Below are 57,671 nucleotides of genomic sequence, written 5' to 3' on the forward strand. Positions count from 1 at the left end.
GAGCGAAGGCCATGAATGCGCATACTCGGCCATCGCAATTAAGGATCATGATGGTCATATAACCGGCTACCGTGGTCAGGAATTCGATTGGGACAGGTGTTTCAATCGGAACTTTGTTGACCTGAACGTTTATTGCCATCTGAGGGGAAAGGATGGGCTGGACATCGAGTTCGACCCATCGCTCCGGCGCTTGGTGGACTGGGATTTCATACTGCGACAGACGCGCGGCAGGCCGGTCGGATACGCGCCGTTCATCGGCTGCGATTATGCGGATTCCAAGCTCGATTCTGGAAGGATCTCGGTCAATGAGCCTCTGCTTTTCTTGCGCCTGGTCCAGGCCAAGAATTCATCCAGCACGCCGCTGAGTGCAAAGTTCATCGCCGAAAACCTATCACTGACGATCGCGATCAAGATTCCCGCACCGCGCGCGGAGAAGGCGGAGTGGGGCGATTTCCATTTTGCTGAGTCTCTGGCTGCCGCGCTGGAGCGCCTCGGGCACACGGTGCGGATCGATTTTCTGAGGGAATGGTATCAGCGCCCTGTCATCGATGATGACGTTGTCATCATGCTGCGCGGGTTGTCGAAATATGAGCCGCGACCTGGTCAGGTGAACATTATGTGGAACATAAGTCACCCCGATCAGGTCAGCTACGCCGAATACGAGGCCTACGATTGGGTTTACGTCGCGTCGACGAGCTACGTGCCTTTTCTCGATTTCGTCGTGAGGAAGCCTGTGAGGCCACTCCTTCAAGCGACCGATACTGAGCGATTCAACCCTTCGCACCTTGCTGATGGGACGCAGGAGGGGCCGGTCCTCTTTGTCGGAAACTCCCGCAACGAATATCGCTCGATTGTTCGCTGGGCAGTGGAGCGTGACCTCAAGCCGGCAGTTTACGGCACGCTGTGGGAGCAGTTCATTCCCGCTGATCTTATCAAGGGAACGAACGTCGACAACAAATCTCTTGGCCGCCTGTATGCCGGGTCGAAGGTCGTGCTGAACGACCATTGGGAGTCCATGCGTGAGTTCGGCTTTATATCCAACCGGCTCTTTGACGCCGTGGCTTCCGGCGCCCGCGTGATCTCAGATGCCATTCCTTCAGCAGAAGAAGTTTTCGGGGATGGTGTAATCCAGGTCGGCAATGCGGACGAACTCGATCGTGCCGTGCGCCGGGTTTATGCGGTCGACGATCGTTCCGGTCGGATGCAACTGGCGCAGCGTGTTGCGTCTGCTCACAGCTTCGATCGCCGCGCGAGGCAGATCATCGACGACGTCCACCGGTTCATGGGCTTGCAGGTCCAAGGGGAAACTGGCACTGGGAACGAGTCCGGTTCGATTGGCGCGCCCGCAGTGCTGACCAAACAGCCGATCAGGGTGAACGCAGTCATCCCCTGGCAGCGTCACCCGCAGAGCTCCGCCTATATCAGGTTACTCAGTCCGCTGACTGCCGAAGTTTTGGCTGGCAGAGTGGACCTGAAACTGATACCGGCCGGCGAGGCGATGGAAGCGCGGAAAGCGGACGTTTCGATTGTCCAGCGGACGGCCTTTCACGATATGGAGGCCGCCGAAAGATTTGCCGATCGCATTGAGAAGGGCGGCTCCAGGCTCATCGTGGACGTGGATGACGGGTTCATCTGCATGGATGAGTCCCATCCCGAGTATGAAGTCTACAAGGATCGCAACGCAACCTTAAGCGCACTGGTCCGACGCGCGGACGCGAACTGGTTCTCGACAAGACCGCTGGCCGAAGCGTACGCTCAGATATCGTCCCGCTCTGAAATCATGCCCAACATGATCGACCCGCGGATTTGGCGAAACTACCGCAAACCGCGTCCCCTGTTCCCAACCGATGGGAAACTTCGCCTTCTCTATATGGGCACAGCTACTCATGATGCGGACTTTGCGATGATCGCCGACGCCCTCGATGAGGTCGACGGGCTCCGCCCGAATTCCTTCGATTTGACGATCGTCGGTGCGGTCAAGTCGCCTCCTCGGCGAAAGTGGATTGTCACCCTCAAGCCTCCTGCCGGGGATATCGTCTACCCGCGCTTCGTTCGATGGCTCCTCGATCAGACGCCGTTCCATGTCGGGTTGGCCCCGCTTGTCGACAATGCATTCAACCGCTGCAAGTCCGACCTGAAATATCTAGACTACGCAGCTCTTGGCATTCTTCCTATTCTTTCAGACGGTGTCGCCTATCGCGATTCCGCCACTGCCTCCGGTGGCGCAGTGCTGGTTCAGAATCGACAAGAGCAATGGCGCGATGCGGTCCTGGACGTCATCGATCATCGGGAAAGATATTCTGCGATGGTGCAGACGGCGGGCCGATACGTCAGGAACGAGCGAAACATTGCCAAACTGGCGATGCGACAGTGGGAAAGCTTGAACCGCCTAGTCACGAGTGAGCGTGTAAGGGGGGGGGCATGAAAACGTGGTGTAATTGTTGCGGATCGACAGAATGGGGCGACATGAACACCCGCAAAGGGGTCCGTTGCGTTCGCTGCAACTCGCTTGAGAGAACACGCGTTATCAAGCTTCTGCTTGACCAATTTGACGTCCCGAAGCCCGGAATGCGCGTCCTTCACTTTGCCCCTGAGCGATCACTCTTTCAAGCTTTAATCCATGGAGGACAGGTGGAGTATGACCCGGTTGATTTTCAGCCGGAGAATTTCGATTTTTGCAAGGTGCGCAAGATTGACTTATGCACTGATGCCGAAAAATTTCCCAGCGAGCATTACGATGTATAATTCACTCGCATGTCGCAGAGCATATTCCGTGTAATATCACGTCGGTCCTCTATCACATTCATCGTGCTTTGAAGAGCGATGGGATTCATTTGATGTGCGTGCCATTCATGCCTGGTAATTCGGAGGAAGATTTCAAGTCGCTAGAGCCTTCAGTAGCAATCGGTCGTTTTGGACAGGCCGATCATGTTCGTAAGTTTGGCACGGACGATGTTCACGAAATCTCGGAATGCTGTTTAGGCTGCCGAAGGTTTATTCGTTGGAGGACTTTGTTCCTAACCAGTTGCTAGATCAGCATAATATACCGCCCAGAGAAAGGAGAGGTTTTACGGGTTCCTCCGTTTTTCCTTTAAGAAAGAGGGATTTGATTTTAACTTCATAGGCCGACGTCGTCGCCTTGGTTTGCCAACTAGCAGGAGCACAGAATGAGGGGATTTCTCTCCGGAATATTGCGACCTTCTCGCAGCAAACCTCGGGTTGGGGTTTTTCTTCATATCTTCTATCCGGATGCTGCGCTGCAAATCATTGAACTTCTTAGTAGAATCCAAGACGAGTACTCTCTAGTGGTAACCCATTCTGGATGTCTTGATGAAGGTCTGCAGCGTGAAATCTCTGGCTTGAGGCGGCCAACGATTTACAAAAGTGTATCAAATCTTGGCCATGATGTTTACCCGTTCCTGACGGCCTTACAAATTCCAGAGGTTTCAGAGTTCGAGATCGTATGTAAGTTGCACACGAAGCGCGGCGACAACCCAATGGCGCTGAGTTGGCGAAAGGAAATGTTGTCGGCGACAATCGGGAATCCGAAGCTTTTTGGCCGCATCGTCGAGGCCTTCGCAACAAATCGGAAAGCGTGCCTGCTCGGTCCCGAAACCACCTACAAATCCGCGAAGGCATTTATGTATAAGAATGAAGCTCGCGTGACTGCGCTGGCGAAATCGACAGGTATCTCGACGGAGAGCGATTGGGGCTTCTTTGCGGGTACCACCTTTTGGGCGCAACGGCGGCTTTTCGATCCGATCTTGGTGATTCCTGAAGCGGAGTTGGATTTCGCGGATGGCCTTTCCGCGGGGGATGGCGAGATGTCTCATGCTATGGAGCGCTTTTTTGGTCTCTTACCGCGAAAGATTGGCGGGACTACGCTGCTGGTCGACCGGTCTGGAAACATACGCCAGGCAGGCTCCCCCTCGCGCATGGCGATAACGCAAACAATGACTCGTTTAGCGGAGGAAGCCGGGTTGCGGGACACACCTGCAATTTGACCTAGGCGATCCGCGCGAGGGAGGGATGAGCAATTCCATTGATGAATTCGGACTTGCCAGCGGAGTTTGATCCGCAATTTTATGCTGCGACCTACGGTGATCTCCGCGGTCGCGACGCCCGGCAGCTTCGTGCACATTATGAAGCTTATGGGCGAGCCGAAGGCCGGATCGCATCTCCGGCAGCAAGACGCTCGGACTTTCTCCAACTGGTGCCGACCACGGGACCGGTGCTCGAGATTGGGCCGTTCTATGCGCCCTGCATCCGTGGCCGCAATGTCTCGTACTTCGACGTGCTTGACCGCCAAGCGCTGACGCGTCGTGCAGCCAAACTGGGCCGACGGACGGATAGCGTTCCGGAGATCAACTACGTAGACTCCAGGGGTGATCTCTCGGTCGTTAAGGATACCTTTGCCGCTGTTGTGAGCTCGCACTGTATCGAACACCAGCCTGATCTGGTGCATCACTTGCTGCAGGTCGCCGCGGTGTTAGCTCCGGGCGGGCGATATTTCTTGCTCATACCGAACAAGCTCTACTGCTTTGATCATTTCATTGCCGAGTCGACCATCGCCGGTGTGCTGGACGCACACTATGCAAAAAGGCGCGTCCATAGTCTCCAAAGCGTTGTTGAGCATCGGGCCCTCACAACACACAATGTGCCTACACGGCACTGGGCCGGGGACCATGCCGATCTTGGATATATGCAATCGATTGCCAAAAAAGCCACCGCTGCACTTGCCGAGTACGAAGCAGCTGGAGGTGACTATATTGACGTGCACGCATGGCAATTTATACCTGAGAGCTTCAGGCAGATTGCACAATGTCTGGTCGATTTGGGGCTTAGTGACCTACGACCGGAGCGCATCTACGATTCGCCGCGCGATTGCAACGAATTCGCTGCAGTTTTGCGAAAGCAATGAAGTCAACTGCGAGGTTGGTGCCTCAGCGCTTTGACAGCGTCTAGACTTCCAAACTGACTGTATCAGCCGACCGGACACCGCTCTAGCTGTGAGGTTTCAATAGGTTGTTCATTCGGTCCCGAGCGAGGAAGCTGAAGTTGCTGAAGCTTTAGCGATTCTCGCAGGAGGACCGAATGAACATCCATAAGAATGCCCGACTGACGCCACATGGTCGAGAGCGGATTGTGCTTGAGGTGCTGCGCGGGCAGACGCCGCAGGCCGCCTCACGAGCCGCAGGCGTCTGTGCGCATACGGTGCGCAAGTGGGTTGCGCGGTACCAGGCCGAGGGTGAGGCCGATGTGATAGATCGCGCCACCCAGCAGAACCCAGCGGCCATTAGGGAAGACCCTAGATACCTCGCCGACAATTCGCGAGCTGTCTGCCGCTTCCGTTGGGTCCGCGGCGATCAGGCCCTTCTCATCCACCCTCGGCACATCAACCGGCACAAATGTACCCGGCCTTGCCCCGTTTTCAAGGAAATCACGTGGCAACGAACGACGCACTCGCGCAGCATATTCCAGATTTCGATCACTGAACTGAAAGCGATCCGCGCCTATGAAGTCATGAACTACAATGAAGCCGCCAGGTTTCAAAACCCGGCGGCTCCATTCGACGGCGGCTGCCACATCCAGCATGTGATGCAGGGCATTATCCCAGTAGACAATATCATAAGCGCCAGGCGAGGCCTCTGCGAACGCATCGGCCAGGTGAAAACTCATCCGATCCGCAATGCCGTTCTCCCGCATCAGTTGCCTGCCGCGATCGACCCGTACTGGCGAAATCTCAAACAGGTCAAATGAGTGAAACTAGTCCTTCCTTCACGAGCCACAGTTCTTTGCCGCCCGTGCCGCAACCCACGGAGATCCCTCGCGAAAGAACACCCTGAGCTTCGTGCTTAAGCCATTGCCGAAGGCCCGCAGCAAAGCCATCAAGCGCGTTTCCGCACATTCTGCGATTTAGATGCCTGAGAACCTGACGGCTCTGCCACCAGCGGATAGGGACAGCCGAAGTCCAGTTCGCCTTGGCGTCCCAATGCCGCGCCGCACGCTTAAGGTCGGTACCGATGCTCATGCTGTCGCGCTTACGTGGATGATCGCGGACATTCCAGTTCCTTCCTTTGCGCATTGAAGCCGCGGCCTCATGATGACTGAGGCGGCGCCAGCGGGCTAGATGCCACACATCCTCCTGTAGCAAGAACGCTAAATCAATCGCTTTTGCTACGCACCCGATCTTCCACTGACCGAAGTGCCTTTACGTGCCCCTTTTCCAATTCCAACACCTTGTTGCACGTCTTTTCAATCAATGCCGGGTTGTGGCTCGCGAGCACTATAATCCCGGCCTTCTCCGCCAACGTCGCCATACGCTCCCGCGCTTTCTCTTGAAAACTCGGGTCACCAGCGCCGATCCACTCGTCCATCAGCAAGATCTCCGGCTCCAGCGTGGTGGCAACCGAGAAAGCCAAGCGAGCAGCCATGCCTTGGCTGTAAGCCTTGAAGGGCAGATCGATGAAATCACCGAGTTCGCTGAACTCGATGATCTCCTCCATGCGTGTTTCGATTTCTTCCTGGCTCCAGCCATTAATGAGGCCGCGGAGTACAATATTCCGCCGCCCGGTGGCCTCGCGCCGGAAGCCGAGATTGATGTTGAAGAGCGCGTCGACACGGCCATTGATCTCGACCCTACCCGCCGTCGGTTCATAGATGCCGTAGAGCACTTTCAGCAATGTCGTCTTGCCAGCGCCGTTTGGCCCGACGAGACCCAGCCGGTCGCCGGCGGAAAGGTGAAAGCTCACGTCCTCGAGCGCTGTCACATGGCGCGATCGACCCTCGCCTTCGATCCGTCCCCCCGTCACCATGCGTCGGTCGCGCGCAGCCAGCGTCAGCTTCTGGCGCACCCGGTAGGCGAGGCCGAGGTTTTCAGCACGGATCGAGACCATCACAGCACGAACACGATCTGCTTGCGCAGCCTGCCGAGAAGAAGCACGGCTGTCGCCCAAAGGAAGAAGGTGATCGTGGCGCAAATGCCGAGGGCGTGGAAGGGAACCCTGCCATCGATGACTGGTATGCGCACGATCTCGAGGAAATAGGTGAACGGGTTCCAGTGATAGATAAGCGCGCGCATGCCGCCTTCACTGAGACGAGTCCAGAAGATCGGCGTCACGAACAAGCCGAGGCGCATCAGGTTTTGCACGAGGAAGTTCACGTCTGGGAAGAACGCGCCCCCTATTGCGCAGAGCGTGATGACGGCCGGCGTGGCGAAAACGATCAGCACCAGCCCGAGCGCGGACCAGAGCCAGAAGGACGTCACCGGGGTGCCCTCAATGAGCACGATGGCGAGGCAGCCAGCCAGCGCATAGGCGGCGCGGATGACGGACTGCATCGTCATGCGCATGACATAGACGGTGACCGGCAGCGTCGTGCCGCTGATGAAGCTCTGCTCGCGCGTGAACAGCGAAACGCCTTGCGTGATCACTTCCGACAGGTAGAGCCAGACGAACAGCCCCACCGCGACAAAGGCCGGGAAGTTGGGAATAGCCGGGTTGTGGCCGAAGATGACGACGAAGGTACCGGCATAGGCGAGATAGTTGACCAACAGCCAGACAGGGCCGAGCGTGGTACGCTTGTGCTGGTCGCCGATGTCCTCACGGGCGAGCGCCATCCACACATTGCGCATTCTGAGGCCACGGCCGATATCGGCAAGCGCGCTTCGTACCACCTTCAACATCATCGTCCCTGTAAAAGCTTGGCGCTGGTATCATAGTCCCTCCGCGATGCAAAGCGGTTGGTCGTACGCCCATGAGCCTCAAAAATATCTGGCGATGACCCCAAATCCACGATATGCGATACAAGGCAGTGGGCTTAGAGTGGCACTAGAAACAGGTGGCGGTGACGCATGTATCTCGCGCCGCTTTAGTGTCCATGTCCTTGCGCCTGGAGTTCAGTACTATTCAATGACACAACATGTAGAAGCCGTACTCGGACTTCGGCCGGACGTGCGGCGTGTTTTTATCATGATCCAGGACGCCATCATGGTCCTGGTCGCGCTCGCACTCAGTTTGGTTTTGTCGCGGTCCAACCTCTCGTTCGAAGCGTTCTCCTATGTTGGCTTGATGACATGGGCGAGCATCGTCGTTCTCAGCCATTTGCTGTTCAGATATTGTGGCCTCTACAATACGGTCTGGCGCTTCGCGTCGACGCCAGATTTTTTTAATATTCTGAAGAGCTGCGCCATTTTGACAGTGGTTCTTTATATCAACTCGCTCGCCTTTCGCTTCTTCTTCAAGCCGGTGACGGGTCTCAACGAGCGCCAGTTCATCGTCTTTTTTCTCGTGTCCTTCACAATCATATCGGCGCCTCGGCTATTCTACCGGTTTCTCCGCGACGGAGCGAGCTGGGGCATCATGAAGAGAGCCGCCGACAAGGGGTTGACCAGGCAAGCCCTCTTCGTCGGCAGTCTCGGCGAGGCCGATCTGATCATTCGCTTTACGCGTACGGCGGAGCCGGGGGATTATTCCATCGCGGGCATCATGGCGATCGAGAACGACGCTCCGCTGCGCACCCGAATCCAGGGGGTTCCGGTGGTGGCAATCCGGCCCCGTTTGACGGAATTTCTGGAAGACTATGCCGGCGGCACAAAAAGCGTCGACATGCTGATCTTTGGCAATGGAGCCGCGCGCGAGATCGAGGAATATTCGGAGCTGGTTCGTGTCGCCCGGCACAATGGCATAGCCGTCCTGCAGTTCTCAGGGTTTTCGGAACTGGGGCAGGGAGGCAAGCTGGTTCTCGCCGCTGTCGAAATGGAAACCATCCTGCGCCGTCCAGCGGTACCTTCCGACATCGAGCGCATTGGCACTTTTGTCCATGGCAAGCGCGTGTTGGTGACCGGCGGAGCCGGCTCCATCGGGCGAACCCTGGTCAAACGGTCTCTGGAACTGGGCGCCGAGGCGGTCCTGGTTGCCGACCTCTCAGAGTTCGGAATTTTCCAGTTGAGCCAGTATATCGACGAGAAGGAGCACCATCGTCTCAAGGCCCGCATCATCGACGTGGCGGACCGGCGGCAGATGACGCGTGCCGTGAGCGAATTCAAACCTGACATCATCTTTCACGCCGCCGCGCTCAAGCACGTGCCCTTGCTCGAAGAAAACTGGGACTCGGCGATCCAGACGAATGTTTTCGGAACGCTCGTCTGTGCGGAGGTTGCCGCCAGATGCGGGGTTCCGCAATTCGTGCTTGTCTCGAGCGACAAGGCGGTGGACCCGACATCGGTGCTCGGTATGACAAAACGAGCCGCCGAGCAGATCGTCAGCGCCCTGCATGAAACGCACGCGACCCCGCCAAACGGGCCTCGCGCCGTGGGGCATCATACTGGCACAAAGTTCATCGCTGTCCGGTTTGGCAACGTCTTTGGCAGCAACGGATCGGTGGCGACCATATTCCAGGCGCAGATCGAGGCAGGAGGCCCCGTCACCATTACGGATCGGCGAATGACGCGTTACTTCATGACGGTGGCAGAGGCCGTCGACCTCGTCATCATGTCGGCAGCCGATGCCGCCCTGCGGCAGGGCAGGGACGACTATGCCGTCTATATGCTCGACATGGGCAAGCCGGTGCCCATCCTTGAAGTTGCCGAGACGATGATCCGCATGGCTGGAAAGAGCCCTCATACGGATATTCCCATCCGGTTCACCGGGATCAGGCCAGGTGAGAAACTTCATGAGACGCTTCACGGCGACAATGAAGAGGTCGTCGAACTCAGCAGCTCGAAGATTTTTGGCCTGAGGACCGATGTTATCGAATGGCCGCGGGTCAAGGCCGCTCTCACGGCGCTGGAGACGGCGGTGAAGAATCAGGACAAGGCCTCGGCCCTTGCGGCGCTGGCCGGCTTTCATGAGGCGGAAAAATCACTGGGCGACGCGTATCGGCAAACAAGTCCGAAACCAATTGGACAGGCTGGATGAAGCGAACAATCCCATGATCGTTCCCAGGCGTTTGCAGACGATACCAAGCCCGTGAGCAAGGAAGATCAGCGTGTAGCCATATTGATGGGCACGAAGGACGGCGCGGCTTTCATTGAAGAACAGCTGGGCTCTCTGCTCGCGCAGTCCCATTCTGCCATCGACCTGTGGGTCTCCGACGATGGGTCGATCGACGGCACGACCGCCATCGTCGACGCATGGAAAACCCGCTGGGACAAGGGCCGCTTGACGCTGGTGGACGGGCCTCGCCAGGGCTTCGCCGCCAATTTCCGCTCGATGATTGTCGATCCGCGGATCGAGGCGGACTGCTACGCCTTTTGCGACCAGGACGACATCTGGGAGCCTGACAGGCTGGAGAGCGCGCTTCGTTGGATGCAGACGCTGGACGGAGCGGTCCCGCTTATGTTTTGCTCCAGAACCGCGACGATGTCCGAAGCCGGAACCATGGTCGGCTGTTCGACGCTGTTCCAGCGGCCGCCGTCTTTCCGCAACGCCCTCGTGCAAAGCATTGCCGGTGGCAACACGATTCTGCTCAACCGGGCGGCGCGCGACCTGCTGGCCAAGGCCTCGTCAAGAACGCATTTTGTCAGCCACGATTGGTGGGCCTATCTCATCGTGACAGCTGCCGGCGGCGTTGTTCGCTATGAGCCGCGGCCTCTGGTGCGCTATCGCCAGCACGAGGCGAATCTGGTCGGGGCCAATGTTTCATGGCGCGCACAGTTTTCCCGGCTCGAGCATCTGCTGAATGGCGGATTTGCCCGTTGGACCGATGAGAATCTCAATGGCCTGGCCGCCAATCGGGACCTTCTCACGACCGATGCCGCCGCTTGCCTCAGCCTGTTCACACAGTCACGAAAAGGCAATGTTTTTAACCGCTTGAGCCTATTGCGCAGGAGTGGCGTCTATCGGCAGACATCTTTTGGTACATTCGGACTTTATCTGTCAGTCGTCGCGGGTTGGGTTTGATGCATGTCGCCCAAAAGTGCGCAGCGGTTTTGGGACCACGACATGCACAAAACAAAAGTGCGTCTTGCCTAAAAGGCCCGTGGTTTGACCCTGATGCCGCAGCGTTTCTGGAATGAAGCATTTGTTCTTGGACAGGAGCATCGTCGGGCATCCATGAAGGCGGCGAAGCGGATCTTCGACCTCGTGGTGGCGGCGCTGTTGTTGCTGATCACCGCGCCGGTCCTGTTGCTTGCCAGCCTGGCAATTCGGCTGTCGTCGCCCGGGCCGGCGTTCTTTTCTCAAACGCGGGTCGGCCGCAATGGCAGGCTTTTTCGTTGCCATAAACTCAGAACGATGGTTGTGGGAACGCCTTCATTGCCCACGCATGAGGCGCCGGCAAAATCGGTTACGGCGGTCGGCAGCATCCTGCGGCGGTTCAAGCTTGATGAATTGCCACAGCTCTGGAACGTCCTGAAGGGCGAGATGAGCCTGGTCGGCCCACGCCCATGCTTGCCCACGCAAACCGAGCTAATCGAACGTCGCAGAGAATTGGGCGTGTCGTCGCTACTTCCGGGCATAACCGGGCTCGCCCAGATCCGGTCCATCGACATGTCCGATCCGGCACTCTGTGCCGAAACCGACGCCGCCTATCTCAAGGCATCGTCGTTCGGCCTTGATATCAGGATCTTGCTGGGAACGTTCTATCGCGGTTGAGCAGGTCGAAGTTTGGCGCGCCGCGCTACTTCGCCCAGCCGTTGGAATGTATCGGTTTCAGGTGACCAACCCTCCGAAATGAGCAACGACGGATCACATATCTGCGTCGCGCTCAAACTGTCCCAGAATGTGCGTTTGCCCAGCAGAGACGCAACCGCTTGCATCAGGCCGGCAGGCAAGGCAATCAGGCGCTTTGGCCGCCCAAAGCCTTGCCGAAAGGCTTCGAGAATGGTCGCGATCGAAATCGGCGACAGATCGCTGGCGACATAGACCGGGCGAAGCGGGCCTGAACGGGTCAGCAGGTGCAAGACCGCCTGCACAGCCGCCTCGGACGATATCAGCGAACGAACGCCCACCAGGGTGGCTGTGGGCAACGGCCAAGCGGTGTCGGCCAGGCGCATCAGCATCGCCAGACTCCCCCTCATGCCAGATCCGTAGACCGGCGGCAGGCGTAGCGCGGTGGCGTCGCGGCGGCTGGACGATGCATAGGCGTCCAGCATCCTGATCTCGCCTTCGCGTTTGGAACGCCCATAGGCGCATTGCGGCGCAGGGGCCATCTCTTCGTCGATTGTTCCGCTGAAATCGGGGCCTATCGCAGCCCGGATCGATGACAGGTAAACCAAGCGTCCGCTGGTCTGTGCTGCTGCGGCGCGCGCGAACTGGCGGGTCAGTTCGGCATTGGCATTCAGGTAGTCGGCGTCGGTCGCGTTGCTCCGATCATTGTTCAGCCCGGCACAGTGAACGACATGCGTGACGTCCTTCATGATCGCCAGGAAGGCTTGCACCGGCGCGTCGAAATCCGGCAGCGGGACGACGTCGTATACCGCGCTGGGCTGCGGGCGACGGGAGGCGATCCGGACCTCGATCTGGGCTTGACGAAGCTGTTGCGCGACAAGGCTCCCGATGAACCCCGTGGTGCCTGTCACCAACACCTTCATTGTTGCCGAATCTCTATGGAACGGCCGGCGTCAGAGGCCGCGGTCGTTCTTCTGTTATCGGAAGGGTGCGTCCTGACGCAAGATAGGTCCCGGATACCAGGAAGATCATCAGCACCGAATCCAGAATATCATGGCCAACCAGAATACCGACCATTCCGCCTGTGAGATAGGTAATCACGACGATGACGATCATGGTGGCGCCGAACCGCTCGACCGGATCGACACTGATGCGCAGCACCGTGGCTGCGTTTCTGGCGGCTACGACAAATATCGACGCCAGCGCCACGGCTCCCACAATGCCCCCTTCCACCAATGCCGTCAGAAAGCCGTTGTGGAAGTGGCCGAAGCCTTTGTTCATGCCGAATTGATCAAGAAACCCCTGTTTTATCAAAGCCCCGTTGGCTCCCACCCCATGCCCAAACAGCGGCATTTCGCGAAATGCGTCGAGGCCGATTTGCCACATGGCAACGCGAAATCCCAAGGCGGTGTTGTGGTCGCCATGCGCGGCGAGTGCTTCCCAGTCGGAGCGGAGGAACTCGGCTCGATCCAATATGATGGGGAATCCAAGGGCAGCGATCGCGAGACCGATCGCGCCCAATACCAACAACCAGCGAAGAGAATGCTTGCTCGTGAGCTTCTGCCGATGGATCAGCAACACGGCAATGCCCGAAATCAGCATCGCTAACCACATGCTCCGTGCACCGGAATAGAGGATGGCGATTATCCCGGCCAGCGCCGCGCAGACGAGAACGCTCCGGTGCCTTTCGATGCCCGACAAGGCGCCAGCCATGCATATCATGACACCGAGGCAGACGACCGTCGCGAACACGATCGGATTTCCAGCCGCGCCTTCCACTCTCAGCATGCCCAGCCAATAATACTGGATAGCCGTCAGCAGCAAGGCGCCGAAGCAAGCGGCCATGCTGCTGAGTATGACGATGCGTGCAAGGGTGGTTTTCTGCGAAATGCTCCAGACCGAGTAAGAGAAGGGGAAAAACAGGAAAGTGATCAGCGGCACAAGATGCGTCGCATCCCTCACGATGGAGTTGTTGGCGATCGAAGCCAGAAGAAGGGCCCCGCAATAGGCATAGATCGCGATGGTGAGGGCGACCATGGGCCGATCGACGTTGAAGCGCCGTCTCTTCAGGGCAACCTGCAAAGTCGACCACAGGCCGCCGCCATTGAATACAAAACTAACCACCGATCCCAAAACGGGAGGAGAAAAGAAGCAAAGAATGGAAAAGTAGATATTGACCCGCGACGGTGTGAATTGCTGTTTTATCGATGAAAGCCAGCTCAAGGTTGTAGGTCGCATTCTGCAAGGGGCTTTGGGACAAGAATGTGGGCTGGTGCGGTGATCTTCAACATGTCACGTACGTGACGCCACACACGCGGTGGCTGATTTCGGGGACCGGTATAGCGGCTGAGGATGATTTTCGATAGTCCGCGGAAACAGGCCGCATCAAAAATCGACAGTGTCGTCATGTGTCAGCGCGCGGCCGCGAACCGACCGGCGTTGGTTGCGTCCATCCGGGCAATATTTTTCTCGGCCTACCAAGCTCGTCAGCTCGGTGAGCAGGAATTTCCGAGTTCTGGGCCTTGAGTAGAAGATTCATTCCCGAACCACTTTGCTGCAGGCCTGTCTTGCATTGTTATAAACAATGGCGATCTGCTAGAACGCCTGCACGAAACAAGATTGTCCAGAAGTGAAGCTGAACCGGGCGGCTGCGAAATGCGCCCGATGCCCCGATGCAACGTCCGGATGACACGAGAGAACGCTCACGGTCCATGAATATCGCGCTTACGCATCTGCAGCGGCTTGAAGCCGAATCCATCCATATTTTTCGCGAAGTCGCGGCGGCCTTCGCCAAGCCTGTCATGCTCTATTCGGTGGGCAAGGATTCGTCCGTGCTGATGCATCTGGCGATGAAGGCGTTCTACCCCGCCAAGCCGCCTTTTCCCTTTCTACACGTCGACACGACCTGGAAGTTCCGTGAGATGATCGCCTTTCGCGATCAGATGGCGCAAAAGCTCGGCTTCGACCTTTTGGTCCATGTCAACGAAGATGGCGTGCGCGACAACATCAATCCATTCGTCCATGGTTCGAACACCCACACCCATGTGATGAAGACCGTGGCGCTGCGGCAGGCGCTCGACAAATACGGCTTCGATGCAGCCTTTGGCGGCGCCCGCCGCGACGAGGAGAAGTCGCGCGCCAAGGAGCGGATATTCTCCTTCCGCAACGCCCAGCATGTCTGGGATCCGAAGAACCAGCGGCCGGAGATGTGGAAGATATTCAACACCCGCATCGCATCAGGTGAATCGATCCGGGTCTTTCCGCTGTCCAACTGGACCGAACTCGACATCTGGCAGTACATTCTTCAGGAAGAAATCCCGATCGTGCCGCTCTATTTCGCCAAGGAACGCCCGGTCGTCGAGCGCGACGGCATGCTTATCCTCAGGGATGACGAGCGCATGCAATTGCGACCCGGCGAGACGGTCGAGAACCGCCTGGTGCGCTTTCGCACACTTGGCTGCTATCCGCTGACCGGCGCGATCGAATCGGATGCCGACACGCTGGAGGCCATTGTCGGCGAGATGCTCACGGCACGCACCTCCGAGCGCCAGGGCCGTCTGATCGACCGCGATGAAGCCGGCTCGATGGAGAAAAAGAAGCGCGAGGGATATTTCTGAGCATGCGCCACATCATGGCCAAGAGCCTCGCCCCCACCGACGGCGTTCGCGACTATCTGGCGGCGCAGGAAAAAAAATCGCTGCTGCGCTTCCTGACCTGCGGTTCGGTCGACGATGGCAAGTCGACGCTGATCGGTCGCCTTTTGTCCGATACCAAACAGATTTTCGAAGACCAGCTCGCCGCACTCGAGCGCGACTCGCGTAAGCACGGCACGACGGGCGACGACATCGATTTCGCGCTGCTGGTCGACGGCCTCGAAGCCGAGCGCGAGCAGGGCATCACCATCGACGTCGCCTATCGCTTCTTCGCCACGCCGAAACGCAAGTTCATTGTTGCCGACACGCCCGGCCACGAACAATACACGCGCAACATGGCCACCGGCGCATCGACCGCGGATCTTGCCATCGTGCTGATCGACGCTCGTCAAGGTGTGCTGCGCCAGACAAGGCGCCATTCGATCATTGCCTCGCTGCTCGGCATCCGGCACGTCGTTCTTGCCGTCAACAAGATCGATCTCGTCGGCTTCGACAAGGCCGTCTTTGAACGCATCATCGAGGACTATCGGCAGTTCTCGCACAAGCTCGGCTTCGAGACGATCGTGCCCATTCCGATGTCGGCCCGTTATGGCGACAACGTCACCAGCCGCTCCGACAAGACGGATTGGTACTCCGGGCCGACGCTGATCGAGCACCTGGAGACGGTTTCGGTGGACGAAGCCGCGGTCGAGCTGCCGTTTCGTTTTCCGGTGCAGTATGTGAACCGACCCAACCTCGACTTTCGCGGTTTTGCCGGCACGATCGCTTCCGGCTCGGTCTCGCAAGGTGACGAGGTCGTCGTTGCCAAATCCGGTAAGTCGTCGCGCGTCAAGCGCATCGTTGCCCATGGCGGCGATCTGAACCAGGCAGTGGCGGGTCAGGCCATCACCCTTGTTCTCGACGACGAAGTCGAGGTCTCGCGCGGCAACATGCTGGTATCGCCGGCAGCGCGGCCACAGGTTGCCGACCAGTTCGCCGCCAACATCGTCTGGTTCGACGAGCACGCACTGTTGCCGGGCCGCTCCTATATCCTGCGCACCGAAACCGACCAGACCAGTGCCACCGTCACCGACCTGAAATACCGCGTCAATGTCAATGACTTCGCTCATGAGGCTGCCAAGTCGCTCGAAATGAACGAAGTCGGCATATGTAACCTCTCGACGCGGGCGCCGATCGCTTTCGATACATTCGCCGAGAACCGCACCACTGGCGCCTTCATCCTGATCGACCGCATCACCAACGCCACGGTTGGTGCCGGGATGATCCTGCATTCGCTGCGCCGCGCCGAGAACATCCACTGGCAGTCCCTCGATGTCGGCAAGCGCGGCCGCGCCGACATGAAGAACCAGCGGTCCGCCGTGTTCTGGTTCACCGGGCTCTCGGGATCCGGCAAGTCGACTATCGCCAACCTCTTCGAGAAGAAGCTGTTCGCCACCGGGCGCCACACCTACATTCTGGACGGCGACAATGTCCGTCACGGCCTCAATCGCGATCTCGGCTTCACCGACGCCGATCGCGTCGAAAACATTCGCCGTGTTGCGGAAGTGGCGCGCCTGATGGCCGATGCCGGGCTGATCGTCATCGTCTCCTTCATTTCACCGTTCAGCGCCGAGCGGCGCATGGCGCGCGAATTGATGGCCGATGGCGAATTCGTCGAAGTGTTTGTCGATACGCCCTTCGAGGAATGCGCCAGGCGCGATCCGAAGGGCCTCTATGCGCGGGCGCTGAATGGCGAGATCAAGAATTTCACCGGCGTCGATTCGCCGTACGAGGCTCCGGAAAACCCCGAAATCCACCTCAAGACGCTGGGCAAATCGGCCGAGGAGATGGTAGAGGCCCTGGAACTCTGGCTGAACGAGCGTGACATTGCAGAAGACCAATATGACAACGGCGGCGGCATCTGACGATGAGCTGATGCTCGACCATTTCGAGCATCTTGCCTTAGCGGCCGGACGCGAGGTGATGCGCGTTTTCAATGCCGGCTGTGCGGTCGACCGGAAATCCGACTCGTCGCCGGTGACCGAGGCTGATCGCGAGAGCGAGAAGATCATTCTCGCCGGGTTGCGTGCCGCATTTCCTGGTATCCCTTGCGTTGCCGAGGAAGAGGCGTCAGCCGGCATCATGCCGCCAGATCTCGGCGACGCCTTCTTCCTGATCGATCCGCTCGACGGCACCAAGGAGTTCGTCAACCGCAGGACCGATTTCACCGTCAACATCGCGCTGGTTCGCCATGGCGTGCCGGAAATCGGCGTCGTCTTCGCGCCCTGCACCGGTCGTTTCTTTTCTGGCCGGCCGGGCAGGGCGGAAACAATCGAAGTCAATGACGACTACCAGATCACAGGCCGCCAGCCGATTTCGGCCAGGAAAGGTCTGTCCCCGCTGACCATCGTCGCCAGTCGTTCGCACAACACGCCGGAGACCGATGCCTTCATCCGCGACCTCGGCGCCGCCGAGATCGTCTCGGTCGGCTCGTCGCTGAAATTCTGCCTTGTCGCCGCCGCCGAGGCGGATGTTTATCCGCGCTTCGGCCGCACCATGGAGTGGGACACGGCGGCCGGCGATGCGGTGCTGCGCGCCGCCGGCGGCATGACGCGCACGCTCGACGGCAAGCCGCTCACCTATGGCAAGCGCGAGCAGGCCGACGACGAGGATTTTGCCAACCCGCATTTCATCGCCAGCGGCAAGGCCGGCGAACTGGAACCTGCCTGATATTTTTCCTTACGCGGCCGCAACCTGCTCCGAATTCGAACCGATATAGTTGCGGATCGTCTCGATGATACGGTCCTGGTCGATCTCGCTCAGATAAGGATGCATGGGCAGGCACAGGATGCGCTTCGGCAGCTCCTCCGAAACGGCAAGACCCGTCGGCGTGCGCGGGTAGTCGCGATAGGCGACCTGGCTGTGCAGCGGTTTCACATAATAGATGACCGACGGAATGCCCTTTTCCCCGAGATGCGCCTTCAGCCCGTCGCGCTTCGGCGTCTCGATGGCATATTGCGCCCAGGCCGAACGGCTGCCGTCCAGGTTGCGCGCCGCCCTGACGATGTCGCCCAGGCCTTCGGCGTAGCGCTTCGCAACCGCTTGCCGGGCAACCATCTCGTCTTCGAGAATGGCCAGCTTCTCGATCAGGATCGCCGCCTGCAGCGTGTCGAGTCGCGAATTGATGCCGACACGGACATTGTCATATTGCGTTTCGCCCTTGCCGTGGAAGGCGAAGGAACGCAGCTTCTCGGCCAGCGCACTGTCGTTGGTGAACATCGCACCGCCATCGCCGTAGCAGCCGAGCGGCTTGGCCGGATAAAAGCTGGTCGAGCCGACGTGTCCGAACGAACCGCACATCTTGCCATCGGCCGAGCCACCCATCGACTGGGCGGCGTCCTCGATCACCATCAGCCCTTCGCGGTTGGCGATCGCCATGATCGCCTCATAGTCGGCGGCAAGGCCGAACAGGTCGACGGGAATGATCGCCCTTGGCTTCAGCCGGCCTTCCTTCTTGATCATCGCGATCGCCGCCTCGAGGCTGGCGATATCGATGTTGTAGGTCTCGGGGTCGACATCGACGAAAATCGGCTCGGCCTTGGCCAGCGCCACCACTTCCGCCGTGGCGGCGAAGGTGAAGCTCGGCACGAACACCGCGTCACCTGGGCCAATGCCGGCCGCAAACAGCGGCAAGAGCAGCGCGTCGGTGCCGTTGGCGCAGGCCACGACATGCTTGGTGCCGATATAGGCGGCAAGCTTGTTCTCGAATGCGGTGACCTCTGGCCCGAGTATGTAGCGGCCGTCGTCGACGACGCGGTCGATCGCGGCCTTCAACCGGTCGCGAATGCGTTCGCGCTGCGCTCCAAGATCGATGAACTGCATGTCGGCCTCGTTCTAGCCAGATGGTCGGCGGGTTAGCCAGATAACTGGCCGCTGGTACCAGACTTGGGCCGGCCGAGAAAGCCGAACCGGCTAAACGGCGAATTGCCTAGGTGTCGCAGTCTGTTACCTCTGTTTTCGAGCCTGTCTTGGCAAGATGGCGGAAATCCGGCCTTCGCAAGCCGTTGCCAGGCCTTTCAATCGCATCCTTCCGACCTGCGAAACATAAAGTGATCGCAGAGCCAGTGCTATTTCAGGGGTTCTCCGCCTGCTCAGGCGATTTCGTGCCGCCACGGCGGATTGGCACCGGCCCGCGATACCGTCACCGCCGCTGCCTTGGCGCCGAGCGCCAGCGTCTTGCGGATGGCACCTTCCGAAAGTGTGGCAAGAGCTGTCTTCGACAGCATGCCTTGCTCGTGCAGCGAGGCTAGGATGCCGGCATTGAACGTGTCGCCGGCGCCGACCGTGTCGACCACCTTGACCTTGTCCGGCATGACCGTGACCTTGTGCTCCCTGGTGTAGCCAACGGCGCCTTCTGCGCCATGGGTGACGACGATCAGCTTCGGGCCGCGATCCAACCAGTTGCTGACAACGTCTTCATGCGAGCCGGCTTCGCCGAACCAGTTCAGATCCTCGTCGGAGAGCTTCACGATATCGGCCATCGCCATCATCGAGCGGATGCGCCTGAGATGCCTGGCCTTGTCGGGGATGAAATTTGGCCGGATGTTGGGATCGAGCATCATCAAGCGGCGCTCGTGCTCGCGCCGCATGAATTCCTCATAGGCTGATCCGGCCGGCTCCGAGATCAGGCTGATGGCGCCGAATAGCATGGCTTCGATCTCGCTGCCGAGCTCCGGCAGGTCGTCGATGGTCAGCATGCGACCAGCCGTGTTCTCGTCGTAGAAAGTATAGGTCGCCTGGCCGTTGGTGAGCCGCACGAAGGCAAGCGTCGTCGGCCGGGGCGATGTATGCGCATAGGTGGAGCTGACCTTGCTTGCCCCCAGCGCTTCCCGGAGCTGGCCGCCGAACAGATCCGACGACAGCCCGGAAAAGAAGCCGGCGGGCGCGCCGAGCCGGCCAAGCGCGATGGCAGTGTTGAACACCGCGCCGCCGACATAGGGGGCAAAGGCCGGCTCCCCATCGGTGGTGGTGCGAGGCAGCATGTCGATGAGGGCTTCGCCGCAGCAAAGGATCATGATTTCCTGTTCTCCGGCGGATAGATCACGCCCTTACGGATGATGATGTTGGCGTAGAGCCTGGGCTCGCTCGTCGCGACGATTGCGTGCGCGGACTTGACCCGTGCATAGAAGTCGGCGCCAGCCAACGCAACCACATTGCGGCCCGGCGCGCGCCTGGCGCAGATCGCTTCCATTTCGCGATGAACAGGATCGGCAAGCGAGGGATCGCCTTTGACCGAGGCGCGAAACAACGCTTCCGGCACGACATCGTCCACCGGCAACACGCTCAATATGGCATCGAGCATCGGAACGAGATGATGACCGTCGGCGCGGATAAGCCGGTGTGCCTGCTCTTTTGCGGGGTAATTTCCGTCGACAAGCGCGATCTCGTCGCCATGGCCCATGGCACGCAGCGTCGCCAGGAGCTCCGGACCGAGCAGCGCCGGGATGCCGATCAGCATTCAGGTGCTCCTGGAAATCGTGGTCGAGCCGATCAGGAAGCGCTCGGAAAGGGGCAGGCTGGCGCCGCCCAGGGCACGTGCATGAATGCCGACCGTACCTTCGCGCACGGCTGGAAGCTTCAGGCCTTCGACATCGATCTTGCCGATGGCGTCAATGACGGCATCGACGAGCCGGCGGCGCACGGCCTTTGGCATCCATCCGTCGATCACCGCTGCTTCGAAATCGATGACCGAGGACGCCGCCGCGATGGCATAGGCCAATGCCTGCGAGGCACTGGCGATCCAGTCGTCGAGTTCCACGCCGATATCGCCCCAGTCTTCCGGCGACGTCCACAGATGCGAGGCCTCGACGCCGCGCGCGTTGAGCACCTTCTCCAGTATGGCGATCGACGCCACGTCGATCAATTGGGTCGGCTTGCCGTCCGGTCCGGGCACCGGCATCGAACCCAGTGCGCCGGCGTTGCCGGTCGGCCCGCCGAAGAGGCGGCCGTTCAGCACGATGCCGCCGCCGGCAAAGGCGCCGATATAGAAATAGACGAAGTCGCGCGCCGCACCCGCTTGGCCGAACACAAGTTCGGCGCCGCAAGCCGAGGTGGCATCGTTCTGGAGGTAGACCGGAAATTCGCATTGCGACTGGATGTCGGCCCGGATGTCGCGATGACGCCATTCGTCCATGACGTCGCGTGGCGCGCCAGCGGCATCAGGCCAGTTCCACAGTTCGAACGGCATGGCGATGCCAAGTCCGGCAATGCGTTTGTCCTGCGCCGGGGTGAGCTCGCCGCGCATCCTCTTCATGCCTGCGGTGACGAATTCCACCGTTTCGCGCGGTGCCGGATAGCGATAGGAATGCTGCAGCATCGAGCGCACATTGCCGAGGAAATCGATCAGCACGAGTTCAGCGCTGCGGCGGCCGATCTTCAGGCCCATGAAGTAAGCACCATCGGGATTGAGCGCCATCGGAATGGAGGGTTGGCCGATCTTGCCGCGCAATGGCGCCTGCCGGACAAGGAGGTTATCCTCCTCGAGTTCGCGCATGATGACCGAAACGGTCTGGGCCGAAAGCCCGGTCATACGGGCGATGTCGGATTTGGCCAGACTGCCATGCTGACGCACCAGCGACAGCACCAGCCGCTCATTGTGGTCCCGCATGCCGCTCTGGTTGGTACCGCGGTGAATATGGCTTTCGGCTGCCTCGGGCGAACCGTGCCTCGTAATGCCGGTCTCCACCCTGTTCCTCCGGTCGTTACCTCAATGCTTTTAGGCCAGAATGAGCGAACGATGCATGGCTGTCAATAATAAATAAGAGTGATTTAATTATTGACAGGTGAATGCGATTGGTGTTTCGTCAGTACAAGGGCGCTCGACTGGGAAGAGTGCGCGAACGCCTGCATGATGGCTCCGGGTGGCCCGGTGCTGCATGGCTTGTCTGGGAGGAGTATCTTGATGAAAACGTCCGTACTGAAGTCTGCGTTGCTCGGCGCGACCGCCACTGCCCTTGTTGTATTGGCCGCTCCTGCATACGCCGCCGACATCGGCGCCTGCCTGATTACCAAAACCGATACCAATCCCTTCTTCGTCAAGATGAAGGAAGGTGCCACAGCCAAAGCCACCGAACTCGGTGTCAGCCTCAAGGCCTATGCCGGCAAGGACGACGGCGACAATGAAGGCCAGGTCGCGGCGGTCGAAACCTGCATCGCGGATGGCGTAAAGGGCATTCTGATCACCCCGTCGGACAGCAAGGCCATCGTTCCGACGATCAAGAAGGCGCGTGACGCCGGCATCCTCGTGATCGCGCTCGATACACCGCTTGACCCGATCGATGCCGCCGACCAGACCATGGCCACCGACAACTTCGAAGCCGGCCGGCTGATCGGCGCTTATGCCGCCGCCAAGCTCGGCGACAAGGCCAAGGACGCCCGAATCGGCTTCCTCGACATCAATACCAAGCAAGTCACCGTTGACGTGCTGCGCGACCAGGGCTTCATGAAGGGCTTCGGCATCGACGTGAAGGACGTCAACGTGATCGGCGACGAAGACGATCCGCGCATTGTCGGCCACGACTATACCAACGGCAATCCGGAAGGCGGCCGTCAGGCCATGGAAAACCTTCTGCAGAAGGACCCCACGATCAACGTCATCCACACCATCAACGAGCCAGCGGCCGCGGGTGCCTACGAAGCTCTCAAGGCGGTCGGCAAGGAGAAGGATGTTCTCATCATGTCGGTCGACGGCGGCTGCCCGGGTGTGAAGAATGTCGCCGAAGGCGTCATCGGTGGAACCTCGCAGCAGTACCCGCTGCTGATGGCGTCGATGGGCGTGGAAGCCATCAAGAAGTTCGCCGACTCTGGCGAGAAGCCGAAGGTGACGGAAGGCAAGACCTTCTTCGACACCGGCGTCACGCTGATCACCGACAATCCGGTGGAAGGCGTTCCCTCGATCGACACCAAGGAAGGCCTGGCCAAGTGCTGGGGCTGATTTGACACGCCCTGACTAAGAGCGCGAATATCGTTTTCGTGCGGGAGGGCGGCCTCCAGGCCGCCCTTTTGCGCGAAGGAGGAAACAACATCGCGGGAGGAATAGAGATGACCGACGCATCGGCGAGCGCCGGGCGACCGCAAGAGTTCGAGAAAGCTCTCGCTGACAGTGACGCGTCCGTGGCGAGCTTCGATACCCACAGCAAGTCGCCGATTGAAAAATTCCAGCATGCGCTCCATGCGAACCAGGCGGCTGTTCCGCTGATCGTACTGGTGGTGTCGATCCTGGTCTTCGGCATTCTCGCCGGCCCCAAATTCTTCAACTGGTTCGCGCTCACGCTGATCCTTCAGCAGGTGGCCATCACCGGCATCATCGGGGCGGCGCAGACCCTCGTCGTGCTCACCGCCGGCATCGATCTTTCGGTCGGCGCCATCATGGTGCTGTCGTCGGTGGTGATGGGGCAATTCGCGTTTCGCTATGGCGTGCCGGTTCCATTGTCCCTTCTCTGCGGCTTCGGTTGCGGCGCGCTGTGCGGTTTCATCAATGGCGTCCTGATCGCCTACATGAAACTGCCGCCCTTCATCGTGACGCTTGGCACCTGGCAGATCTTTTCGGCTGCCAACTTCCTCTATTCCCGCAACGAGACGATCCGCGGCCAGGACGTCGAGGCCCAGGCTCCGCTTCTGCAATTGTTCGGCAACAAGCTCAAATGCGACGGGCACCTCTGGCAGAACTTCGTATGCGACTACGTACCGCCGGTCAGATGGCTGTTTGACGGCCTGTCCCTCGTCGGGGCGACCATCACGCTCGGCGTCGTCACCATGGTGCTGCTCGTCTTGATGCTCTGGTACATCCTCAATTACACGGCCTGGGGCCGCCACGTCTACGCGACGGGCGACGATCCTGACGCGGCCGATCTGTCCGGCGTGCGCGTGCCGCGCATGCTCGTCCAGGTCTATACGATCTCGGGCTTGATCTGCGCCTTCGCCGGTTGGGTGCTGATCGGCCGCATCGGCTCGGTGTCGCCCACGGCGGGCGCATTCGCCAACATCGAATCCATCACCGCCGTGGTGATCGGCGGCACCTCACTGTTCGGCGGCCGTGGCTCGATCCTCGGCATGATCTTCGGCGCGCTCATCGTTGGCGTTTTTCAGCTTGGGCTTCGGCTTATTGGCACTGATCCGCAATGGACGTTCTTCCTGATCGGAGTTCTCATCATCGGTGCCGTCGCGGTCGATCAGTGGATCAGAAAGGTTGCAGGCTAATGTCACGCGAACCCATCCTCACAACCCGCGGTCTGGTCAAGCGTTACGGCCGCGTTACCGCGCTCGACAATGCGGATTTCGATCTCTACGACGGCGAAATCCTCGCGGTGATCGGCGACAACGGTGCCGGCAAGTCGTCGCTCATCAAGGCGATCTCCGGCGCCATCACCGCTGATGAAGGCGAAATCCGTCTTGACGGCAAGGTTACGTCCTTCAAGTCGCCGATGGAGGCACGCGATGCCGGCATCGAAACCGTCTACCAGAACCTTGCCCTGTCACCGGCGCTCTCCATCGCCGACAACATGTTCCTCGGCCGTGAGATCCGCAAACCTGGCTTGCTCGGCCAATGGTTTCGGATGCTGGACCGCCGGGCGATGGAAAAGCGCGCCCGCGACAAACTCTCCGAACTCGGCCTGATGACGATCCAGAACATCAGCCAGGCCGTGGAAACACTGTCGGGTGGCCAGCGTCAGGGCGTAGCGGTGGCGCGCGCTGCCGCCTTCGGTTCGAAGGTTGTCATCATGGACGAACCGACAGCAGCCCTCGGCGTCAAGGAGAGCCGCCGCGTGCTCGAACTGATCCTCGACGTCAAGAAGCGCGGCCTGCCGATCGTGCTTATCTCGCACAACATGCCGCATGTTTTCGAAGTGGCGGACCGCATCCACATCCATCGCCTGGGCCGTCGCCTCTGCGTCATTGATCCCAAGCAACATACGATGTCCGACGCCGTCGCCTTCATGACCGGAGCCAAGCTGCCGCCTGAAGCCGCACTCGCTGCCTAAGGCGCGCTCGCTGCCTCAGGCGCACTCGCTGCCTAAGGCTCACTTCTGCTGCCTGAGCTTGCGGCCTAAGGCACAGGCGGCCTGAATTGCCAACTTGCCGCAGGGCTACCTTGCCCCGTGGCAGCCTAAATCGATTGAACATATGGCCATATGCGCTAGCATGGGCTGGGAGGAATGGTGAAAGCCGGTATGATCATGGCAACCGCACGAGAGGCGACATGACACACGCGATGACATCCGAAGCCCCCATTCTCGACATCCCCGATCCCAAGACGCTCGCTGACGAAGTCTTGAAGGCCCTCAAATACAGGGTCGGCAAGGGCACCAGCGTCGCGACCCAGTACGACTGGCTCACCGCATCGATCAAGGTGGTGCGCGACCGCATCGTCGATCACTGGATGCAGGCGACGCAAGAGGCCTACGCCCAGCAGGAAAAGCGCGTCTACTATCTGTCGCTCGAATTCCTCATCGGTCGCTTGATGCGCGACGCCTTCTCCAATCTCGGCCTGATGGACAATATGCGCGAGGCGCTGGCGTCGCTTGGTGTCGACCTTGACCTCATCGCTGCCCTCGAGCCGGATGCGGCGCTTGGCAATGGCGGTCTCGGCCGGCTCGCCGCCTGCTTCATGGAAAGCATGGCCACCGTCGACATCCCCGCGCATGGCTACGGCATCCGCTACGCCAACGGCATGTTCCGCCAGGAGATCCATGACGGCTGGCAGGTGGAGCTGCCCGAGACCTGGCTCGATCACGGCAATCCCTGGGAGTTCGAGCGGCGCGAACGCTCCTTCGAGGTCGGCTTCGGCGGCTCGGTGGAATCGATCACCTCGAAGGATGGCCGGCTCGAGCGTCATGTCTGGAAGCCGACCGAACATGTGCTCGCCGTCGCCTATGATACGCCGGTGGCCGGCTGGCGGGCCAAGCGCGTCAACACGCTGCGTCTCTGGTCCGGTATGCCGATCGATCCAATCCTGCTCGACAAATTCAACGCCGGCGACCACATCGGCGCGCTGGCCGAAAGCAATAAGGCCGACGCCCTGTCGCGCGTCCTTTACCCTGCCGATTCCCACGTGGCCGGGCAGGAGCTCAGGCTGCGGCAGGAATATTTCTTCTCCACCGCTTCGCTCCAGGACATCGTGCAGCGTCATCTCAGCCAGTATGGCGACCTGCAGTCGCTGCCCGACAAGGCGGCGATCCATCTCAACGACACCCATCCGGCGATCGCCGTGGCCGAGCTCATGCGCCTGTTGATGGATGTCCATGGCATGGACTTCGACCAGGCCTGGAGCATCACCAGACGCACTTTCGGCTACACCAACCATACGCTGCTTCCCGAAGCGCTGGAAAGCTGGCCGGTGCCGTTGTTCGAGCGGTTGCTGCCGCGACACATGCAGATCGTCTACGCCATCAATGCGGAGGTCTTGTTGGAGGCTCGCGCGACCAACCAGTTCTCCGGCGAGCAGATCAGCCGCATCTCGCTGATACAGGAGAACGGCGACCGCCGGGTGCGCATGGGCAATCTGGCCTTTGTCGGCTCGCACTCGATCAACGGCGTCTCGGCGCTGCATACCGAATTGATGAAGCAGACGGTGTTTGCCGACCTGCACAAGCTCTATCCTGACCGCATAAACAACAAGACCAACGGCATCACGCCGCGGCGCTGGCTGATCCAGTGCAATCCCGGCCTGACCGCTTTGACCCGCGAGGCGATCGGCGACCGCTTCATGGACGACATCGACGCCATCAAAGGTCTCGACCCCTTTGCCGACGACGCCGCTTTCCGCGAGAAATTCGCCGCCGTCAAACGGGCGAACAAGGTCAGGCTCGCCAATCTCGTTGCCGACCGCCTCGGCATCAAGGTCGATCCCTCGGCGCTGTTCGACATCCAGGTCAAGCGCATCCACGAATACAAGCGCCAGCTCTTGAACATCCTCGAGGCCATCGCGCTCTACGACCAGATCCGCTCCCATCCCGAGCGCGACTGGATGCCACGCGTAAAATTCTTCGGCGGCAAGGCGGCGCCCAGCTATCACAACGCCAAGCTGATCATCAAACTCGCCAATGACGTCGCCAAGGTCATCAACCGCGACCCGGCCGTTCGCGGCCTGCTGAAAGTGGTGTTCGTGCCGAACTACAATGTCAGCCTGGCCGAGATCATGATGCCGGCCGCCGACCTCTCCGAGCAGATATCGACTGCCGGCATGGAAGCCTCCGGCACCGGCAACATGAAATTCGCGCTGAACGGCGCGCTCACCATCGGCACGCTCGACGGCGCCAATGTCGAGATCAAGGAGTGCGTCGGCGACGACAATATCTTCATCTTCGGCCTGACCACCGCCGAGGTCGCCGAGCGGCGCGACAATGGCTACAATCCGCGATCCGTGATCGAAGCGTCGCCGGAGCTGTCGCAGGCCATTGCCGCCGTTTCATCGGGCGTCTTTTCGCCAGACGATCCGCAGCGCTACCGCGACCTGATCAACGGTCTCTATCAGAGCGACTGGTTCATGGTGGCGGCCGATTTCGATGCCTATGCCGACACTCAGCGCAATGTCGACGCAGTCTGGCGCAACAGCCCGGACTGGTACGCCAAGGCGATCCGCAATGTCGCCCGCGTCGGCTGGTTCTCTTCCGATCGCACAATCCGTCAATATGCGAAAGAAATCTGGAACGTGCCTGTTTGATATGATTGCATGAGGCCACGAACAACGTGGATTGAATTTGACATTCGCAACGCGCCAGACGGCAATGCGAATGTCGAACTAAAAATCCGCTAAAACAAATAGTTGGTGCCCGGGGAGGGCGACTGCCTGATGAGGAAGCCGCGTGTGACCGCTGCGACAAGCGGGCTGGACGGACAGGCGCCAGCCGGCGATGTCGCGGCGATTGTGGCCGGTACGCATGGCGACCCGTTTGCTGTCCTCGGTGTGCAGGAGGCAGGCAAGGGATTTGTCGCCCGCTGCTTCGTTCCGCATGCAGAGTTCATGACCGCCTATACGCTGACCGGCAAGAAGGTGGGCGAACTGTCGAGGCGCGACGACAGCGGTTTCTTCGAGGGCAGGCTGTCTCTCAGGAAACGCCAGCCGCTGCGCTATCACGCGAGGAACGCCGGCGGCGACTGGTGGCTGACCGACCCTTATTCCTTCGGTCCGGTGCTTGGGCCGCTGGACGATTACTATATTGCTGAAGGGTCGCATCTCAGGCTGTTCGACAAGCTCGGCGCGCATCTTATCGATCACGAGGGTGCATTCGGCGTGCATTTCGCGGTGTGGGCGCCCAACGCCAAGCGTGTCTCCGTGGTCGGCGACTTCAACGAATGGGATGGCCGCCGGCACCCGATGCGCGACCGCCGCGACACCGGCATCTGGGAATTGTTCATTCCCGATATTGGTGCCGGCCGGCCCTACAAATACGAGATCATCGGCCCCGACGGCGTGCGGCTGCCGCTCAAGGCCGACCCGTTTGCCTTCAGGTCCGAACTGCGCCCGGCCACCGCTTCGGTGGTAGCGCTTCCGCCGGTGCATGAATGGGGCGACGAGGCGCACCGCAATTTCTGGCGCAACGCCGACCATAGGCGCGAGGCGGTGTCGATCTACGAGGTCCACGCCGGCTCCTGGCAGCTTAACGACGATGGCAGCTTCCTCTCGTGGGACGAACTCGCCACGAGACTGATCCCCTACGTCGTCGATACGGGCTTCACGCATATCGAATTCATGCCGATCTCCGAACACCCCTATGATCCGTCCTGGGGCTACCAGACGACCGGCCTCTACGCGCCTTCGGCCCGCTTCGGCGATCCGGACGGCTTTGCCCGTTTCGTCGACGGCGCCCACCGCGCCGGCATCGGTGTCATCCTCGACTGGGTGCCGGCGCATTTCCCGGTGGACGCGCATGGCCTAGCCAATTTCGACGGCACCGCGCTCTATGAGCATGCCGACCCGCGCAAGGGCTTCCATCCCGACTGGAACACCGCGATCTACAATTTTGGCCGGCGCGAGGTCGTCTCCTTCCTCGTCAACAATGCGCTGTTCTGGGCCGAGAAATACCATGTCGACGGCTTGCGCGTCGATGCGGTCGCCTCGATGCTCTACCTCGATTATTCGCGCAAGGCCGGCGAATGGATTCCCAACGACAAGGGCGGGCGCGAAAATCTCGAAGCGGTCAGCTTCCTGCAAAGGATGAACAAGGAGGTCTACGGCCACCATCCGGGCGTGATGACGATCGCCGAGGAATCAACCTCTTGGCCGAAGGTCTCGCAGCCGGTGCATGAAGGCGGGCTGGGCTTCGGCTTCAAGTGGAACATGGGCTTTATGCACGACACGCTGGAGTATTTTTCCAAGGAGCCGATCTTCCGCAAGCATCACCACAACGACATCACCTTCGGCCTGGTCTACGCCTTCTCCGAGAATTTCGTGCTGCCGCTCTCGCATGACGAAGTCGTGCACGGCAAGGGCACGCTGCTTAACAAGATGGCCGGCGACGACTGGCAGAAATTCGCGACATTGCGTGCCTACTACGCCTTCATGTGGGGCTATCCCGGCAAGAAGCTCTTGTTCATGGGACAGGAATTCGCCCAGCGCCGCGAGTGGAGCGAGGCGCGCGCGCTTGACTGGAACCTGCTCGATTTCCGGCTGCATCGCGGCGTCTGGCAGACGGTGCGCGACCTGAACTATCTCTACCGCTCGCGCCCGGCCCTGCATGGGCGCGACTGCGAGCCGGAGGGCTTTTCCTGGCTGATCGTCGACGACAGCGCGAACTCGGTGTTTGCCTGGCTGCGCAGCGCGCCGGACGGAAATCCGATTGCCGTCATCTCGAACTTCACGCCGGTGCCGCGCGACAATTACCGCGTGCCGCTGCCGCAGGCCGGAAAATGGCGCGAGATCATCAACACGGACGCCTCGGATTATGGCGGTTCGGGTAAGGGCAATGATGGCGTCGTCGAAGCGCGGGCGGACGGAGGAACCATATCGGCGACGATGCTTTTGCCGCCGCTGTCGACGATCATGCTCGAATTTGCTCCGGATTGAGTGACGTCCGGACCGAGTAAATTGGGAGGGTAAAAATGGCAGAGATAAAACGAACCCAGCCGCTGGCGCGCGATGCCATGGCTTATGTGCTGGCCGGCGGGCGCGGCAGCCGCCTCAAGGAGCTGACTGACCGGCGCGCCAAGCCGGCGGTCTATTTCGGCGGCAAGACGCGTATCATCGATTTCGCGCTCTCCAATGCGCTCAACTCAGGCATCCGCCGCCTCGGCGTCGCCACCCAGTACAAGGCGCATTCGCTGATCCGCCATTTGCAGCGCGGCTGGAACTTCCTGCGGCCCGAGCGCAACGAGAGCTTCGACATCCTGCCGGCCAGCCAGCGCGTATCGGAAACGCAATGGTATGAAGGCACGGCGGACGCCGTCTACCAGAATATCGACATCATCGAGGCCTACGGGCCTGAATACATGGTGATCCTTGCCGGTGATCACGTCTACAAGATGGACTACGAGTTGATGCTTCGCCAGCATGTCGACGCCGGCGCCGACGTCACCGTCGGCTGTCTCGAAGTGCCGCGCATGGAAGCGACCGGCTTTGGCGTGATGCATGTCGATGCCAAGGACACCATCATCTCCTTCATCGAGAAGCCCGCCGATCCTCCCGGCATTCCCGACAAGCCAGACTTCGCGCTGGCCTCGATGGGTATCTATGTGTTCAAGACCAAGTTCCTGATGGAGCAATTGCGCCGCGATGCGGCAGAGCCCGGCTCAAGCCGCGACTTCGGCAAGGACATCATTCCCTATATCGTCGAGCACGGAAAGGCGATCGCCCATCGCTTCGCCAAATCCTGCGTGCGCTCGACCGCCGAGAACGAGGCCTACTGGCGCGACGTCGGAACCGTCGATGCCTATTGGGAGGCCAATATCGACCTCACCGACGTGACTCCGGAACTTGACCTCTACGACCGCGACTGGCCGATCTGGACCTATGCCGAGCTGAAGCCGCCGGCAAAGTTCGTGCATGACGAGGATGGCCGCCGCGGTTCGGCCGTGTCCTCGCTCGTCTCGGGTGACTGCATTGTCTCGGGCGCGTCGCTGAAGCGAAGCCTGATCTTTACCGGCGCGCGCATCAATTCCTATTCGACGCTGGAAGAAGTCGTCATGCTGCCCGACTGTTATGTCGGCCGGAACGCAAAGTTGAAGCGCGTGGTGATCGACCATGGCGTAAGGATACCGGAGGGCCTCGTGGTCGGTGAGGATCCCGCTCTCGACGCCAAGCGCTTCCGCGTTTCCGAAAAAGGCATCTGCCTCGTCACGCAGGACATGGTCGACAAACTGGGGTTGTAGTCGCATGCAGGTTCTGTCGGTCACGCCCGAAATATTCCCCCTGATCAAGACAGGCGGGCTTGCCGACGTGACCGGCGCTTTGCCTGTCGCGCTTGCCGGCAAGGGCGTGACCATGCGCACACTCATCCCCGGCTATCCCCAGGTGATGGATGCCTTCAAGAAAAAGAAGGCCGTTCACCAATATCCGCTGCTGCAGGGCGGCAAGGCTTCGGTCCATGCCGTCGAGATCGCCGGGCTCGACCTGTTCGTGCTCGACGCGCCGCATCTGTTCGACCGTCCCGGCGGTCCCTACGGCAATGCGACCGGCGCCGACTGGCCGGACAATTGGCGGCGTTTCGCGGCGCTGAGCCAAGTCGGCGGCGACATCGCCGGCGGCGCCATCTCCGGCTACCGGCCTGACATCGTCCACGCCCATGACTGGCAGTCGGCGATGACGCTGGCCTATATGCGCTACGGCAAGGCGGTCGGCACACCGTCGATGATCACCGTCCACAACCTTGCCTTCCAGGGCCAGTTCGGCGCCGGCATCTTCGGCGAGCTTGGCCTGCCGGCGGTGGCCATGGCGCTTGACGGCGTCGAATATTATGGCGGTGTCGGCTTCCTCAAGGCCGGCCTGCAGGCTGCCTGGGCGATCACCACGGTCAGCCCGACCTATGCGCAGGAGATCCGCTTGCCGGAGTTCGGCATGGGCCTCGACGGCCTGATCAATATGCGCTCCACCGATCTCTACGGCATCGTCAACGGCATCGACACCGACATCTGGAACCCGCAAACCGACACGCATCTGGTCTCCAACTATACAGCCAAGACATTGAAGGCGCGAACGCCCAACAGGGCCGCCGTCGAGGACCGTTTCAGCCTTGACCGCGACGACAGTCCGATCGTCTGCGTCATCAGCCGACTGACCTGGCAGAAGGGCATGGACATATTGGCGGCCGTCGTCGACGGCATTGTCGCGGCGGGTGCGCGCCTTGCCATCCTCGGATCCGGCGACGCCGGCCTCGAGGGCGCGCTGCTGGCCGCGGCCGCTCGCCATCGCGGTCGTGTTGGCATCGTTATCGGCTGGGACGAAGGCCTGTCCCACACCATGCAGGGCGGCTGCGACGCCATCGTCATACCCTCGCGCTTCGAACCCTGCGGGCTGACGCAGCTTTACGGCCTGCGCTATGGCTGCGTGCCGGTCGTCGCTCGCACCGGCGGCCTGGCAGACACCGTCATCGACGCCAATGAGGCAGCCGTCTCGGCTGGCGTCGCGACCGGCTTCCAGTTCGCACCCAACAATGGCGGCGCCTTGCTGCACGCCATCCGCCGCCTCGTTGAGGCACACGCCAACCCCACGGTCTGGACGTCGATGCAACAGCAAGGCATGAAGGCCGATGTGTCGTGGGACAAAAGCGCTGAAAAATATGTTGAACTCTACCGTTTGCTGCTTTCGAAAAGGGCTGCCTGACGCATGATACGCACCGTCGCCACCAAACCTTATCCCGACCAGAAGCCCGGCACGTCCGGACTGCGCAAGAAGGTGCCGGTGTTCCAGCAGGAGCATTATGCCGAGAACTTCATCCAGTCGATCTTCGATGCACTGGACGGCTTCAAGGGCAAGACCCTGGTGATCGGCGGTGACGGCCGCTTCTACAATCGCGAGGTCATCCAGAAGGCCATCGCCATGGCGGCGGCCAACGGTTTCGGCAAGGTGATGGTCGGGCAGGGCGGCATATTGTCGACGCCGGCGGCCTCGCATGTCATCCGCAAATACAAGACCTTTGGCGGCATCATCCTGTCGGCCAGCCACAATCCGGGCGGCCCGCATGAGGATTTCGGCATCAAGTACAATGCCGGCAATGGCGGTCCGGCGCCGGAAAAGCTGACCGATGCGATCTTTGAAAAGACCAAGAGCATATCGAGCTTCAAGATCGCCGACATCGACAAGGTCGACATCGACAAGATCGGGTCCATCGGAGCCGGCGGCATGATCGTCGAGATCATCGACCCGGTCGCCGACTATGCCGATTTGATGGAAAGCCTGTTCGATTTCGACGCCATCCGCGCCAATTTCAAATACGGCTTCCGCATGCGCTTCGACGCCATGCATGCGGTCACCGGTCCGTACGCCAAGGAGATCCTCGAGCGGCGGCTTGGCGCGCCCAACGGCACCTGCCGCAATTTCAAGCCACTGCCGGATTTCGGCGGCCATCACCCGGACCCCAATCTGGTCCATGCCAAGCACCTCTACGACGAGATGATGGGACCAGATGCGCCGGATTTCGGCGCCGCTTCCGACGGCGACGGCGACCGCAATTTGATCATCGGCAAGGGCATTTTCGTCACCCCGTCGGATTCCGTGGCCATGCTCGCCGCCAACGCCCATCTGGCGCCGGGCTACAAGGAAGGCCTGAAAGGCATAGCCCGCTCGATGCCGACCAGCGGTGCGGCCGACCGCGTCGCCGATAAGCTTGGCATCGGCATCTATGAAACGCCGACCGGCTGGAAATTCTTCGGCAACCTGCTCGATGCCGACATGGCGACGATCTGCGGCGAGGAAAGTGCTGGCACCGGCTCCAACCATGTCCGCGAAAAAGACGGTCTGTGGGCCGTGCTTTTGTGGCTTAATATCCTGGCCATGCGCGGCGAAAGCGCCAAGCAGGTCGTCACCGAGCATTGGGCGACCTATGGCCGCAACTATTATTCGCGCCACGACTATGAGGAGGTCGAAACTGACCGCGCCAATGCGCTGGTCGACGAATTGCGGACGAAACTTGCATCACTGCCCGGCACCAGCGTGCGCGGCATGAAGATCGTCAGTGCCGACGATTTCGCCTACCACGACCCGGTCGACGGCTCGACCAGCAAGAACCAGGGCATCAGAGTGCTATTCGAAGGCGGATCGCGCGTCGTCTTCCGTCTCTCGGGCACCGGTACCTCGGGAGCGACGCTGCGCGTCTATATCGAGCGCTACGAGCCGGACAAGTCGAGGCATGATCTCGACACCCAGGCCGCGCTCGCCGACCTCATTGCCGCCGCGGACGACATTGCCGGGATCAAGAGCCACACCGGCCGCAACAAGCCGAGCGTCATTACTTGAGGCGTTGGAGATTGGCCAAAACGCCCATCGCTTCGTCATTCTGGGGTCTTCGCGACGGAGCTTCGCTCCTGCTTCGCCCAGGGATGACGACGTTGGGGAGGCTTCGGCCAATCCCGAACGTTTGCGGCAATGCACCGCAAGGTTGGTTCACGTGACTTCACTGGGCGCTACCGTTACCCACGAAGGTATCCGCTTTGCCGCGTGGTCGTCATCGGCACGGCGTCTCTGGGTCTCGATCTTCGACGACAAGGGAAACCGCGAACTCGACAGGCTCGAACTCCAACCGGAAGGCGAGGGCGTTCATGCGCTTTTGGTCGCCGGCCTTGCCGTCGGCACGCGATACGGGTTCCGCGCCGATGGCGACTATGCGCCCGAGCGCGGCCTCTGGTTCGATCCCGACAAGCTGCTAGTCGATCCCTATGCCCTGGAAATCGACAGGCCTTATGCCTATGACGGCAGGCTCGCCGCGCGTCGGGGCGAGGGCACCGACACCGCTCCGCTGATGCCGAAGGCGATTGCTGGTGCCTCGCCGAAACAGCTACCTGCCTCGCCGCCGCTCTTCCAGCCCGGCGGCCTGATCTATGAAGTGCCAGTACGCGCCTTCACCATGCTGCATCCGGAGATCCCCGAGAAACAGCGCGGCACGATTGCAGCACTCGCTCATCCGGCTGTCATCGAGCACCTGAAAGGGCTCGGTGTCGGCGCCGTCGAGCTGATGCCGGCGACCGCCTCTATCGATGAGCGGCATTTGCCGCCGCTCGGGTTGCGCAACGCCTGGGGCTACAACCCCGTCACCTTCATGGCGCTCGATCCGCGCCTTGCGCCGGGCGGTCTGGCCGAGTTGCGGCAGACGGTCGCCACGCTGCGCGAGGCCGGCATTGGTACCGTTCTCGACCTGGTGTTCAACCATACCGGAGAAAGCGACAGGCTGGGGCCGACACTGTCGCTGCGCGGTCTCGACAACCACGCCTATTACCGGCACGAGGCGGACGGCAGGCTGGCCAACGACACCGGTACCGGCAACACGGTTGCTTGCGACCATCCGATTGTCCAGAAAATGGTCCTCGACACGCTTCGCCATTTTGTCAGCCATGCCGGCGTCGACGGCTTTCGTTTCGATCTGGCGCCCATTCTGGGCCGTGTCGAAGGGATCTTCGACGCCGATGCGCCGTTGCTCAGGGCTATCCGGGACGATCCGGTTCTTGGCGACCGGGTGTTGATCGCAGAGCCCTGGGATATCGGGTCGGACGGCTACCAGCTGGGCAATTTTCCGCCGCCCTTCCTCGAATGGAACGACAGATACCGCGACGACGTCAGACGCTTCTGGCGCGGCGACGCAAGCATGGTCGGCGCGCTGGCGACAAGGCTTGCCGGCTCATCCGATGTGTTCGGCAGGACAGGGCGGCGGACAAGTCGCTCCGTCAATTTTATCGCCGCGCATGATGGCATGACGCTGGCCGATATCGTCGCCTACGAGCACAAGCACAACGAGACCAATGGCGAGCAGAACCGGGACGGTCACAGCGAGAACCTGTCATGGAACAACGGTGTCGAGGGAGACAGCGGCGACGGGGCTGTCGCCAGTGCGCGCCTCAATGACCAATGCGCGCTGCTAGCCACGCTCTTTGCCTCGCGCGGCACCATCATGCTGACGGCAGGCGACGAATTTGGCCGCACGCAGAAGGGCAACAACAATGCCTATGCGCAGGATAACGGGATCACCTGGCTCGACTGGGCTGGACGCGATCGGGCGCTGGAAGGATGCGCGGCCTTGCTGTCGGCGATGCGCCGTGCCGTGCCGGCGCTGTCGGACACGCATTTTCTGACCGGGAAGGCGGCAGATGCGTCGGATATTCCCGACGTCGCCTGGTTGACCGAGACCGGCGCGCCACTTGGCGAAGCGGACTGGTACGATCCCTCGCGACACCGGCTCGTCATGCTGCTCGGCGATACCGGCGGCGGCCGCCTTGCCGTCATGGTCAACGGCGACCGCCGCCAATGTGTCTTCACCTTGCCGGCGCGAGAAGGGTTCGAGTGGCGCCCGGCGATCGAAACGCAGGCAATCGGCCTTGCGCGTCCGTTGCCCGGCCGCAGTGTGAATTTCATGATTGAGCATCGGACCGAAAAGTGGCAGCCGGTTTTCGGGCGATCCGATGCGAACTCAAAAAATCGTTCGCGCAGGGCCGGCACGGCCCGTGCCGGGAAGGGTTCGTGATGGTCGACGAGAAGACCGAATGGTGGCGCGGCTGCGTCATCTACCAGATCTATCCACGCTCCTTTCAGGACACGACTGGGGATGGCAGCGGCGATCTCAATGGTATCACCTCGAGGCTCGATCATGTCGCTTCGCTTGGCGTCGACGCCGTCTGGCTGTCGCCTTTCTTCAAATCGCCAATGGCCGACATGGGCTACGACGTATCGGACTACTGCGCGGTCGATCCGATGTTCGGCAGCATTGAGGATTTCGATGCGCTGGTTGCCGAGGCGCATCGACTCGGCCTGAAGATCATCATTGACCAGGTGCTGTCGCATTCCTCCGACAAGCACGACTGGTTCGTCGAGAGCCGCGCCAGCCGCGACAATGCCAAGGCCGATTGGTATGTCTGGGCCGACGCCAGGCCCGACGGAAGCGCGCCCAACAACTGGCTGTCGCTCTTCGGCGGCCCGGCCTGGGAATGGGACTCGACCCGCCGACAGTATTACATGCACAATTTCCTCGCCTCGCAGCCGGACCTGAATTTCCACAATCCCGAGGTGCAGGACGCGCTTCTGGAAACGGTGCGGTTCTGGCTGGAACGAGGCGTCGACGGCTTCCGGCTGGATACGGTCAACTACTATTTTCATGACCGCTGGCTGCGTAGCAACCCGCCGCTGGCGATGAGTGTTGCCGGCGCCAATGCTGCAACCACCACCTACGCCTTTCAAATGCATCTGTTCGATAAGACGCAGCCGGAAAACCTGGACTTCCTCAAACGCTTTCGGGCGCTACTCGACAAATATGGAGGCCGCGCCGCGGTCGGCGAGGTCGGCGACGAAGACCGCTCGCTGCAGACGCTCGCCGCCTATACCTCCGGCGGCGACAAGCTCCATATGTGCTACACTTTCGACCTGCTCGGACCGCAATTCTCGGCGGCGCATGTGCGCGGCTGCGTCGAGGCCTTCGAGACAACAGTTGCCGATGGCTGGGTCTGCTGGGCTTTCTCCAACCACGATGTCGTGCGCCATGTCAGCCGCTGGACAAGGCCAGGCGGCGATCCGGATGCCGTGGCGAGATTCTCGATCGCGCTGCTGTCCTGCCTGCGCGGATCGATCTGCCTATACCAGGGCGAGGAACTCGGACTGGAGGAGGCCGAATTGGCCTTCGAGGATTTACGCGATCCGTTCGGCATCCGCTTTTGGCCGGGGGTCAAGGGCAGGGATGGCTGCCGAACACCCATGGTCTGGGAAGCCGGCGTCGACAATGCCGGCTTTTCCCTAGGCAAGCCGTGGCTTCCGATCCCGCCAGGCCATCGCAGCCGTGCGGTCGACGTCCAGAGCGGCGAGGAAACCTCAGTCCTTGCTGGTTATCGGGCGATGTTGGCGTTGCGCAGGCAGCATCCGGCGCTGGTTCGGGGCTCGATCCACTTTCTCGATGCCGAGGGTGATGTCCTTGCCTTCATGCGCGAAGGTGGCGGAGAGAAGCTGCTCAGCGTCTTCAACTTCGCCGACGCGCCGGCCGACTGGCCCTTGCCTCGGGATGCAGGCTTAGTGACGGCCATCGATCTCGGCGGCGCTGGCGCGACCTTGCACGAAGAGAGACTGTCGCTCCCGGCGCTGGGCTGGTTCCTCGGACGGCTTGGCTGATCCGCATTAAAACAAGGACTTAAAGTGCGGCGCCTGAATCCGTTCAAACGCGACGCGCTTTATCGGATGACCTCACTGGACGAGCACGGAGCGCCCGCAAGTCGCGCCGATGACCCGCACGTCAGCCTCGCCGACATGCACGCCGACTGCCGCAAGCACATTGTAGACAAGCTCGTCGACCGGTGCTGTCACGCTTTTCAGCAGCGTCACCACCGCTGGCTTCACTGTTCCGAGCAGCGCAGTCACGTCGAGCCCGAGGCCCAGAGCGCTGATCGAAAGCGACAGATTGTTGACGAGCGAGGTGGTGAGGGATTGCGTCAGGTCTTTCGTTGACACGGTCTTGATCGTCTTGTTGGCGATCTCCGTGGCGTTGAAGGTCAATGTCGTTGGATCGTTGTTGGTGATCTCGAGCGCCGAGGAACCGTTCACGCCGAGCAGATCGAGCGTAATCAGCAGAAGCTTGATGCTTATCTTTGCGATCTGCGCATCGGAGAACGACTGTGGATTGCTGAAATCGGCGAAGGCGGTTGGGTTGTTGTCGGCGTCGCTGGCGGCGAGATGCAGTGAGGCAACGCCCGGTTTCGCGGCAATGGAAACCGTCAGGCTGTCGGGACGCCCGGTCGGACAACTGATGTCGGTGAGTTTGGCCTCGGCATAGGCGACTTCCACATGCAGGGGCAGATTGACGGCCAAGAGGCTTATGCCGCCACCGAGATTGGAATTGCCGATGCCGACGGAAGCCAGCAATTTGATCCGCGTCTGCGCGGTGCGCACCACGGCGCCTTTCTCGCCGATCGTCAACCATGGCGAGAATTGCATGGGTTCGCCGATGGCGATGGCAAGCGTGGTGGAGGTAAGTCCAGGGATGGTGGCTCCGAGGTTGACCTGGACCTGGTTCGAGCCGTTGGCAAGTGCCGCGGCGGCGCTCAGCATTCCCATGGCGCTTGCATCGACCGAAAGGCCGGCCGGTTTTTGCCCAAGACCCAGCTGACCGACCGAGCCGAGATCGACGAGATGGCTGAGGGGAATCTTGACCGTGCTGGTGGCCTTCGAGGCGATCGTCTGCAGGGCGAACTTGCTGGTGCCGCCAAGCCCCGGAACATTGGCCATGGCGGTAGCGATCTGGCCCACCGTCGCCTTCGACGCCAATACGTCGGAATAGCTGACGCCTGTCAGGTTCAACTGCACCGCAAGGGCGTCGACAAACGACAGCACATTGATATCGGCTGAGATCAGCGCGTTGTAGTCCATGACGCTGAGCGAGATGTTGCCGCCCAGGAGCCCGCTGAGAAGCGCGTTGAGGATGCCGCCATTGACGCTGAGAAGCCGGGACCCGATCGAGAACATCGCCTGCGGCGTCAGGCTGGCGATGGCCTCGGTGCCGATGACCGGGGTCGGAATAAGCGAACTGGCGAAATAGCGGGCGGGGATCTTGTTGAGAGCGACATGGATAGCGTTGTAGGGTGTCTTGCCGGCCTCGAAACGTTGTCCCACGCTGAGCGACGATGCCGCCGAATATCGGCCGGGGGTGACCGATACGATGGTCTTTCCGAGAGTAGGAACGATTGTCTGGCCTGCCTTCTTGACAATTATACCCGGCATGCCGTTGTCGCTGAGCGTGGTCACCACCGCGGCCTCGATGTTGTTCATGTTCGAGGCCGCCGTGATTGCCGCCAAGTCGGTCATTGCCTGGGCTTCCCGGCGCTCCACATAGATCGAGCCTTCGTCTATGGCGAAAGCCGCCAGCGCCAGCGCTACCGGCGCGCTCAGCGCCGTCATGACGGCGAGGTTGGCCTTCAGATCACCGAGCATCGATCGCAGGATTCCGCCGATTCTGCGCTGCAAAGACTTCGACATCAGATACCTCCGATCCTTATCGTCGATTTGCGCGTGATCGTGGTTCCAGGCATGGCCAGGGCCGGAAAGAGGTTCCAGATCGGCAGGTTGCGGGCGTCGTATTGGACAGACACGACGAACTGGGTTCCATCGGCGGTGCTGTCCTTGGCCTGATAGGTCAGCTTGCTGGAATCAACGAAGGGATATCCGCCCGCATTGTTGGTGACAAAGCTGGTTACCAGCGCCTGACGCTCGGTTTCGTTAAGTCCAGCAATCGCCGTGCGTGCGGCGTCCGCGGCAATTTGCTGGACGGAGTGGCTGGCGCCAAAATAAATCCCGTATGCAACCATTCCGAGCAAAAGCAGGATAAAAATTGGCGAAAGGAACGCAAATTCGACTGCCGTGGTCCCGGATCGTTCTCTAAATTGAAGTAGCTTTTCGCTAAATCCGCGTATATTTTGTTTCATTTTGAAGTTTGTTTTACTTTCTATCTTGTCCATGTCCTTCGCCCATCAAAGATGAGAGAGACGTACAGAGGCCAACCAAAAATGTAACCCGTGGTTGCTTAAAAACGCATTAAGGTTTTTGGCGAACTGCAAATGAGTATAGGTGCCTTGCCCGAAGCGAAGGCTCCGCGGTGAGAAGGAACAGGGGGCAGGCTCATGGATTCAGCCGGCGTTTTGGCCGCCATGCGGAGGCCTTACTCAGGGTGACCCCGAGAGTCTGTTGAAATAAAAAATCTCCGCGTTACTGTCTGGGCACCAAGCCGCCGGAAAGGGAACCGTCGGCGCGCTCGAAGAGGCCATCGATCGGTTTCGGGGCGTCAACACTCAAGAGGCGTGGCTGCAAGGCCGCCTCTACAGGGAGAACTCCATGCTGAAAAATATGCTGAAGGTGACGGTATTCGCCGCGACCATGGCCCTGGCGGCCGGCACGTTCTACACGCCGGCTTTCGCGGAGACCGTCTACAACCGCGGATCCGCCGCGGAAGCGGAGACGGTCGATCCGCACAAGACCTCGACGGTCTACGAAGCCGATATCATACGCGACCTGTTCCAGGGCCTCGTCATGCATGACCAGAAGACGAACCTCATTCCGGGCGCCGCCGAAAGCTGGACGGTGTCCGACGACGGCACTGTCTACACCTTCAAGCTGCGCAAGGACGGCTTGTGGTCGGATGGCAGCCCGGTGACGGCGGACGACTTCGTCTATTCCTTCCGTCGGCTGGAGGATCCGGCGACGGCAGCCGAATACGCTTCCATGCTCTATCCGGTGAAGGGAGCCGAGGAAGTCAACACCAAGAAAGGCAAGCCCGAGGATATGGGGGTCAAGGCGATCGACGCCAACACGCTGGAAGTGACGCTGAAGGCGCCGACGCCATACTTCCTGGAGATGCTGACCCACCAGGCCACCTATCCGGTCAACAAGGCTTCGATTGACAAGCTCGGCGCCGACTGGATCAAGGCGGGCAATCTCGTTTCGAACGGCGCGTATACGCTGGCCGAGTGGATTCCCAACGACCACATGAAGCTGGTCAAGAATCCGAAATTCTGGGACGCCGCGACCGTAAAGATGGACGTCGTCAACTATATCCCGACCGAAGACCGCTCGTCGGCGATGAAGCGCTTCGAGGCCGGCGAACTCGACAGCTACGGCGATCTGCCGACCGAACAGCTCGCTGACCTGAAGACCAAGTTCGGCGATCAGGTCCGCGTCGGACCGTATCTCGGAACCTACTACTATGCGATCAAGACCGACAAGGCGCCGTGGGACAATGTCGAGCTGCGCAACGCCATCTCGATGGCCATCGACCGCGACTTTCTAGCGGAGAAAGTCTGGCAGAACTCGATGCTTCCCGGTTATTCGATGGTCCCTCCAGGCATCGCGGGCTACACGCCGGCAATGGCCAAATACGCCGACATGTCGCAGATCGACCGCGAGGACGCCGCCAAGAAGATCCTCGAGAAACTCGGCTATACGCCCGGGCATCCGCTGAAGATGGAGATCCGCTACAACACCTCGGAAAATCACAAGAACACCGCGGTTGCCATCCAGGAACAGCTGAAGCCGCTTGGCGTCGAGATCACGCTGCTCAACACCGATACCAAGACCCACTATTCCTTCCTCGAGCAGAAGGGTAACTACGACGTGGCGCGTGCCGCCTGGATCGCCGACTACAAGGATCCGGAAACCTTCCTCGGCATCACACGCAAGGCGAGCGGCAACAACTATTCGAACTACAACAGCCCGGCATACGAGGCGGCCATGGACAAGGCCGCCGCCGCTGGCGGCAAGCCGGAAGAGCGCATGAAGGACCTCACTGAGGCCGAGCGCATCCTTGTCGATGACGTCGGTAACATTCCGCTTCTCTACTACAGCTTCCACGACATCGTTTCCTCGAAGCTGCATGGCTTCGACGACAATGTGATGGACATCCATCCGTCCCGCTTCGTCTCCAAGGACTGAATCATCCTTGACTGGACCGCCGCGCCTCATCCGGGCGCGGCGGGCTGGTCGGTCATCGCATCGGTCCGAAAGTCGTGGTCGATTTTCGGCAAGCCCGGTGCGAAGATTTGGAGGCGCTGGAGCGTGGCAATGCGTCCGCATGGACGTGTATCGCTCTGGCCGAAGCGGGGCGCCGATGCTGCGATATATTCTCCGGCGGCTTCTGACCGCCATACCGACGCTATTCGTCATCGTGACCATGGCGTTCTTCCTGATACGCGTCGCACCAGGCGGTCCGTTCAATCAGGAGCGGGGCTTGAGCCCCGAGATCAGGGCCAATCTGGAAGCTCAGTTCGGCCTCAACGATCCGCTCTGGCTGCAATATGCCCACTATCTCGGCAATCTTTTGCGCGGCAATTTCGGGCCGAGCTACAATTTGCCTGACTTCACCGTCACCGAACTCTTCGCCAAGGGCTTGCCGATTTCGGTCCAGCTCGGCACCTCCGCACTGATCCTGGCACTGCTGCTCGGTTCCGTACTCGGCACCATCGCCGCGCTCAACCAGAACAAGCTTGGCGACTATACGGTGATTGCGCTGGCGACCGCCGGCAGCACCATCCCGACTTTCGTCATCGCGCCGGTGATCCAGCTTTTGTTCGGGCTGACCTGGAAACTGCTGCCGATCGGCGGCTGGGGCGATGGTGCTCTGATCAACAAGGTCGGCCCGGTACTGACGCTCGCTCTGCCGCAGATCGCCATCGTCGCCCGACTGATGCGTGGCTCGATGATCGAATCCTTGCGCTCGCATCATATCCGAACGGCACGTGCGCTCGGCCTGTCCGACTGGTCGGTGGTGGTCAAGCACGCGCTGCGCGGCGCCATCCTGCCGATCGTTTCCTTCACCGGTCCGGCGGCCGCGGCGCTGCTCACCGGTTCGGTCATCGTCGAGACCATTTTCTCCATTCCCGGTGTCGGCCGCTATTTCGTCGATGCCGCACTCAACCGCGACTACACGCTGGTGATGGGAACCGTGGTGGTGATCGCGCTCTTCACCATCGTCTTCAACCTGATCGTCGACGTCATGTACGCGGTCGTCGACCCGAGGGTGCGCTATGACTGATATCGCAGCCGCCGCCGCTCCGCCTGCCGTCGTCGGTCGCTCGCTCTGGGGCGACGCATGGGCGCGCCTCAAGGCCAATCGCGCCGCAATGTTCAGCCTCTATTACCTTGCCTTCATTGGCGTCATCAGCGTGTTCGGCCCCTGGTTCGTGCCGCATCAGTACACCACCATCTATGCCGACTATGTGCGCACGCCGCCGAGCTTCAGCCCCTATCCAAGGGCCGACATGATCGAGACGGCCCTTGACGATGCGATCAAGCGCATGCGCGTCAACATCAAGGAGTGGAAACAGGACGGCAATCGCATCGCCGTCACCGTCACTTCGACCAAACCGATCGATGAGCGCAACATCCGCTATCTCGACCGCTCCGATGCCTTCGACGATACCAAGATCGAGAGCAAGTCGCCCGACGGGCTCGAACTGACGATGACCGCGTCGGTCAGGCAGCAGTATTTCCTGTTCGGCACCGACAACACCGGCCGCGATCTCCTGTCGCGAACGCTGATGGCGGGACGCATCTCGCTGGCCATCGGCCTGCTCGCCGGTGTCGTGGCGGTGGTCATCGGTGTGGTCTATGGTGCCGCGGCCGGCTTTGCCGGCGGCCGGGTCGACGAGGTGATGATGCGCATCGTCGACGTGCTCTATTCGCTGCCGTTCATCTTCTTCGTCATCATGCTGGTGGTGTTCTTCGGCCGCAACTTCGTGCTGATGTTCCTGGCCGTTGGCGCCGTGCTGTGGCTCGACATGGCGCGCATCGTGCGCGGCCAGGCGCTGTCGATCCGCCGGCAGGAATATGTCCAGGCAGCGGAAGCCATGGGTGTCGGTCAGCGTGGCATCCTGCTGCGCCACGTCATTCCCAACCTGCTCGGTCCAGTGGTGATCTACATGACGCTGCTGGTGCCCCAGGTCATCATCCTGGAGAGTTTCCTGTCATTCCTCGGACTCGGCGTGCAGGAGCCGATGACCAGCTGGGGCGTGCTGATCTCGGTCGGCGCCAAGAACATCGGCACCGCCAACTGGCTGCTGCTGTTTCCCGCCTTCTTCCTCGTCTCGACGCTGTTCGCCCTGAATTTCGTCGGCGACGGCCTGCGCGACGCGCTCGACCCCAAGGACCGCTGAGATGGCTGCTTCCGAAACGATCCTCAGCGTCAAGGACCTGCGCGTCCGCTTCCGCACGCTCGACGGCGCGGTCGAGGCGGTGAAGGGCATCAACATTCACGTCAACGCGGGCGAAACCGTTGCCGTGGTTGGCGAATCCGGCTCCGGCAAGAGCCAGACAATGATGGCGGCGATGAGCCTGCTGGCCTCGAATGGCGAAGCCACCGGCAGTGTCGACTATCGCGGCCGCAACTTGCTGACCCTGAGCAAATCCGAATTGAACAAGGTCCGCGGCGCCAAGATCAGCATGATCTTCCAGGAGCCGATGACTTCGCTCGATCCGCTCTATTCGATCGGTAATCAGCTGATCGAACCGATCCGCCGGCACCGCGGCCTGAATGCGACCGAGGCGCGCGAAGAGGCGCTCAAGCTGTTGCGGCTGGTCCATATTCCCGATCCCGAGCGGCGGATGAAATCTTACCCGCACGAAATGTCGGGCGGCCAGCGCCAGCGCGTCATGATCGCCATGGCCTTGGCCAATGATCCCGACATCTTGATCGCCGACGAGCCGACGACGGCGCTCGACGTCACTATCCAGGCACAAATCCTGATGCTGCTTGCCGAACTGCAGCGCAAGCTCGGCATGGCGATCGTCTTCATCACCCACGATCTCGGCATCGTCAGGCGTTTTGCCGACCGGGTCTATGTTATGCGCTATGGCGAGGTGGTGGAGGAGGGCGAGGCGGAGGCGATCTTCGTCAACCCGCAGCATGCCTATACCAAGATGCTGCTGGCCGCCGAGCCGACCGGCACCAAGGCGCCGCCGCCGCCGAACGCGCCTGTCCTGCTCGAAGGCAGGAATGTCGAAGTGACCTTCAAGATCGGCGGTGGTTTCCTCGCCGGAGAGCCGCTGCTGCTGCGCGCGGTCGACCGCATTTCGATCCGGCTGAAGCGGAACCAGACCATCGGCATCGTCGGCGAATCCGGCTCGGGAAAATCGACGCTCGGCCGAGCCTTGCTGCGGCTGCTGCCGAGCGATGGCGTGATCCGCCTCGGCGACCGCGACATTTCCAACGCCGACCGTCAGGCGATGCGGCCGCTGCGGCGCGAATTGCAGCTCGTCTTCCAGGATCCGTTCGGCTCGCTGTCGCCGCGCATGACCGTCGGCCAGGTCATAACCGAAGGGCTGCTGGTGCACGAGCCGTCGCTGTCGGGTAAGCAGCGCGACCAGCGCGCGGTCGAGGCCTTGCGCGAAGTCGGGCTCGATCCGAATGCGCGCAATCGCTATCCGCACGAATTCTCCGGCGGCCAGCGCCAGCGCATCGCCATCGCGCGCGCCATGATCCTCAAGCCCAAGGTGGTGGTGCTGGACGAGCCGACCTCGGCGCTCGACCGCTCGGTGCAGAAGCAGATCGTCGAGTTGCTGCGCAAGCTGCAGGCCGACCACGAACTGTCTTACCTCTTCATCAGCCACGATCTCGCCGTCGTGCGCGCCATGGCCGACTACATCATCGTCATGAAGCAGGGCAAGATCGTCGAGGAGGGGCCGACCGAGGCGATCTTCAGCGATCCGCAGGCCGCCTACACGCAGACGCTGATGAATGCGGCCATCGACGTCACGCGGTTTCGGTTGAGCGCTTAGCGCTACCGTTGAGCGCTACGGCAATGGATTGATTCATTTCGGGAACAAACACAGCCAAGCCGCTGTTTTTTCTGGTCGGAGTGGCAGGATTTGAACCTGCGACCCCATCGTCCCGAACGATGTGCGCTACCAGGCTGCGCTACACTCCGTGACCAGACCGCGGGCTTATAGCCGCCGTACTTCGTTCCTGCAAGCGCCAATGGCAGTGCTTCTGTCGCATTTCGTCGGCTTTTACGGCAACGTCATACAGGTTTCAGTTTCCTGCTGGATAAACACGGCTTAAAGGCTTGTTGGGTCAAGCGATCCACCCATACTGCCTCCGTGATTTCCAGCCACTTGGAGTTTTGCTGTCTTGCCCCTGAAGATCGTTAGCGAATCCCGTCCCAACACCTTCGAGTTCGAAACCTCGGCGCTGATCAAGCCGTCCGGCTTTCGCGAGTATGATGCGCGCTGGTGGTTCGGCCACCCGGCCTCGGCTGAGCCGCCGGAGCTCAACCTGATCGGCGTCCAGGCGCTCGGCATGGGGCTCGGCACGTTGATCCGGCGCCTGGGCGCGGGACCCGATATCGTCACCGGGCATGATTTCCGCTCCTATTCGCTTGCCATCAAGCTGGCGCTGGTTTCCGGCCTGATGGCCGCCGGCGCGCGGGTCAAGGATATCGGCCTGGCCCTGTCGCCGATGGCCTATTTCGCCCAGTTCGCGCTCGATACGCCGTCCGTTGCCATGGTTACCGCCTCGCACAACGAAAATGGCTGGACCGGCGTCAAGATGGGGGCGGCGCGGCCGCTGACCTTCGGCCCGGAGGAGATGAGCGCATTGAAGGCGATCGTGCTTGCCGGCGACTTTGACCTCATCGGCGGCGGCTCCTACGATTTCGTTGCGGATTTCCGCAAGACCTATCTCGACGATCTGACCCGGGACAAGCGCATCTCGAGAAAGCTCAAAGTGGTCGCCGCCTGCGGCAATGGCACAGCCGGCGCCTTTGCGCCCGAGGCGTTGGCGCGGATCGGCTGCGAGGTGATCCCGCTCGACGTCGAGCTCGATCATACCTTTCCACACTACAACCCAAATCCCGAAGACATGCAGATGCTGCATGCGATCCGCGACAAGGTCCTGGAGACGGGAGCCGATGTCGGGCTTGGCTTCGACGGCGACGGCGACCGCTGCGGCGTGGTCGACAATGAGGGCAACGAGATCTTTGCCGACAAGGTCGGCGTCATGCTCGCGCGCGACATTGCGCGGTTGCATCCGGGCTCGACCTTCGTCGTCGACGTCAAATCGACCGGCTTGTTCAACACCGACGCCGCCTTGCGCGCCGATGGCGCCGTCACTGACTATTGGAAGACCGGCCATTCCTACATCAAGCGCCGCGTGGCCGAGCTCGGCGCCATCGCCGGTTTCGAGAAATCCGGTCATTTCTTCTTCAATCCGCCGATCGGGCGCGGCTATGATGATGGTTTGATCACCGCCATCGCAATATGCGAAATGCTGGACCGCAGCCCGGCAAGCAGCATGGCCGATCTCTATCGCGATCTGCCGCTGACCTTCGGCACCCCGACCATGTCGCCGCATTGCGCCGACGCCGTGAAATATGGCGTCGTCGAGCGGGTCGTTTCCGATTTCCAGGCGATGAAGCAGGAAGGCGCGGCGTTTGCCGGGCAGAAGATCGCCGACCTGATCACCGTCAACGGGGTTCGCGTCGTTGCCGAGGACGGCACCTGGGGCCTGGTGCGGGCGTCATCGAACAAGCCGGAGCTTGTCGTCGTGGTCGAGAGCCCGGTGTCGTCCGAGCGCCGGCGGCAGATGTTCGAGGCTGTCGACGCCGTGCTGCGCCGCAGCCCGGAAGTCGGCGCCTACAACCAGACTTTTTAGGTTCAGGGCCTCATCGCATCGTGGCGAGAAGCCTTGCGGAGAGCGGAGCCCAGCTTGCCGCTGATCCGCTGTCGCCGGACTTCACAACGGTAGCTCGGGCGGGCCTAAGATGCCTGCCCAAGAACGCTCCAGTCGAACTTCCGCGCCCAGTCGGCAAAACTGTGCCAGCCGACCTCCGGGAAATCTCGGTGCAAGGCCGCGATATCGACGTCGTAGCCGACGCGGTCGAACCACTCGAACATCAACGCCGCGTCCTCGCTTTGCTGGCGGGCCACCGCGATCGGAATTTCCTGATAGTTGATCGGGCGGCCGATGGCCTGCGAAAGGATCTTCGCCTGGTCTTCGCCGGACAACTCGTCTCCTGCAATATCGAAACGCTTGCCGAACACGCGCTCGCGCCGCTCGACCAGGGCGGCAACGAAGGCACCGATGTCTAGCAGGGTGACCAGTTGGAGGACCCGTTTGGCAGGCATTGCAAAGGCATACGTGCCTTGGCTGAGCGCGCCGATCGACCACGGCGCGACGATGTTCTCCATGAAAGCGACCGGCGCGCTGATCGTGTAGGGGATGCCGAGCTTGGTGACATGTTGCTCGACAAGATATTTGCTTTCGAAATGCGGGATGCCCGTCTTCTTGTTGGCATCGGCAACGGACGAATAAATCAGATGTCCGACGCCGGCAGCCTTGGCTGCATCGGCCGCTAGAATCCCCTGGCGGGTCTCCTCTTCCATCCCGGCCTCGTAGCTGTTGCCCATCAGGAACATAGCGTCGACGTCTTTTGCGGCCTTCACAACGGAGTCCTTATTGGCGAGATCGCCGGCCACGATTTCAATACCCGCGGTCGCCAGCTGCCGGGCGCCGTCGCTGTCCGGCTTGCGGGTCAGTGCCTTAACGCGGTGCCCCTTCGACAGCAGTGCGCGCGCAACCGCGCCACCTTGCTGACCGGTGGCACCAGTAACCAGAACGCTTCTCTTGGTGATCATCTTGATCGCTCCTTTTCGTTTCGCTGGAGCAAAATTAGGCTCTGTCGCATTGATGCATAATTGCCTATAATTGGAAAACTTTGTCTCACAATTGGATACAATGATCGACCTCAACGACATTGCCGTGTTCGCCCGCGTCGTCGAAGCCGGCAGCTTCACCGCTGCCGCGCGCCTGCTCGTCATGCCCAAGACGACGGTCAGCCGCCGCATTGCCGCGCTGGAGCGCGAACTCGGGGTCCGCCTGCTGCAGCGCACGACACGCAGCCTCAACCTGACGGACGCCGGGCGCCTCTATTACGAGCAGAGCAGCCAGGCGCTGCGGACACTCGAGGATGCAAATCTGCGCCTCGCCGAAGCAAGAGCGGAGCCATCGGGCACGATCCGCATTTCAGCGCCCGTCGGCTTTGGCAGCTATTTCCTCACCCAGGCCGTGGTCGACTTTCTTGCGATCTATCCGAAAACCAAGGTCGAACTCCGTCTTACCGACGACAAGCTCAATCTGGTAGAGGACGGCATAGACCTAGCATTCCGCACCGGAGTCCTTCAGGATTCCACGCTGATCGCCCGCAAACTCGGCTCCGCGCAAAGGCTGCTTTGCGCCAGCCCGGACTATCTCGCGCGCCACGGCGTACCGGAATCGCCTATGGATCTCACCCACCATCATTGCGTCATTGCAGGTCCTTCAACGTCAGGCGCTCACTGGCTGCTGGACGGGCCTCACGGGCAGGAAACGGTTACGGTGGCCGGACGTTTCGCCGCCAACGAGATGCAGGCGGTGGTTGCCGCTGCCATTGCAGGCTTCGGCATCGCCCAATTGCCCAATGCCATCGCCGAGACGCTGATTGATGAAGGGCGGTTGCAGCGCATACTCAAGGATTACGCGCCGCCAGCCGGTGGCCTCCACGTTCTCTACCCGAGCAGCCGGCACCTTTCGCCCTTGGTCAAGGTCTTCATCGAGCTGGCGGCGGAGCGGATTTCCAATCGGGCAAACACCGCTTGAAGCGGACGCACAAAACGTAGCAGCTGGTTGCGTCAGTACGGGCTCGCCACGTCGCCGGTCTCGACATAGACCGACTTCAGCTGCGAATACAGCGCCAGTGCCGCCAGCGAATTTTCGCGGCCGATGCCGGACTGCTTGAAGCCGCCGAAGGGTATCTCGACCGGTGTCAGATTGTAGGCGTTGATCCAGCAGGTGCCGGCCTGCAGTTCGGCAATGACGCGATGGGCGCGCGGTAAGTCGCGCGTGAAGACGCCGGCGGCGAGGCCGAATTCGGTGTCGTTGGCGCGGTCGATCACTTCGTCCTCGGCATCGAATTTCAACACGCTCATGACAGGCCCGAAAATCTCTTCACGCGCGATGCGCATATTGTCGGTGACGCCGGTGAAGACCGTCGGCTCGATGAAGAAGCCACCTTGGAAACCTTGCAGAGAAGGCACGTTGCCGCCAGTGGCGAGCACGGCACCATCCTGCTTGCCGGCCTCGATATAGGAGACGACCTTTTCCTGCTGCGCCTTGTTGACCAGCGGCCCCATCTGCGTTTCCGGGTCGAGCGGATCGCCGATGCGGATCTTCTTCGTCCGCTCGACGAGGCGTTCGACGAAGCGGTCATGGATACGCTTCTGCACGAAGACCCGCGTGCCGTTGGAGCAGATCTGGCCGGTCGAATAGAAATTGCCGAGCATGGCGCCGCCAATGGCGTTTTCGAGATCGGCGTCGTCGAAGACGATCAGCGGCGACTTGCCGCCGAGCTCCATCGTGGCGTGCTTCATCTTCGAGCCGGCGAGCGACAGCACCTTGCGGCCGGTGGGCACCGAGCCGGTCACCGAGACCTTGGCGACGACATCGTGCTCGACAAGCCCGGCGCCGACATCGCCATAGCCTTGCACCACGTTGAACAGCCCGTCGGGCAGGCCGGCCTCAGTGTAGATCTCGGCCAGCGCCAGCGCCGACAGCGGCGTGTTCTCCGACGGTTTGAAAACCATGGCGTTGCCCATGGCGAGCGCCGGTGCGGATTTCCAGCCGGCGATCTGGATTGGGTAGTTCCAGGCGCCGATGCCGACGCAGACACCAAGCGCCTCGCGCCGCGTATAGGCAAAGGGTCCGCCGAGATCGACGGCCTCGCCATTATAGGACGCGACCGCGCCGCCGAAATATTCGAGGCAGTCGGCTGCCGAAGGCGCGTCCGCCACCAGCGTCTCCTGAATCGCCTTGCCGCGGGCGAGATCGGTATTGCGCGCCCGCAAAATGTCGGCGGCGCGGCGCAGAATGCGCCCGCGCTCGACCGGCTTCAGCCGCGCCCAGGCCGGTTGTGCTGCCCGCGCCGCCTCGACGGCTAGTTCCAGCACGTTTGGCGTCGCCGAGTGCAGCACCGCGATGGTCTCGCCGGTTGCCGGATAGATCACCGGCAGCCGCGCGCCGCCTTCGTCTTCGATGTAGCGTCCGTTGACATAGTGCGATGCCGTCGGCTGGGCGCGCATGGGAGTTCTCCAATCGTCTCGGGGCAGGGCAACCCTCCCGACAATGGCCTATCTGTCCGATGCCTGCCAGCGCGGATTGATCCATGGCTCCTGGTTGGACGGCGCCAGCGGCGTGCGGCCAAGGATGTGGTCGGCGGCCTTCTCGCCGGTCATGATCGACGGCGCGTTGAGATTGCCGTTGGTCACGCGCGGGAAGATCGAGGAGTCGGCGACCCGCAGCCCGTCGACGCCGATGACGCGGCATTCCGGATCGACGACGCTCATCGGGTCATCGTTGCGGCCCATCCTGCAGGTACCGCAAGGATGGTAGGCGCTTTCAGCGTGGTCCCTGATGAAGGCGTCGAGATCGTCGTCCGACTGGACATGCGAGCCAGGCGAGATTTCCTTGCCGCGATACGCATCGAATGCCTTTTGGCCGAAGATCTCGCGCGTTAGCCTTATGCAGTGGCGGAACTCCGTCCAGTCGTCCGGATGCGACATATAGTTGAAGCGGATCACCGGCTTCGACAGGGGATCGGGTGAGCGCAGCGTCACCGAGCCGCGCGACTTCGACCGCATCGGCCCGACATGCGCCTGGAAACCATGTGCCTTGGCTGCCGCCTTGCCGTCATAGCGGACCGCCGCCGGGATGAAATGGTACTGGATATCGGGGTAGTCGACGCCGGCCTGTGAACGCACGAAGGCCGCTGCCTCGAAATGGTTGGTCGCGCCAAGGCCGGATTTGAAGAACAGCCATTGCGCGCCGATCAGTGCCTTGGAGAACGGGTTCAGCACCGAATTCAGCGTGATCGGTTTGGTCGATTCCTGCTGGATGTAGAGCTCCATATGGTCCTGCAAGTTGCGGCCGACGCCGGGCCGGTCGGCCACCATCTGGATGCCATTTTCCCTGAGATGCGCGGCTGGGCCGATGCCGGACAGCATCAGGATCTTGGGCGAATTGATCGAGGACGCGGCAATGATCACTTCGCGGCGCGCCTTGATGATCTGGACCTGCCTGCGAGACTCGATCTCTACGCCGGTGGCGCGTTGATTCTCGATGATCACCCGCCGCGCGAAGCCTTTGACGAGACTCACATTTTTACGCCTGAGCGCCGGCCTGAGATAGGCACTCGCCGCCGACCAGCGGCGGCCACCATGGATAGTCTGCTCCATCGGCCCAAAACCTTCCTGCTTTGCGCCATTATAGTCGTCGGTCAGCTCGAAGCCGGCCTGGCGGCCCGCCTCGACGAAGGCGCCGTAGAGCGGATTGCTGCGCGAGCCGCGCCGTACATGCAGCGGACCGCTTTTGCCGCGCCAGCCATCCTCGCCGCCATTCGCGTTTTCCATGCGCTTGAAATAGGGAAGCACATCGGCAAAGCCCCAGCCCGTCGCTCCCTCCTCGGCCCAATGGTCGAAGTCGCGCGCATGTCCCCGCACATAGACCATGCCGTTGATCGAGGACGAGCCGCCGATGACCTTGCCGCGCGGCGTCGCCAGCACGCGGCCGCCAAGATGCGGCTCCGGCTCGCTGGCAAAGCCCCAGTCGTAGAGGCTCATATTGAGCGGGATCGACAGTGCCGACGGCATCTGGATCAGCGGCCCGATGTCGCTGCCGCCAAATTCGACGACGATCACCGAATGCTTGCCGTCCTCCGACAGCCGGTAGGCCATGGCCGAACCGGCCGAGCCGGAGCCGATGATGACGAAATCTGCTTCAAGCATGGTTCATATGCGCCCGTGGTTCATATGCGCAATGAAATCGGCGAGCGAGACATTGCCGCCGGTCGCCACGACGAGCACGGTCTTGCCGCTCACATCCACCTTGCCGCCGAGCAGCGCCGCCAGCGATGCCGCGCCCGAGGGTTCGAGCACCAGCTTCATCCGTTCGAAGGCGATCCGCATGGCTTGCCGCACGGAGGCATCGTCGACGGTGATGCCGCGAACGCCGGCAGCCCTGACCGCCGCGAACGGCGCGTCGCCGGGCTTGCGCGCCATCAGCCCGTCGCAGATCGATTTCGGCCCGATCGGCATGGTCTCGATCGCGCCATGCGCCAGCGACGAACCCATGCCGTTGAAACCTTCCGGCTCGACGCCGATGATCTCGGTTGCCGGCGACAGATAGTGGAAGGCGAGCGAAACGCCGCCGATCAGCCCGCCGCCGCCGACCGCGCAGAACAGCAAATCGGCGCTGGCATTCCTGGCATCGAGCTGCTCGAGGGCTTCCAGCCCGGCACCGGCCTGGCCGGCCACAATCTCCGGATCGTCGAATGGATGCAGCAGCGTGAGGTCCTCGGTCTCGGCGATTTCGCGTGCCTTGGCGGCGGCAACCTCCTCACGCGCGCGGTCGCCATGGTCGGTCAGCACGACGCGCGCGCCATAGCCGGCCGTTGCGTCGCGCTTGGCGGCGGGCGCGTCGATCGGCATGACGATGGTGGCGGGAATGCCGAGCGCCTGTCCGGCGGCCGCCAGCCCTTGCGCGAAATTGCCGGAGGAATAGGCGACGACACCCTTCCTGGCCTCATCAGGCGAAAGCCGTTTCAGCCGCCAATAGGCGCCGCGCACCTTGAACGATCCGGCCCATTGCAGCGACTCCGGCTTGACGAAGACACGGGCCGCGCCCGTTTCGCGAGCAAGAGCCGCCGACTCCAACAGCGGCGTGATCTGCGTCGCCTTCGAAGTGACGGCATAGGCCTGTTTGAGATGATCGAGGGAGGGGACAAGATTTGTCATCATTCGCCTCGCGGATACCTTTTGCTCTCTTCGAGATTGTCGAGGTTCATGTGGTTGCGCATGTAGCGCTCCGACGCCTTCTGCAGCGGCTGGAAATCCCAGGGGTAATAGGCGCCGTTGCGCAACGCCGGATAGACGACCCAGCGGCGCGCCTGGCTCTCGCGCACGGCGGCGTCGAAGCCGGCCATGTCCCAGCGCGCCCGGACCTTGTTCATGAACGCCGCCACCAGGCCGGCATTGGCCGGGTCGTCGGCCAAATTGTCCCGCTCGAGCGGATCGGCTTCGAGATCGAACAACTGCGGCGGGTCGAGTTCGCAATGGACGAACTTGTATTTGCCATCGCGAAGCGCAACCAGCGGCGCGTAGGAGCCTTCGGCGGCATACTCGATCAACACAGGCGCTGTGCGCTGCCCGCCCTTGGCAAGCGGCAGCAGCGACTGGCCGTCGGTCCACGGTGCGATCGCGCTCATGTCGATGCCGGCGAGGTCGCAAAGCGTCGGCGTCACATCGAGATTGGAAACCGGGGCCTCGATCAATCCTGCTGATACGCCCTTGCCGGCGATCATCAGCGGCACCCGCACCGAGCCTTCGAAGAAGCTCATCTTGAACCACAGGCCGCGTTCACCGAGCATGTCGCCATGGTCCGAGCAGAACAGGACGACCGTGTCGTCGTCCATGCGCGTGCGCTTGAGGACATTCAGCAACTCGCCGAGCTTGTCGTCGACATAGGAGATATTGGCGAAATAGCCGCGCCGGGAACGTCGCACTTGCTCACGGGTGATCTCGAAAGCGGGATAGTCGCTGGCGCGGTACAGCCGCTGCGAATGCACATCCTGTTCGTCATGCGCGATGAACCCGGTTTCCGGATCAAGCGTCTGGCAATGTTCGTAGAGGTCCCAGTACTGCTTGCGCGCGACATAGGGATCGTGCGGGTGTGACAGCGAAACGGTGAGACACCAGGGCCGTTTGCTCGCATCGTCCTGCTCCCGCGAAAGCTGGTAGAGCTTCTGCGTGGCCAGGAACACGACCTCGTCGTCATACTCCATCTGGTTGGTGGTCTCGGCGACGCCGGCGCCGGTCACCGAACCCAGATTGTGATACCACCAGTCGATACGTTCGCCGGGCTTGCGGTAATCCGGCGTCCAGCCGAAATCGGCCGGATAGATGTCGGTGGTCAGCCGCTCCTCGAAGCCATGCAACTGGTCCGGCCCGACGAAATGCATCTTGCCCGACAGGCAGGTGTAGTAGCCAGCGGCGCGCAGATGATGGGCAAAGGTCGGGATCGACGAGACGAATTCGGCGGCATTGTCATAGACCCCGGTGCGCGACGGCAACTGCCCGCTCATGAACGAGGCGCGGCCCGGCGCGCAGAGCGGCGAGGCGGTGTAGTTGTTGGCAAAGCGCGCCGAGCGGGCAGCCAGCGCCTTAAGATGCGGCACATGCAGGAAGTCCGCCGGTCCGTCCGGGAACAGCGTTCCGTTGAGCTGATCGACCATGACGATCAGGAAATTGGGTTTCTTGCGTGTCACTGCGTCTGCCGCCGGCTGAGTTTCGTTTCGAGATAGTCCTCGACCAGCGCGATCGCGGTCGCGGCATCTGGCACGCCGTCCTTCAGCGCGCGCCTGATATAGAGCCCATCGATCAGCGCCGCCGTCGCCTCGGCGACGCGGTCGGCCTCGTTTCTCGGCAGGATGCCGGTCAGCCCGCTCATCAGGTTCGAGTGCAGCCGCCTTGCATAGACCCTGAGTAGTCGGCGCAGCGCCGAAGATTTCTGCGCCTCGACATAGAAGGCAAGCCAGGCGGCGATGGTTTCCGGCTGGAACTGGAGGTCGGAGAAGTTGACGGCGACCACCGCCGAAACACGCTCGCGGGGGGTGCTGGTCGAGCCCAGGACTCGCAAAGTGTCGGTGGTCAGCTCGGCCAGGATGTGCCGCATCGTCGCCAGCAAAAGCTCGTCCTTGGCGCCGAAATAGTGATGGGCAAGTGCCGAGGAGACGCCGGCGCGTCCGGCGATCTCGGACATGGTCACGTCAAGCGAGCCGCGCTCGCCGATCGCCGAGATCGTCGCATCGATAAGCGCCTTGCGGCGCAACGGTTCCATTCCGACTTTCGGCATTTGTTGTTCCAGTCTCAGCGGCCAAGTTATTTTTTATTGACGGATCAATCAACAAAAATCCAATCCGATTTTCATGCCGAAGGTCGAGCGCCAAGATCGAACCCGAAGATCAAACGATTGTGTGTTGCTGGCCCTTCACGCGGTCTGGAAAACGGTTCATAGTTGAACAATATGAGAAGCTAACGCCGCGATATGAAATACCAGGCTCGCGGAGAATGGAGATCGCCATGACAGCATGCATTGTCGGCTGGGCGCATTCGCGCTTCGGCAAGCTCGAAGGCGAGACGCTGGAGGGCTTGATCACCAAGGTGGCGGTCGAGGCGCTCGACCATGCCGGCATCGGCCCGGACGACGTCGACGAGATCGTGCTCGGTCATTTCAACGCCGGCTTTTCCGCGCAGGATTTCACCGCCAGCCTGGTGCTCCAGGCCGACGACCGGCTACGCTTCAAGCCGGCGACGCGGGTCGAGAACGCTTGCGCCACCGGTTCGGCGGCAGTCAGGCAAGGCATCCGCGCCATCGATGCCAATGCCGCCCGCATCGTCCTGGTGGTCGGCGCCGAGCAGATGACGACGACGCCCGGTCCCGAGATCGGCAAGAACCTGCTCAAGGCCTCCTATCTGCCCGAGGATGGCAACACGCCGGCGGGCTTCGCCGGTGTCTTCGGCAAGATCGCTCAAGGCTATTTCCAGCGCTATGGCGATCAGTCGGACGCGCTCGCCATGATCGCCGCCAAGAACCACAAGAACGGCGTCGACAATCCCTACGCGCAGATGCGCAAGGATTTCGGCTACGAGTTCTGCCGCCAGGAGAGCGAGAAGAACCCCTTCGTCGCCGGT

At 61.1% G+C, this 57,671-nt stretch carries 43 protein-coding genes, 1 tRNA gene and 2 pseudogenes (2 of these 46 cut by a window edge); 28 read left to right on the forward strand and 18 right to left on the reverse strand.

From position 1 onward, the window contains the following. From OHD62_RS29705 to OHD62_RS35775, 5 genes and pseudogenes are all read left to right on the forward strand, one after another. Nucleotides 1–2,425, forward strand: partial view of a glycosyltransferase gene (locus OHD62_RS29705; RefSeq protein ID WP_263790481.1) — the 3' portion only. Its footprint begins 2,180 nt before the window's first position; the window shows 2,425 of its 4,605 coding nt (coding positions 2,181–4,605); its start codon lies off the left edge, out of view; it ends in the stop codon at nt 2,423–2,425. A 41-nt stretch (nt 2,426–2,466) separates the two neighbouring features. Next, on the forward strand, nt 2,467–2,745 hold the full coding sequence (locus OHD62_RS29710) for a hypothetical protein (RefSeq protein WP_263790483.1): 279 nt from the start codon (nt 2,467–2,469) through the stop codon (nt 2,743–2,745). A gap of 422 nt (nt 2,746–3,167) precedes the next feature. Continuing rightward, nucleotides 3,168–4,004 (forward strand): rhamnan synthesis F family protein, encoded by an 837-nt coding sequence (locus tag OHD62_RS29715; RefSeq protein ID WP_263790485.1) that lies wholly within the window; start codon nt 3,168–3,170, stop codon nt 4,002–4,004. A gap of 41 nt (nt 4,005–4,045) precedes the next feature. Continuing rightward, complete coding sequence (locus tag OHD62_RS29720) at nt 4,046–4,921, forward strand: class I SAM-dependent methyltransferase (protein ID WP_263790702.1); 876 nt, start codon at nt 4,046–4,048, stop codon at nt 4,919–4,921. Nucleotides 4,922–5,094: 173 nt separating this feature from the next. Then, a pseudogene (locus tag OHD62_RS35775) lies at nt 5,095–5,289 on the forward strand (leucine zipper domain-containing protein); the annotation flags it as partial. A gap of 285 nt (nt 5,290–5,574) precedes the next feature. On the opposite strand, the pseudogene OHD62_RS35780 reads toward OHD62_RS35775, so the two are convergent. The 3 genes and pseudogenes from OHD62_RS35780 to OHD62_RS29735 form a co-directional block, all read right to left on the reverse strand. Further along, a pseudogene (locus OHD62_RS35780) lies at nt 5,575–5,706 on the reverse strand (hypothetical protein); the annotation flags it as partial. 458 nt (nt 5,707–6,164) lie between these two features. Then, nucleotides 6,165–6,896, reverse strand: a complete 732-nt coding sequence (locus OHD62_RS29730; RefSeq protein ID WP_263790703.1) for an ABC transporter ATP-binding protein — start codon at nt 6,894–6,896, stop codon at nt 6,165–6,167. Beyond that, complete coding sequence (locus OHD62_RS29735) at nt 6,896–7,684, reverse strand: ABC transporter permease (protein WP_412177433.1); 789 nt, start codon at nt 7,682–7,684, stop codon at nt 6,896–6,898. The genes OHD62_RS29730 and OHD62_RS29735 overlap by 1 nt, the downstream gene beginning before the upstream one ends. A gap of 226 nt (nt 7,685–7,910) precedes the next feature. Between OHD62_RS29735 and OHD62_RS29740 the strand changes: the two genes are divergently transcribed. From OHD62_RS29740 to OHD62_RS29750, 3 genes are all read left to right on the forward strand, one after another. Then, entirely contained in the window at nt 7,911–9,917 is a 2,007-nt protein-coding gene (locus tag OHD62_RS29740; protein ID WP_263790706.1) for a nucleoside-diphosphate sugar epimerase/dehydratase, read from the forward strand. 51 nt (nt 9,918–9,968) lie between these two features. Next, nucleotides 9,969–10,901 (forward strand): glycosyltransferase family 2 protein, encoded by a 933-nt coding sequence (locus OHD62_RS29745; RefSeq protein WP_263790489.1) that lies wholly within the window; start codon nt 9,969–9,971, stop codon nt 10,899–10,901. 153 nt (nt 10,902–11,054) lie between these two features. Beyond that, nucleotides 11,055–11,594 (forward strand): sugar transferase, encoded by a 540-nt coding sequence (locus OHD62_RS29750; protein ID WP_263790708.1) that lies wholly within the window; start codon nt 11,055–11,057, stop codon nt 11,592–11,594. On the opposite strand, the gene OHD62_RS29755 is transcribed toward OHD62_RS29750, so the two are convergent. Both OHD62_RS29755 and OHD62_RS29760 read right to left on the reverse strand, forming a co-directional pair. Continuing rightward, nucleotides 11,582–12,532 carry an NAD-dependent epimerase/dehydratase family protein gene (locus OHD62_RS29755; RefSeq protein WP_263790491.1) on the reverse strand — a complete coding sequence of 317 codons (951 nt, stop codon included), beginning with the start codon at nt 12,530–12,532 and terminating at the stop codon, nt 11,582–11,584. The genes OHD62_RS29750 and OHD62_RS29755 overlap by 13 nt on opposite strands. 13 nt (nt 12,533–12,545) lie before the next feature. Beyond that, the gene (locus OHD62_RS29760; RefSeq protein WP_263790492.1) at nt 12,546–13,832 is read right to left on the reverse strand and encodes an O-antigen ligase family protein; all 1,287 of its coding nucleotides are present in this window, start codon (nt 13,830–13,832) and stop codon (nt 12,546–12,548) included. Nucleotides 13,833–14,320: 488 nt separating this feature from the next. On the opposite strand from OHD62_RS29760, the gene cysD reads away from it, so the two are divergent. The 3 genes from cysD to cysQ are packed head-to-tail and all read left to right on the forward strand — an operon-like array spanning nt 14,321 to nt 17,971. After that, a complete protein-coding gene (cysD, locus tag OHD62_RS29765) occupies nt 14,321–15,226 on the forward strand; it encodes a sulfate adenylyltransferase subunit CysD (RefSeq protein ID WP_263790494.1) in 906 nt (301 codons plus the stop codon). A gap of 2 nt (nt 15,227–15,228) precedes the next feature. Beyond that, complete coding sequence (gene cysN, locus OHD62_RS29770; RefSeq protein ID WP_263790495.1) at nt 15,229–17,166, forward strand: sulfate adenylyltransferase subunit CysN; 1,938 nt, start codon at nt 15,229–15,231, stop codon at nt 17,164–17,166. Nucleotides 17,167–17,176: 10 nt separating this feature from the next. Further along, nucleotides 17,177–17,971 carry a 3'(2'),5'-bisphosphate nucleotidase CysQ gene (cysQ, locus tag OHD62_RS29775; protein WP_263790710.1) on the forward strand — a complete coding sequence of 265 codons (795 nt, stop codon included), beginning with the start codon at nt 17,177–17,179 and terminating at the stop codon, nt 17,969–17,971. Nucleotides 17,972–17,980: 9 nt separating this feature from the next. Here cysQ and OHD62_RS29780 read toward each other — a convergent pair whose 3' ends face one another. The 4 genes from OHD62_RS29780 to OHD62_RS29795 all read right to left on the reverse strand — a co-directional run bounded on the left by OHD62_RS29780 (nt 17,981) and on the right by OHD62_RS29795 (nt 21,986). Next, nucleotides 17,981–19,123, reverse strand: a complete 1,143-nt coding sequence (locus tag OHD62_RS29780; protein WP_263790496.1) for a DegT/DnrJ/EryC1/StrS family aminotransferase — start codon at nt 19,121–19,123, stop codon at nt 17,981–17,983. 269 nt (nt 19,124–19,392) lie between these two features. After that, nucleotides 19,393–20,316 carry a carbohydrate kinase family protein gene (locus OHD62_RS29785; RefSeq protein WP_263790497.1) on the reverse strand — a complete coding sequence of 308 codons (924 nt, stop codon included), beginning with the start codon at nt 20,314–20,316 and terminating at the stop codon, nt 19,393–19,395. Next, a complete protein-coding gene (locus OHD62_RS29790; protein WP_263790499.1) occupies nt 20,313–20,759 on the reverse strand; it encodes an RbsD/FucU family protein in 447 nt (148 codons plus the stop codon). Before OHD62_RS29790 ends, OHD62_RS29785 begins: the two co-directional genes overlap by 4 nt. Then, nucleotides 20,760–21,986, reverse strand: coding sequence for an ROK family transcriptional regulator (locus OHD62_RS29795; protein ID WP_263790501.1), 1,227 nt, complete (start codon nt 21,984–21,986; stop codon nt 20,760–20,762). 216 nt (nt 21,987–22,202) lie between these two features. Between OHD62_RS29795 and OHD62_RS29800 the strand changes: the two genes are divergently transcribed. The 10 genes from OHD62_RS29800 (at nt 22,203) to OHD62_RS29845 (ending at nt 38,531) form a co-directional block, all read left to right on the forward strand. Further along, a complete protein-coding gene (locus OHD62_RS29800; protein WP_263790502.1) occupies nt 22,203–23,234 on the forward strand; it encodes a sugar ABC transporter substrate-binding protein in 1,032 nt (343 codons plus the stop codon). 107 nt (nt 23,235–23,341) lie between these two features. Then, complete coding sequence (locus OHD62_RS29805) at nt 23,342–24,499, forward strand: ABC transporter permease (RefSeq protein WP_263790503.1); 1,158 nt, start codon at nt 23,342–23,344, stop codon at nt 24,497–24,499. Further along, nucleotides 24,499–25,281: an ATP-binding cassette domain-containing protein gene (locus OHD62_RS29810; RefSeq protein WP_263790505.1), complete on the forward strand. Its 783-nt coding sequence runs from the start codon at nt 24,499–24,501 to the stop codon at nt 25,279–25,281. The genes OHD62_RS29805 and OHD62_RS29810 overlap by 1 nt, the downstream gene beginning before the upstream one ends. 218 nt (nt 25,282–25,499) lie before the next feature. Continuing rightward, the gene (locus OHD62_RS29815) at nt 25,500–27,962 is read left to right on the forward strand and encodes a glycogen/starch/alpha-glucan phosphorylase (RefSeq protein ID WP_263790507.1); all 2,463 of its coding nucleotides are present in this window, start codon (nt 25,500–25,502) and stop codon (nt 27,960–27,962) included. A gap of 129 nt (nt 27,963–28,091) precedes the next feature. Next, nucleotides 28,092–30,305 (forward strand): 1,4-alpha-glucan branching protein GlgB, encoded by a 2,214-nt coding sequence (gene glgB / locus OHD62_RS29820; protein WP_263790508.1) that lies wholly within the window; start codon nt 28,092–28,094, stop codon nt 30,303–30,305. Nucleotides 30,306–30,340: 35 nt separating this feature from the next. Then, a complete protein-coding gene (glgC, locus tag OHD62_RS29825; RefSeq protein WP_263790510.1) occupies nt 30,341–31,606 on the forward strand; it encodes a glucose-1-phosphate adenylyltransferase in 1,266 nt (421 codons plus the stop codon). Nucleotides 31,607–31,610: 4 nt separating this feature from the next. Continuing rightward, the gene (gene glgA / locus OHD62_RS29830) at nt 31,611–33,056 is read left to right on the forward strand and encodes a glycogen synthase GlgA (RefSeq protein WP_263790512.1); all 1,446 of its coding nucleotides are present in this window, start codon (nt 31,611–31,613) and stop codon (nt 33,054–33,056) included. A gap of 3 nt (nt 33,057–33,059) precedes the next feature. Then, a complete protein-coding gene (locus OHD62_RS29835; protein ID WP_263790513.1) occupies nt 33,060–34,688 on the forward strand; it encodes an alpha-D-glucose phosphate-specific phosphoglucomutase in 1,629 nt (542 codons plus the stop codon). Between the two features lie 151 nt (nt 34,689–34,839). Beyond that, nucleotides 34,840–36,903 carry a glycogen debranching protein GlgX gene (gene glgX, locus OHD62_RS29840; protein ID WP_263790515.1) on the forward strand — a complete coding sequence of 688 codons (2,064 nt, stop codon included), beginning with the start codon at nt 34,840–34,842 and terminating at the stop codon, nt 36,901–36,903. Then, on the forward strand, nt 36,903–38,531 hold the full coding sequence (locus OHD62_RS29845; RefSeq protein ID WP_263790517.1) for an alpha-glucosidase family protein: 1,629 nt from the start codon (nt 36,903–36,905) through the stop codon (nt 38,529–38,531). Before glgX ends, OHD62_RS29845 begins: the two co-directional genes overlap by 1 nt. Nucleotides 38,532–38,603: 72 nt before the next feature. Here OHD62_RS29845 and OHD62_RS29850 read toward each other — a convergent pair whose 3' ends face one another. Further along, nucleotides 38,604–40,388: a pilus assembly protein TadG-related protein gene (locus OHD62_RS29850; protein ID WP_263790518.1), complete on the reverse strand. Its 1,785-nt coding sequence runs from the start codon at nt 40,386–40,388 to the stop codon at nt 38,604–38,606. After that, entirely contained in the window at nt 40,388–40,834 is a 447-nt protein-coding gene (locus OHD62_RS29855) for a TadE/TadG family type IV pilus assembly protein (protein WP_263790712.1), read from the reverse strand. Before OHD62_RS29855 ends, OHD62_RS29850 begins: the two co-directional genes overlap by 1 nt. 406 nt (nt 40,835–41,240) lie before the next feature. Here OHD62_RS29855 and OHD62_RS29860 point away from each other — a divergent pair, with 406 nt between their 5' ends. The 4 genes from OHD62_RS29860 (at nt 41,241) to OHD62_RS29875 (ending at nt 46,673) form a co-directional block, all read left to right on the forward strand. Further along, nucleotides 41,241–42,833, forward strand: a complete 1,593-nt coding sequence (locus OHD62_RS29860; RefSeq protein WP_263790520.1) for a peptide ABC transporter substrate-binding protein — start codon at nt 41,241–41,243, stop codon at nt 42,831–42,833. Nucleotides 42,834–43,008: 175 nt separating this feature from the next. After that, the gene (locus tag OHD62_RS29865; RefSeq protein WP_263790522.1) at nt 43,009–43,932 is read left to right on the forward strand and encodes an ABC transporter permease subunit; all 924 of its coding nucleotides are present in this window, start codon (nt 43,009–43,011) and stop codon (nt 43,930–43,932) included. Then, entirely contained in the window at nt 43,925–45,052 is a 1,128-nt protein-coding gene (locus OHD62_RS29870; RefSeq protein ID WP_263790525.1) for an ABC transporter permease, read from the forward strand. The genes OHD62_RS29865 and OHD62_RS29870 overlap by 8 nt, the downstream gene beginning before the upstream one ends. Nucleotide 45,053: 1 nt before the next feature. Continuing rightward, a complete protein-coding gene (locus tag OHD62_RS29875; RefSeq protein WP_263790527.1) occupies nt 45,054–46,673 on the forward strand; it encodes an ABC transporter ATP-binding protein in 1,620 nt (539 codons plus the stop codon). A 72-nt stretch (nt 46,674–46,745) separates the two neighbouring features. Here OHD62_RS29875 and OHD62_RS29880 read toward each other — a convergent pair. Next, a tRNA-Pro gene (locus OHD62_RS29880) sits at nt 46,746–46,822 on the reverse strand. 203 nt (nt 46,823–47,025) lie between these two features. Between OHD62_RS29880 and OHD62_RS29885 the strand changes: the two genes are divergently transcribed. Next, nucleotides 47,026–48,546, forward strand: a complete 1,521-nt coding sequence (locus OHD62_RS29885) for a phosphomannomutase/phosphoglucomutase (RefSeq protein WP_263790529.1) — start codon at nt 47,026–47,028, stop codon at nt 48,544–48,546. A gap of 104 nt (nt 48,547–48,650) precedes the next feature. Here OHD62_RS29885 and OHD62_RS29890 read toward each other — a convergent pair whose 3' ends face one another. Continuing rightward, on the reverse strand, nt 48,651–49,529 hold the full coding sequence (locus OHD62_RS29890; protein ID WP_263790530.1) for an NmrA/HSCARG family protein: 879 nt from the start codon (nt 49,527–49,529) through the stop codon (nt 48,651–48,653). Between the two features lie 100 nt (nt 49,530–49,629). Here OHD62_RS29890 and OHD62_RS29895 point away from each other — a divergent pair, with 100 nt between their 5' ends. Further along, nucleotides 49,630–50,529, forward strand: a complete 900-nt coding sequence (locus tag OHD62_RS29895) for a LysR family transcriptional regulator (RefSeq protein ID WP_263790532.1) — start codon at nt 49,630–49,632, stop codon at nt 50,527–50,529. Nucleotides 50,530–50,561: 32 nt separating this feature from the next. Here OHD62_RS29895 and betB read toward each other — a convergent pair whose 3' ends face one another. The 5 genes from betB to betI are packed head-to-tail and all read right to left on the reverse strand — an operon-like array spanning nt 50,562 to nt 56,832. Beyond that, on the reverse strand, nt 50,562–52,007 hold the full coding sequence (gene betB / locus OHD62_RS29900; protein WP_263790534.1) for a betaine-aldehyde dehydrogenase: 1,446 nt from the start codon (nt 52,005–52,007) through the stop codon (nt 50,562–50,564). A gap of 48 nt (nt 52,008–52,055) precedes the next feature. Then, nucleotides 52,056–53,708, reverse strand: a complete 1,653-nt coding sequence (betA, locus tag OHD62_RS29905) for a choline dehydrogenase (protein WP_263790536.1) — start codon at nt 53,706–53,708, stop codon at nt 52,056–52,058. Nucleotides 53,709–53,711: 3 nt separating this feature from the next. Beyond that, a complete protein-coding gene (locus OHD62_RS29910) occupies nt 53,712–54,719 on the reverse strand; it encodes a threonine/serine dehydratase (protein WP_263790538.1) in 1,008 nt (335 codons plus the stop codon). Continuing rightward, a complete protein-coding gene (gene betC, locus OHD62_RS29915) occupies nt 54,716–56,245 on the reverse strand; it encodes a choline-sulfatase (protein ID WP_263790539.1) in 1,530 nt (509 codons plus the stop codon). The genes OHD62_RS29910 and betC overlap by 4 nt, the downstream gene beginning before the upstream one ends. Then, nucleotides 56,242–56,832: a choline-responsive transcriptional repressor BetI gene (gene betI / locus OHD62_RS29920; RefSeq protein WP_263790540.1), complete on the reverse strand. Its 591-nt coding sequence runs from the start codon at nt 56,830–56,832 to the stop codon at nt 56,242–56,244. Before betI ends, betC begins: the two co-directional genes overlap by 4 nt. A 227-nt stretch (nt 56,833–57,059) precedes the next feature. Here betI and OHD62_RS29925 point away from each other — a divergent pair, with 227 nt between their 5' ends. After that, on the forward strand, nt 57,060–57,671 hold the 5' portion of the coding sequence (locus OHD62_RS29925; protein ID WP_263790542.1) for an acetyl-CoA acetyltransferase. Its footprint extends 555 nt past the window's final position; the window shows 612 of its 1,167 coding nt (coding positions 1–612); it begins with the start codon at nt 57,060–57,062; its stop codon lies beyond the right edge, outside the window.

This window comes from Mesorhizobium sp. YC-39 (assembly GCF_025753795.1).
Classification (GTDB): Bacteria; Pseudomonadota; Alphaproteobacteria; order Rhizobiales; family Rhizobiaceae; genus Mesorhizobium.

What these genes read in the sequence shown, in the direction of transcription:
- OHD62_RS29910 (WP_263790538.1), bottom strand. Translation starts at nt 54,719, where the DNA reads ATGATGACAAATCTTGTCCCCTCCCTCGATCATCTCAAACAGGCCTAT.
- OHD62_RS29845 (WP_263790517.1), top strand. Translation starts at nt 36,903, where the DNA reads ATGGTCGACGAGAAGACCGAATGGTGGCGCGGCTGCGTCATCTACCAG.
- OHD62_RS29755 (WP_263790491.1), bottom strand. Translation starts at nt 12,532, where the DNA reads ATGAAGGTGTTGGTGACAGGCACCACGGGGTTCATCGGGAGCCTTGTC.
- cysN (WP_263790495.1), top strand. Translation starts at nt 15,229, where the DNA reads ATGCGCCACATCATGGCCAAGAGCCTCGCCCCCACCGACGGCGTTCGC.
- OHD62_RS29895 (WP_263790532.1), top strand. Translation starts at nt 49,630, where the DNA reads ATGATCGACCTCAACGACATTGCCGTGTTCGCCCGCGTCGTCGAAGCC.
- cysQ (WP_263790710.1), top strand. Translation starts at nt 17,177, where the DNA reads ATGCTCGACCATTTCGAGCATCTTGCCTTAGCGGCCGGACGCGAGGTG.
- OHD62_RS29740 (WP_263790706.1), top strand. Translation starts at nt 7,911, where the DNA reads ATGACACAACATGTAGAAGCCGTACTCGGACTTCGGCCGGACGTGCGG.
- OHD62_RS29810 (WP_263790505.1), top strand. Translation starts at nt 24,499, where the DNA reads ATGTCACGCGAACCCATCCTCACAACCCGCGGTCTGGTCAAGCGTTAC.
- OHD62_RS29720 (WP_263790702.1), top strand. Translation starts at nt 4,046, where the DNA reads ATGAATTCGGACTTGCCAGCGGAGTTTGATCCGCAATTTTATGCTGCG.
- OHD62_RS29805 (WP_263790503.1), top strand. Translation starts at nt 23,342, where the DNA reads ATGACCGACGCATCGGCGAGCGCCGGGCGACCGCAAGAGTTCGAGAAA.
- OHD62_RS29735 (WP_412177433.1), bottom strand. Translation starts at nt 7,684, where the DNA reads ATGTTGAAGGTGGTACGAAGCGCGCTTGCCGATATCGGCCGTGGCCTC.
- OHD62_RS29860 (WP_263790520.1), top strand. Translation starts at nt 41,241, where the DNA reads ATGCTGAAAAATATGCTGAAGGTGACGGTATTCGCCGCGACCATGGCC.
- OHD62_RS29790 (WP_263790499.1), bottom strand. Translation starts at nt 20,759, where the DNA reads ATGCTGATCGGCATCCCGGCGCTGCTCGGTCCGGAGCTCCTGGCGACG.
- OHD62_RS29855 (WP_263790712.1), bottom strand. Translation starts at nt 40,834, where the DNA reads ATGAAACAAAATATACGCGGATTTAGCGAAAAGCTACTTCAATTTAGA.
- glgC (WP_263790510.1), top strand. Translation starts at nt 30,341, where the DNA reads ATGGCAGAGATAAAACGAACCCAGCCGCTGGCGCGCGATGCCATGGCT.
- OHD62_RS29835 (WP_263790513.1), top strand. Translation starts at nt 33,060, where the DNA reads ATGATACGCACCGTCGCCACCAAACCTTATCCCGACCAGAAGCCCGGC.
- cysD (WP_263790494.1), top strand. Translation starts at nt 14,321, where the DNA reads ATGAATATCGCGCTTACGCATCTGCAGCGGCTTGAAGCCGAATCCATC.
- OHD62_RS29815 (WP_263790507.1), top strand. Translation starts at nt 25,500, where the DNA reads ATGACACACGCGATGACATCCGAAGCCCCCATTCTCGACATCCCCGAT.
- glgB (WP_263790508.1), top strand. Translation starts at nt 28,092, where the DNA reads ATGAGGAAGCCGCGTGTGACCGCTGCGACAAGCGGGCTGGACGGACAG.
- OHD62_RS29730 (WP_263790703.1), bottom strand. Translation starts at nt 6,896, where the DNA reads ATGGTCTCGATCCGTGCTGAAAACCTCGGCCTCGCCTACCGGGTGCGC.
- betI (WP_263790540.1), bottom strand. Translation starts at nt 56,832, where the DNA reads ATGCCGAAAGTCGGAATGGAACCGTTGCGCCGCAAGGCGCTTATCGAT.
- betA (WP_263790536.1), bottom strand. Translation starts at nt 53,708, where the DNA reads ATGCTTGAAGCAGATTTCGTCATCATCGGCTCCGGCTCGGCCGGTTCG.
- OHD62_RS29715 (WP_263790485.1), top strand. Translation starts at nt 3,168, where the DNA reads ATGAGGGGATTTCTCTCCGGAATATTGCGACCTTCTCGCAGCAAACCT.
- OHD62_RS29890 (WP_263790530.1), bottom strand. Translation starts at nt 49,529, where the DNA reads ATGATCACCAAGAGAAGCGTTCTGGTTACTGGTGCCACCGGTCAGCAA.
- OHD62_RS29785 (WP_263790497.1), bottom strand. Translation starts at nt 20,316, where the DNA reads ATGATCCTTTGCTGCGGCGAAGCCCTCATCGACATGCTGCCTCGCACC.
- OHD62_RS29750 (WP_263790708.1), top strand. Translation starts at nt 11,055, where the DNA reads ATGAAGGCGGCGAAGCGGATCTTCGACCTCGTGGTGGCGGCGCTGTTG.
- OHD62_RS29870 (WP_263790525.1), top strand. Translation starts at nt 43,925, where the DNA reads ATGACTGATATCGCAGCCGCCGCCGCTCCGCCTGCCGTCGTCGGTCGC.
- OHD62_RS29710 (WP_263790483.1), top strand. Translation starts at nt 2,467, where the DNA reads ATGAACACCCGCAAAGGGGTCCGTTGCGTTCGCTGCAACTCGCTTGAG.
- OHD62_RS29780 (WP_263790496.1), bottom strand. Translation starts at nt 19,123, where the DNA reads ATGCAGTTCATCGATCTTGGAGCGCAGCGCGAACGCATTCGCGACCGG.
- betB (WP_263790534.1), bottom strand. Translation starts at nt 52,007, where the DNA reads ATGCGCGCCCAGCCGACGGCATCGCACTATGTCAACGGACGCTACATC.
- OHD62_RS29850 (WP_263790518.1), bottom strand. Translation starts at nt 40,388, where the DNA reads ATGTCGAAGTCTTTGCAGCGCAGAATCGGCGGAATCCTGCGATCGATG.
- glgA (WP_263790512.1), top strand. Translation starts at nt 31,611, where the DNA reads ATGCAGGTTCTGTCGGTCACGCCCGAAATATTCCCCCTGATCAAGACA.
- OHD62_RS29875 (WP_263790527.1), top strand. Translation starts at nt 45,054, where the DNA reads ATGGCTGCTTCCGAAACGATCCTCAGCGTCAAGGACCTGCGCGTCCGC.
- OHD62_RS29800 (WP_263790502.1), top strand. Translation starts at nt 22,203, where the DNA reads ATGAAAACGTCCGTACTGAAGTCTGCGTTGCTCGGCGCGACCGCCACT.
- OHD62_RS29865 (WP_263790522.1), top strand. Translation starts at nt 43,009, where the DNA reads ATGCTGCGATATATTCTCCGGCGGCTTCTGACCGCCATACCGACGCTA.